Genomic DNA, 57,671 nt, shown 5'->3' on the forward strand with positions numbered 1-57,671 from the left:
TGGCCGAAGGCAAGCTGTCGAATGCTACCTTGCGTGGCTACTATGAGGCTGACTTCCTTGGAACCGGCATCACCTCCAACAACAACCAGAGCAACAGCTACGTCATGCGCCAGCGCACCATCTGGGCGCAAGCTGAGCTGCAGAGCGGCTGGACACTTACCGGTGGACAGATGTGGTCCCTGGCAACCGAAGCAAAGAAGGGTCTCTCGACCCTCTCCGGCGATGTGGCATCTCCACAAACCATCGATCCGAATTACGTAACGGGCTTTGTGTGGGCTCGTCAGTATGGCTTCCGCGTGACCAAGAAGATCGGCAACAGCTTCTTCATGGGCGCTTCGGTAGAGAATCCTGAGACGCTCAATGTCGGTGGCCGCGGCTTTCCGACGAACTTCCTGATTGGCTCGGGCGGCACGGGCGGCGGTAACTACAACTCGACTGCCAACTACTCCTTCAACCTCGCTCCCGACGTCGTTGCCAAGATTGCATTCGAGCCCGGCTTCGGTCACTACGAGGTTTACGGAATCGGCCGCTTCTTCCGCAATCGTGTCTATCCCAACTACACTGCAACTACCGCAGCGGCTCAGTCGGCTGGCGCGTACAACGATTCAACCGTTGGCGGCGCGGTCGGCGGCAGCTTCCGCATTCCGATCAAGAAGCTAGTTGACATTGGCGCTAAGGGCCAGTGGGGACAGGGTGCGGGCCGCTACGGCGACACGACTCTGGCCGACACCACGATCGACCCGTTCGGCCGTCTGGCGTTGCTGCACTCCTTCTCGGGAATCGGCACGGTTGAGGTCCATGCAACCCCGCGTCTCGATGTCTACTTCAACTACGGTGGAGACTACGTTGGCCGCAGAGCTTATCTGAATGCTGCCGGCAAACCGGTTGGCTACGGTTCCCGGCTCTTCGACAACTCTGGTTGCAACATCGAGCCCCTTCCGGGTTCGGGTGGCTTCTCCCCTTCGGGCCTTTCCAAGTGTGCCGGCGACAACCGCGATGTGCAGGAAGGCACCGTGGGCTACTGGTACGACTTCTACAAGGGACCCAAGGGCCGTCTCCGTCAGGGCGCGCAGTATGCCCACACCATTCGCCAGACCTGGGCTGGTGTTGGCGGAAACCCACAGTCGAACGCGGACATGTTCTGGACATCCTTCCGCTACTACCTGCCGTAAAACGTTGCACCAATCCAAACAAGAAGGGCATCCGCAATGGATGCCCTTTTTGCTGCCCGCTTGACGCCGCCGCTGATACCGAAGCCTATAGTGCGCGCTGAAGACGTCTTGCTGCCAGGCTGATCATCAAGCGCGTCCATCCGGTAATCATCATATCGATGCCTACCAACGTCCCAATTACCCATAGAGAACTGGATGGCCACTGCTTCCAAACCAGAACGCCAAGGATGAGGGTCACGATTCCGTCGAACAGGATCCAGCCCGACCCGCTGATGCTTCGAGTCTGAAAATATGCGATGAGATCCACGATGCCCTCCGCCACAAAGAAGACGGCCAGAACCAGGGTAATTCCAGCCACGCCACTCATCGGGTGCAACAGAAGGCTCAAGCCAACAACGAAATAGAGCGCAGACACCAGCAGCTTCCACAGAACGCTGCCAACGCCCTTTGAATGGAAAGCATAGAGAAGCTGCAATCCACCGCTGAAGATGAGCAACCATCCAAGAATCAGGACTACGCCGAGCGACGTAGCGAAGGGCAGCGCAATGGCCAGGAAACCAAATATGATGAGGAAAATTGCCCAGACGATGGACTTTCCTGATCCCAGGTTAAGAACGTTCGACTCGACCATGATGGAACCCTCCTGCGTGCTGGATTATTACCTCGGTCGTGCGTGCACATCTTACTCCAAGACATTTCACCTTTGAACTTGATTCTGTCCTCCGGAGGCAGAGGCCGCGATTTGGACCTGCTGCTCACTCTTCCCATGTCAAACACTTGCAGGTTGTCGTGAGCAATCGCCGTAATGTACAAGTGTTACTGATTCCGAAATCGGTATAACAATCGGGCTGGTGGTGGCGTAAGAAGAATGCGCTCAAGAATTGCGACATCGTGTGAGGTGAAGGAAGCATGAAGTCTGCAACAGCATGGAAGTCCGCTTCCCAGGATGAAGAGTCCGAGCATCCGCTCTTTGCAAGAAGATACTTGTGGCCCTTCGTCCTGGTGACCTCTCTCTTTTTCCTGTGGGGAATCCCGAATAATCTCAACGATGTTTTGATTCGTCAGTTTATGAAGTCGTTCGAGATTACGCGCTTCAAGGCAGGACTGGTCCAGTCCGCGTTCTATCTTGGATATTTTCTTCTCTCCATGCCGGCCGCTCTGCTGATGCGCAGATATGGCTACAAGACAGGGCTGGTAACGGGACTGTTGCTCTACAGTGCGGGAACACTTCTGTTTTGGCCAGCGGCGGCTGTGGGAAGCTACTCCTTCTTTCTATTCGCGCTCTTCGTCATTGCCATGGGCCTGTCCTTCCTGGAGACAGGCGCGAATCCTTTCATTGCTCAACTGGGCGAGTCCGAGACGTCGGAGAGGCGGCTGACCTTTTCCCAGGCGTTCAATCCATTGGGCTCTGTAACCGGCGCGGTGATCGGCACAACCTTCATCTTCTCCGGGATTGAGTTGACCAAGGCCCAGGTCGTCGCAATGAAGGCTTCAGGAACCTATGCGGCCTATCTGCGCCACGAGACACTTCGGGTCACCACTCCCTACCTCGTGCTGGGCTGCATTGCCCTGTTGGCAGCGTTCCTCGTCGCGAAAACAAAATTCCCCAGCGCTGAAGGGCCAAGCCAAACCGTCATCAGCCTGGAGGAAGGAAGATTTCTCGATCTCTTCAGGTATCCACATTTCATCCAAGCGGTGCTCGCGCAGTTCTTCTATGTGGGTGCGCAGGTTGGAACCTGGAGCTACTTCATTCAGTATGCGCAGGATTATGTCCATGCCTCGGAGAAGACAGCCGGATTCTTTCTGACAGGCACTCTGGTTGCTTTTGGAGTGGGCAGGTTCAGCGCGACCTATCTGATGAGGTTTGTGAGGCCCAACCGGCTGATGGGAATTTATAGCGTTATCAACGTTGCGCTGGTGGCAGTTGGAGTCCTCTTCCCAGGGCGGATCGGATTGTGGTCCATCTTCTTCACCAGTTTCTTCATGTCCGTGATGTTCCCGACGATCTTCGCTCTTGGTCTAAAGGAACTGGGGCCGAATACCAAACTAGGTGGATCGCTGATCGTCATGGCCATCATTGGCGGTGCGGTGTTCACGCCCTTGATGGGCCTGCTGTTCGAGGCTACAAAGAGCATGGCCGAAGCGATGCTGATCCCTCTGGGATGCTATCTCTTCATCGCCTACTTTGCCTTCATCGGTTCCCGGGTGAGGGTGCCGGTGATGCGCAGAGTGGCGTGAGTTGTTTGATCTATCGCAGCGAGGTGAAAGGCCCTTAGCCTCTTCCCCTCGCTTGTCCTATACTTCGTTCCTTTTACTTCGTAGCCGATGCAATTGCTGCCTCGGATGGCGTGCGATGCAGCAGTTCGATGATCGCCTGATACAACCGGTTGCGCATCTCAAAGCGAGCACTGGCCCTCGTGACATACCGCACGATGACATCGGTGCCGGAAGCAGCGGGACGAAGATCTACTGCTGGGCTGGCAGTGAACTGTCGCAGGAAATTCTGCTTGGCGACTCGCTGCCACTCTGCTTCTGCAAGCTTGGCGTCCTGCTCCGTCTCCCGGTTCACAGCCTCGTGGATGAGGTCGATCAGCTCGCGAGTATCGGGGGCCGGTGGAATGTTAACCGTGATCTCGTCCCACATCCACTGGCCAGTTGTAGAGAAATTGAAATATTGGCCTGCGATGGCGAACTTGTTGAGAAAGGTGACTCGCCTTCCAGTGGGATGGCCCCTGTCGGTCCAGTTGCCGGTCTCCAACATCGATGTGCGAAAGAGTCCAATTTCAACGACCTCTCCACCAACGCCATTGATTTCAACCCAATCGCCAACGCGGATTCCATGCTTGCCCATCAGGACAAACCAGCCAAGGAACGCAATGATGAAATCCTGAAATGCCACTGTTAACCCGGCGGTAGCCAGCCCGACGATGGTAGGCACTTGCTTCGGCGAGCCGAAGATAACGAGAAGCACGCAGAAGAGCGTAAGAACTTGCGTCGCCATCAGAAAAATCGTCTGTAGAGTGTGCTTGCGCCGGAGATCCATCTTCGGTCGATCCAACACAACCTGCACCAGCGAGGTGACGATTCCGCCTAATAAGACGATGAATGCGATCCATGCGAACGACTTGAGCATCAGGTGCCAGACAATTCGGTGCTGCAGCATGACCTGCGCGGCCCACTTGTCGTAAACCCCGCAAAGTTGCTGTTCGGCCTGAAGGCGATCTCCCAGCAGCCCTAAAATACTGCTCTGTTCCGACAGCCGCTTGAGCGACTGCAGTCGAGTCAACTTAGCCTGGGTGGGCGGCGGCGTTGTCGCCGATGCACCCGCCGAACCGGCTCGCCCCTGCGTCCCGGAATTAACCGCGACCTCCAGTTGTGCGTACTGTGCTTTGAGCGAGAGAACATCTCTATCGGTCTGCTGTTTGGCCTGCACGATCGAGGTATAGCGGTCGCGCTGGTTGAGCCACGCAGTCAAACGGCGATAGAGTGTCTGGTCCCGCTTCGCCGAGAGGACGGCTACTTGTCCGCCAGTCGCTGCCTGCTCGTCATACGAGTGCATCGATGCCTCGTGCGCCGCGAGTTCCTGCTGGATCAAGCTGCGTTTGTCTCCACTCTGACGAGCAAGATCTGCCACCGCATCATTGAGTACATCGTTGTCCAGAGCAAGCTGTGCCTTTGCGACCTCCAGGTCATCGCTCGCTGTGGCAGGGTTCGGCGCCTTCGCCTGCTGAGTCAGACTATCGATATGCGCCTGATCCTCTTTGATGGTCTTCTGTAGATCCTCGACCTTCTTCGAAAGAGTCAGCGCCTCGCCGGTCAGCACGCGTGTCTCAGCATCAATATTGGCCTGGCGAAGAGCCATGGCAAATGCCTGGTCCACTTCATGGTCCGCAAGTTGCTGGGCCTGCCGGGCATAGCGTTGTTCCTCTGCCGACACAGCCAGGGGAGCCAGCGATTCCGCGGTTTTCCAAGGGGATTGATCGACAAGGCCCTGGGACGCACTGAGCCGCGGCAAGTTGGCCATCGAGTCACGCGTCCAGTAGATGCCAATCAGACACAAGGCCAGCACGACTGCCGGGATAGAGATCACCAGCGCGCGTCCATCCGTGAACATGCGAGTAAGAAACCTACGATCGTTGATAGAAATTTCCCCTGATAAAAAAAAGATGCGTTGTCTGCTAATGGTTTGTACCGCACAGCAGCTGCTGCAACCGCTTCGATATACGCAGTTCTGCCAAACTGCTGTGGACCTATGACTCCATAGTATGACGGGCCAGGAATGGAACCAAGCTCTGCGCGGGTTGAAGCTGTACCACTTCCGATGCAGCATGAGCCGCATGAAATTTTCACACGCAGAGGATGCATTATCTACACACGTCCAGGGAGTGCGGCATGCTCAACAAGCCGCTCGGGATCGTGGGCAGAGCTGCTATCACAATGAATCTGCGTTACAGCAAATGGAGCACAGATTATTTCAATGTCTTCACAAAGTCTGCGACAGCCTTCGCCTGCTCCGCAGTCAAGCTCATAGATTTAAGATGTGGTGCTTTTGCCCCGCCGCCCTTTGTGAGAAGAGCTACGATGTCCGCTTCGCTTTTGGACGTAGCCGCCAACTTCGGAGCGACCTGCGGCTTCCCCTGTCCTTGCGCGCCGTGACAGGTAGCACACTTGGTTTTATACAAGGCGCCTGCATCCTGCGCCAGTGCGGTCGTGCACATTGCAGACAACAAAATGATGGATGCTGAACGAAATCTCATGAATTTATCCTCTTTTCTGTCTTCTGAATATTCCTCTTATCTCAAATCATTCCTGAGGCGGCACCTCAGGCTTCGTAGGTGTATCCGTATCGAATCCTTCTGCTGTAGTGGTTGCCGCTTGTGCTCCCGCCTCTGCCAATGTCTCTGTGTCCAATCCATGCTCTTCGCGATAGCGCTCGACCGGCATGCTGCCGTCCTTCCACGCCCAGTTCATCGGGTATACATCGGGATCGAAAAATACCTGGTAGAAATGCCAGACGAGAATCGCCAGCGTCGCCAGCACTGCTTCATAAAAGTGCACTGCAGTGGCAACATCCAGCCACCATCGCGCCAGCAGGTTTCCAACAAAGACCTTGGCCCAAAGCATGATGCCCGTGGCTGCCATTAACGCTGTGCCCCATACCAGCGCCCAGTACTCTGCCTTCTCCGCATAATTGAAGCGACCGAATTTTGGCTTTGTGCGATTCAGTCCCAGGTAATATCGCATGGTCCCCCAGGCATCGAACGCATCCTTAGGCTTAGGCGCAAAATCACGAATCAATCTTCGCCCATCTCTTGTCATCGCGATGTAGATAAGGTGGTAGGCGCCGGCACCAATCAGAATCGCTCCTGCGATGCGATGCGTGATGCTGCGCAACCTCTCTCCCATTCCAAGCACCTCTGCAAACCAGGAGTTGGGATACTTAAGGGCAAATCCCGTCAGCACAAGGACGATAAAGCTGACGAACAAAAGAGCGTGTTGCCAGCGCTGGCTGCTGGTCATGCGAGGCACTGTCTGACCTTGCGCCTTGTGCCGTGCAATCGCTTTGCTGCGCCAGACGATGAGGTTATGAAGAAACATCGCTCCGATCACCACGAAGATCAATGCGAGATAGACTCGCCTGACCCATCGCACCGCAACCGTGCCGATATCGCTGTGTTGCCATCCAGATGTACCTTGTTTAAAGTGAACCGCTGCGTTACTCCTTTATGGCACTGCCCACAGGTTGCATTGAGATTCGCGCGGTTGATGGTGGAGTTGGGATCGCTTGACGGCAATATGTTGTGCACGCCGTGGCAACTCGCGCAGTTGGCCACGACTACCGAGCCTCCCTTGGAAGCAAGCCCGTGGTAGCTGTCCAGGTAGGTGGAGACTCGACTGCCAGCCACTCCAAATTCCTGCGAAAGCCGAACGCCCTCGTGGCAGCGTGCACACGTGGCACCTGCCAGGTTTTGCTCGGAGACAGGCGAATCCGGGTCCAGATGAGCTTTGATGGAGTGGATTCCGTGACAGTCAGTGCAGACAGGAGCGAGTCCATTGCCTCGCGTTATCGCCTGCCCGTGAATGCTCTGCCGAAAAACCTGTTCCACCGCACCATGGCATTTGCCACAGGTGCCGGGGACATTGAATTTATAGATCGGCGATCTGGCATCGTTCGCTGGAAGGATCTCATGCCAACCGTGACAATCCGTGCAGACTGCCGCACCATCGGCACCACGCTCGATCGCGCGCCCATGAACGCTCGCCTGATAGGAGACAAAAGGTTGAACGCTTTCTCCGCTGGCCTTCATCAGAAACTTCTGTCCGTGGCATCGGCCGCATGTCGCGGGAATGTTGGCGTGATTCACCGGCGACGCAGCAACGCTGGCGGGAAGAATTTCATGAACGGGTCCATGGCAATCCACGCAGGTTGCAGCACTTGTTCCACCAGGCTTATTCGCGCGGGCATGATAGCTTTGCCGATAGGCTTGTTCCGCCTCCGCATGGCATTGGCCGCAGGAGATCTTTGCAGGAGGCGTCTCATGCAACGAGGCCTCCACGTCTTTATGACAATCTACGCAGGTGAACATGCCGCCGTGGATCGACTTTTTTAATTTCGCCTCGTTGATATAGAGACTGACGCTCTTACCATCAGCTTCTTTCGTCAAGCTGGAATCGGAGTGGCACGCAAGACAATCTTCGTCCTTGGGCTTGCGCGCGGCATGAGCTGCGCAGGCCAACGAAAACAGGGTGAGCACCAAAACTTGAGCGCACAACTTCCCTGCTATTTTCATACGGGGGAGGAGTACGCTCGTTCACGGAATGATGGCTGTGACAGTGGTCACAAGGTCGTGTTAATCCGCGATCCCAAGCGACTCACAACATCTTCCAACGCGTGCGTGAGCGAAACTGGATCCGCCGCTTCCGCGAAAGGCAATACGGTTCCCACGTGGATGACCAATCTTCCAGAGCGAAACCATGAGACGGTGCCCACCTTCAACTCTGCCAATCCCTTCAGCGCAACGGGAAGAATAGGCACTCGCGATTCCTGTGCGAGCAGGCCGATGCCCGCACGAAACGCCTGCAGTCTTCCGTCAGGCGACCGTTGCCCTTCCGGAAAGATGAGGACCGAGTAACCACGATCCAGCGCCTCGCCTGCGTGGGCAAAGCTGCGACGCACGCTGAGCCGTGGCAATGGAAACACATTGAACAGCGCAGTGAGGAGCCAATACTCCACCGGCCCAAGGAGATTCAGAATCCAGTTCCCCTGATTGCGCGCCTTGCGAAGATCGAGCAGCATTTCTCCCGACATGGCAATTGCCACGCGCCGTCGCAGCTTCGCAGGCAAAGCATACAGGACCAGTGCGCCATCGAGCGCGGTAACGTGATTCGCTATCACCAACAATGGCTGGTCCGGGATGCTGCTTGTGTCACGAACCACGCGCGGCGCAGCCAGCAGCCATACCAGGGGGCGCATCACAGCCTCAAGAAACAGAGTGCGCAGGATTCGCACCGGCAGCGACCACGGCCAATGGGGATACGTATATTCCTCGCGGATGACGGATGACGCGGGCACAGCCTGCGATGATCCTGCTGCCGAGGCAACGGGAGGAACAACAGAGCTGGTCACGCCAAGCAGACTCCGCAACTCACCTACGGTTTGCAGATTTTCGATGGCGTTGTCCCGAAGCTCGATGCCAAGCTTCTCTTCCAGCGCGGACTGCAACTGCATTCGTCCCAGACTATCCAGATGCAGATCTTCTGAGAGCAACGACGCATCTGTAGTGCCCGCGATGCTCTCTCCGGTGAGGCGGAAGATCAACTGCAGAAGAGGATCCTCTGTCGGCGCGACGTCCTTGTTGCTCGGGTGGCTGCGTTCGCTTAGGGCCGCGCACGCCCACTCCGCGATGGTGCGGCGAAGCAGTTTGCCGGTTGAAGTTCGCGGTAGATCGAGTTGCGGCCACCGCAGCCAGCGACGAATCTGCTGGTGACTCGCTAAGTGGCTATTTGCATTGCGAACGGCGGCGAGTAGTTGGTCGTCGTCACCGGAGAAGAGCACCACCGCTACGGGCTCCATGCCGCCCGGCACGGGACACGCCACAACAGCACAGCCGCGCATGCCGGGCTCTCCCGCCAAAGCTGCTTCCAGATCCGCGGGATGAATGTTCATGCCTGAGGGAGAGACGATCACGTCGCCTTTTCTCCCCTTGAAGCGAAGCTGGCCGGATGCATCCTGCTCCGCCAGATCGCCGGTCGCGAACCATTCCTCATGGCGCGGTTGAAGCTTCCCTCCCTGCCACGTCGCGGAAGACAGCATCTCTCCGCGCACCAGTATCTCTCCATCTTCACGAATACGGACTTCGCGCCCGGGCAAAGGTTTGCCAATCGTGCCGCGCCCGATGTGAAAGGGATGATTGAGAGTAATCAGAGCGGCTGTCTCTGTAAGGCCATAGCCCTGGATAAGCGCAAAGCCAAGCGCGCTCCAGAAGTGCTCAAGATCCGCCGGAAGCGAAGCACCGCCGCATACGAGTGCCCAGAATTTAAGTCCGAAGGCGCGATGGACTTTACGAAATCGCCACCAGCGCTGTCCGATCGAATCTGCTTGAGCGGCAGCGATCTGTCTTTCGAGGGAGGGATCGTCGTTCAGCAGATGTGTGCGTAAGATCTCCAGCACACGCGGCACGGCCGCAAGCAGGGAGATGCGTTCGCGACGGATTGTTTCCACCAGGCGCGCAGGCTCCAGTTGCGAATCGAAGTGAACCTCCGCGGCAAGCAGAGCGGGAATCCAGAGCCCCATGAACTGGCCAAAAACGTGGCTGAGAGGGAGGCTGTGGAGAAAGCGCAGTGGATGGACAAAACGCTCATACTTCCTGTACTTCTCTATCTCCCGCTCAATGGGCTCCAGGCTTGCCAGTACGTTGCGATGAGTATGGACAATGCCTTTCGGCTCAGCAGTGGTCCCGGAGGTGAAGATGATCTGTAGCGGAGTTTGCGCGGAGACCGACGTGTCGACGAGGAAGAGCGGCGATGCGGGGAGAGATGCGGCGAGATCCGCGAAGCGCAATTGTGGCGCCTTCGCTGGCAACGCGTTGAACAATTCCCTATCGCCAACGATCAGTTGCGGCCGAACATCCGCGATTACGCGGCTGGCGAATTCACTGGAGCCTGCGGCATCCAAGGGAACCGCGATTACACCTCGCAACAGGCAGCCGAAGAACGCTGCAATCCACTCAGCGGAATTCGCGCCCCACAGTACAACACGCTCTCCGGGATGAACTCCGCGGCGCGCAAGCTCCGCCGAGAAGCGCCCAGCGAGCGACGCCAACTCGGTATAGGTAGTTGCATAACGCCGGTTGCCACGATAGACGACAACCGCGATCTGTGAACCGTGGCGGCGAAAATCCTCGACGAGACTTGCCAAATGGAAGCGCTGCATGACCGGGGCCTAGCCTATCCAACGCATGGCGGATGGGAGCGGCCTGCAATCGCAGCAGGATTATGGCAGCTCCTCAATGTTCTCCGTCCTCCGCTGCGACACAATGGTAGTCTCCTCTTCCAGCGCCTGATCCTTCGCACCCTTGGCTACCCTCTCGCTATCGGTTTGCTGAGCGGCTTGCTTCTCTTCGGCCAACTCTGCTCCTGCCTCTTCAGACGAAACCTCCTCCTCTTTCAACAGCACATCCAGGCGATAGCCCGCAGCGGCAGCGGCCTGCAGTGAGTCGCTGATGGCCTTGCTTATCTCGGCGATGGTTGCGCGATCGGGCGCGGGCTGGGCCGCCAACTTGCACAATGCCGGCAACTGCAGCCACCACAGCAGATCCTCATACTGCTCCTGCACAAAATAGGAGTGGCCCGATGCTTCATGCATGCCGGTGAGCCAGCCTACATCCGGGTCCTGCCACAGCACCGGGGGAAGAACCGGCTCCATAGCTTCCTTCGCGGTGCTTGCAGGCGGGTTTCGATCTGGAACTGCCGCGGCAAGAGCCTTCTCCGCACCCTCGGCCTGAGGCGAATGTTCTTCATCCGATCCGGCTGGGGTCTGCTTGCTTGCGCCAACCAACAGGAGGACCTTGATGCGAGCCGCTGCACGCCAGCCATCCTCCCCCTCGAAACCTAGAGCTGTGAAGGCCTGGCCCAACGGCTGCCGCAGGCGCAAGCGGTCAAACAGATCGACTGCGGTGTGCTCGGGATCTTCGGAGTTCAGCGACACTGCCAGCAATTCAAGGACGCTCCAGCTGAATACCGGTCCCCAGACCGCAGCGGCCGTCAACTGTGGACTGTGGCTCGGCAAAACGCGCCGGGCTCCGGCTGTCCATGAACTGGGGAAGCAGCTCTCCAACTCGGGAAGGCGCAACGCAGCGCGCAAACCTTCACGGAACTTCTCTGCCAGTGAAGCAGGATACGGCAGCTTGTCCCGCAAGAGGCGGCCGGAATGCGCGCGATAGGCAATCTGCGCCTCTCGCAGGAAGGTCTGCGTATGCTCCCACGCCTCCTCAATAAGGGCGTTTCGCTGGGGTTCGTGATTCTGATACTTCTCCGCTCCCTGGGTAGCCCGGGGATGCTCGGCAAGATGCGCCAGGGATCGTACCAATACCGGATCCAGCAGAGCGCGTAACGCATCATGCACAGGGCGCAGTTCCAGGTTGATGAGCGCATCGTCAAGATTGGGAACCCCGGTGCCATGCAACTGGTCGCACAAACGGTCCCATGGCTTCTCGGCGGATGCGCGCAACTCGTGCCAGTCCATAAAAATGTGGCACTGGTACGCATGCAGCTCAAGGCTCAGTCCCTGCTCGGCGATCTGCGAAGCACGGCGGAGGTAATGCAACCCGGTGAGGGAGTCGCGGTATGCGAGGATGATCGACGAGTCGGCTGTCAGCTCCAGCCCTTCGCGCAATTGTTGCTGGCGAAGCTGCCCGGATCCCTTATCGGCATAGGCCGCTGAGTTGTGAATGGTTCCCCGCGTCGTGGAGTAGCGGTTGTTATAGATCACCAGCCCTCGCTGGCCTCCTCGCCGGTTCGAGTAGGCGAAGACGTTCTCATCCACCGTTCCATCGTCCTGGAAAAAATCGTACAGCAGGAAGTTGCTGCTCTCCGCAAAGAGCGCGCGATTGTGCAGCAGCGGAGCGATCTCGCGCTGGTGGCGCTCTACCAGCCATGGATCCGGATTCTCGTCATAGCGAGGCCGGCGGTACTCCATCCCGTACTTCTCGGTATAGCCTTCGACCTGGCCATGGCCGAACATCGGCAGACCCGGTAGAGTCGCCATCATCGCCGTAACTCCGAAGCACTTGTCGCCTGTGCCGAACTGGTCGATTGCGGTACGTTCGTCGGGATTGCTCATGAAGTTTACATAGCGCTTCATGATGTCGGGATCGAATTCCAAAGTGTTCTTGATGACCGAGCGATACTTCGCGTTCTGCTCATCGCGCATCATGTTCATGAATGCGCTGTTGTACACCCGGTGCATGCCGAGAGTACGGACAAAGTAACCCTCCATCAGCCAGAAGGCCTCCGCCAGCAGCAGCGTGCCAGGGACTTCGGCGGCGACGCGGTCCACAACCTCGCGCCAGAATTCATGCGGCATCAGCCGGTTAAACTCGGCGTCACTCATTCCGTACTCGGCACGGGATGGAATCGCTCCGCTGCTCCCCGGGCCGGGAAACCACAAGCGATGAAAGTGGCGTTTGGCCAGCGTCATCGCTGCGTCAAAGCGGATCAGCGGAAAGAGCCGCGCCACATGCAGAATCGTCTGGATGACCTGCTCCCGCACCGCTGGATTCAGATAATCAAGCTGTGCCGTGTCGTTCCACGGAAAACTGGTGCCGTCATTGCCGTGGTAGATGTAGCGCGTCTCTCCCGTGGCGCGGTCGCGCCGTTGAAAGACAACCGCAGCATCGGTCTGGTCGAAGTAGTGGTTCTCGATCTTGATCTCGACACGCGGATCATGCGCAAGATCCGGACCGTCGAAGTTGTACGAGGGATAGGGTGGATCCGGGCGTGAGATAAACCATTCGGGATGCTCGATGACCCACGGCGAATCAATGCCCATGTGGTTGGGCACCATGTCGCTGGCAAGTCGAATGCCGCGTGCGTAGGCGCGATCCCGCAGATTGATGTAGGCCGGTTCCCCGCCCAGATCATCGGCAATGCGGTAGTCAAAGAGTGAGTAGGCGGACGCTACGGCATCGGCGTTTCCGCAGAGTTGCTTGATGGTCTTCGATGCACGGCTGCGTTCCCAGACTCCGATCAGCCAGAGAGAATTCATCCCCCGGCGCGCAAGCGTGTCCAGCTCTTCGTCAGGAATCTGGTCCAGCCGTTCGATGGCTCTTCCATACTGCCTGGAGAGCTGCGCCAGCCATACATACGTGCTCTTGGCAATCAGTACCGCAGTCGGCATCCAGTCGCGATCGGGGCTGAACTTCTCGTATTCATGGGCTGCGTCGCCAAACTCCGGAACCTCGGACTGGCTCGTCAACGAAGGCCATTGCTGCTCTCCCCTCTCGCGGCGTCGCCGTGCGGCATCAGCAGCCCGGGCTGCCGCCTCCGCTTCGGCAGCGGCCTGCGACTCCGGCGTTGGCGGATGAAACTGGAACCAGATGGCCAGCTCCTCTTCATGCAGGACATCGCCCGCAATCTGCAGAAAGCGATCCAGACTCGCCCCCAGCAGCGGCTTCCACGTCTTGCGAATCACAGCAAGCTGTTCGCTGAGAGATTCCGGAGCGGCCAGCGCGGGCGCCCGCAGCAGCTCAAAAAGGCTCATTCGCTGCGTTTCATCGACCTGGATCAGCGGACGCGTGGCAAAATATGCGGGCAGCTTCTCCCCAACCTGCTTGTATGCGGTTTGCTCTGCGAGACTCTTGTCGTCGAACAGCTCCTCAAATGGCCGGAATGCCTGGTTGCGATTGGCCATCCAGAGCAGCATCATCTCTTCCAGCGCGGCGGCCCGATGGGATGCGCCGTCTGTCGAGCCTGCCAGCCATTGCTTCGGGGTTTGCAGTCCCTGGTAGACCGTTGTTCCGGGAAATTGCTCCACGAAGGACAAGAGCATCCTGTCCAGTTCCTTCGGCCCGATCTGGCCGGAGATCCAGGCGAGTGCGTCCGTCATTACGGCAGGATCCAACTGCTTCCGATAGCTGGCGATGACCGCATGGCTAGCCTCGTCAATCAGTCCCATGACATAAAGTGCGCCTGCATGCACCACACGCCGTGGATTCTTCTGCACGTCACGTATCTGGTTCATTCGATGGGCAAATTGGCGGCTGGCTGACAGATTCGCGAAGACCACGTTGCCTGTGAAAGAAAACAGGTTCCCCGCAAATTGATAGCGGTCGCGCGCGCCCTTAGAAATATGAAATTCCATCATTTGCCTGTCATCCCCGAATCAACCTGCCAACCATCATGCCAGATGGAACACAATAACGGCATTCTGCGATTCTGCCCAGTGCTTTTCCGCCCTCATTGAAAGAGGGTGGCCACCAAGAAAATGCCTGCAGGAATCCTCCACGTTGCTCCCTGCATCAAAAATGATGGCATAATGAATCATTATTGGAGGTTGTGATGTCCGCCGCCTTGATCCTCCCCAATGCTGTTGGATATGCCGTCGATGTCTCGGCAGATCTGTCTGATCCGAAGACGCAGAAACGCTTAAGCCCGGCTGCGATCAAAGGCTTTCTGCGGATAATGGAGAAATGGCGCATTAAGGACTCCGACGCGCGGAAGTTGCTCGGGGGGATGTCGACCGGGTCCTTTTATGGACTGAAAAAGGAAGCTGCCCCGCGCACGCTCGATCAGGATACGCTCACCCGCATCTCGCTGCTGATTGGCATCTTCAAGGCGCTGAATATCCTGTACAGCGAATCGCTGGCCGACGCGTGGATCAACCTGCCCAACCGCAACTCGATGTTCCGCGGTGTCACGCCGCTGGCATACATGATCCAGCGCGGGCAACCCGGCATGCTGCACGTGCGCCAAATGTTGGATTCCCGCCGGGGTGGACAATGATCGTCGCGACCAGCGAAATTCGCTGGAATGACACGCACCGGCTGATCCCCTCGAAGTACAGCGCAAGCGGCACCGTGCTCTCCCGCCTTTCAGAGGATGAAAGCGACCTGCACGCATGGATGGAGCTCGATAGCGCCACCAATGACCGCCTGCTGGGCGAGGAGGGTCTGCTGCCGGGTATTGGCATCCACGAGCTGGTATACGGCGTCGGCTACGCGCACATTGTGAATGCCGCCTTCACCCATGCCGCACCCGAAGGAGGGCGCTTCAACAACCATGAGCGAGGGGCATGGTATGCCGGCCTGGAACGTGAGACCTCGCTTGCGGAGGTGGCATTCCACAAGCTGCGCCAGCTTGAGGAGGTCGATTGGGACCAGGAAGAGACTGGCACCTACGATGATTATCTGGCGGACTTCGCGACCGAAATGCACGACCTCAGGCCCTCAAAGCCAGCGTTTAAGAAATATCTCCGGCCCGGACCGATTCCAGACTGCTACGCGGACTCACAGCAGCTCGCCACAACTCTTCTTGAGCAGCAATCGAACGGGATTCTCTACCCGAGCGTCAGGCGAAAGGAAGGCACCTGCGTGGTCTGCTTTCGGCCTGCGCTGGTCTATCACGTGCGGCAGGATGCTCGCCTTGAACTCCGGCTCCAGGCTGGACGAGAATTTCGCCCTGCGGACGTCCGCGAAGTGAAGATTCCATGAAATAAAGATCCCCGTGGAGGAAAGGCTCCTATAGCCGGGTGCAGTCAGGAGACATACCTGGTAAGGCCGAGCCGCAATCCATTCGCACATAGCCGGATGTGTAGCGATTTGGGAACATGGGACCAAAACGGTCTCGTGGCTGTTCCTCCCGGAATACCCGGCAGAGGCACCGGCTGCTAGTGCTTTACTATCTTAGATATGCACCCGCGCAGCCTTGTGTTTCTTGCCCTTCTTCTGCTGGTTCCGACTTTTGCCCTCAAAGCTCAAAGCTCCCCTACCAGGGAATGCGACCTGAAGTCACTCCAGATTTGTGCCCTGCACGTTGCACAAGACGAAGTGGGGATCATCACGATGCCCTTCCATCTGACAGGGGCCAATCTCCTTTGGATCGCCCCTTTTGGAGTGGGCACTGGAATTGCCCTCGACAAAGACGCAGAAGCGCTCCGCTCCCTGGGCGTCGATAAGAACCGGGAGGACAGATTTCGCAAGGTCTCCGATTATGGAGGACTTTACGGTCCAGCGGCTGCCGTAGGAGCCGGATATATTGCCGGCAGCGTCCTGCACAACGATCATCTGCGCGAGACGGCGGTTCTTGCAGCAGAAGCGATGGCCGATTCCATGATTCTCAATAAAGGGCTCGGATATGCGATTGATCGCCAGACACCCAGGCAGGGCGACGGTACAGGGCGATTCTGGCCGCATGGCACGAAGACATGGCCAGATGGTCAATCCATGGCTTCGGATCACTCCATTTTGGTGTGGTCCTTTGCTCACGTGGTCGCATCGGAATACAACAGCTTCGCAACCAAGGCACTTGTCTACTCTCTGGCAACGACAGTCTCCGCCTCGAGGGTGGTGGCACGCGAACACTTTCCCTCCGATGTCTTTGTGGGGAGCGCGCTGGGCTACGTTATCGGTGGATATGTTGTTCGTCGCCGCCTGACGGAAAGCACCTGGGATAAGTTCGCCCTTTCGACAGTTGGGACGCCAAACGGAAGAGGAATGCAACTCTCCTATAATTTTGCACGTTGAATCTGCAATAAGGACAAGAAGCCAGCCAATGGATAGGGAATCCCCGATCCAGATTGCGTCTATCTCAATTCCTCAATATTTCTCACTGCATGGAGAAGACTTCTCCATGCGGTGAGGATTGGACAGGCCGGTCTTTTGCGCGGCGGCTGTGGTACTCTTTCGGTGTTCGAGAAAACGGTTTCTCACTCTTCCTGCAACCACGGATCCGCCATGAAACTTCGACTCGCCTCTACCCTCACCCTGCTGCTACTTGCGCTCTCCGCCCTGCAGTCGATGCATGCACAGCAGCCGCGTGCTCTCAACCTGACAGGGGAGTTTGGGGGAACCCACGATCCTTCCATCATCAAAGCGGGCGGCATCTGGTATGTCTTCGCCACTGGGAAAGCTCATGAGGGCGGCCAGTTCCAAATTCGCTGCTCGTCGAATCTGACCGAATGGAAGCTGTGTGGCCACGTCTTCGACGAGATCCCGGCATGGATTCGCAAAGACAGCCCGGGAACCGAGGAGTTATGGGCGCCGGATATCTCCTATGTGAACGGCGAATACCGCCTCTATTATGCCTATTCGCTCTTCGGCAAGAATCTCTCCGGCATAGCCCTGGCAACAAACAAGACGCTGGATCCGAACAGTCACGATTACAAATGGGTGGACCACGGGCTGGTTCTGCGCTCCACGGCGCAGGATGATTTCAACGCCATTGATCCTAACTTTGTCCGAGACACGAAGGGGCATGACTGGCTTGCCTTCGGCAGCTTCTGGACAGGCATCAAGATGAGGCGGCTGGATGAGCAGACTGGCCTGCTGTCAAAAACAGACACAAAGCTCTACTCCCTCGCTTCGCGCCGTAAGCCGCAGAATGCTCCACCGCCGTCGCCCAATCTACCGCCGGACTGGGAGGCGGTGGAGGCCCCGTTTGTCGTGGCTCATGGTGGCTACTACTACCTGTTCGTTTCCTGGGATCTCTGCTGCCGCGGCACGAAGAGCAGCTATCGCACGATGGTGGGCCGCTCGCGGCGGATCACCGGTCCATACGTGGACAAGGATGGAGTGGCCATGACGCAGGGAGGCGGCTCCGCATTGCTGACAGCGAACGCCCACTGGCTTGGCCCCGGGGGAGAATCGGTGCTGATGCAGACGGATGGCAACGACCTGCTGGTATTTCATGCCTACGACGCCCGCAGCGGAAAACCCGCTCTGCAGATTTCGACGATGACATGGCAGGATGATTGGCCACACGCTGCCTTGCAGCAGTAAAGATCTCACATCCTAAACCGCGGTGAACTCCAACCGATAGGTTTCCCCTTGACGCATCGCCAGCCGCACGGTCGATGCATCGCCACCTGTACCGGGGACCGGCTGAAACGCCCCGTGGACCTGTCTCGATAGACGCTGAACCCTCTGCCCCTGGGGTGAGCGGAAGAGATGTTCTCCATCCTGCAGAGAGCGGATGACCGCGGATGATTTGCCATCCGCCCACTCAATATCCACTTCCAATCCGCCACGCGCTCGCAGTCCCTGGATAGAGCCGCTCTCCCACGCTCGCGGGAGAGCAGGCAAAAATGCAATCTCGCCAGCATGACTCTGCAGCAGCATCTCCGCCATGGCTGCCGTCGCGCCAAAGTTGCCGTCGATCTGGAAGATAGATGCTGGGCGAGCCTGCCGCTCTGGCATCGTCTTTGCTCCGGTGCTGCGCTTCAGAGCCTTGACCATCGCTTCGCCGGTGGGATGCGTATCGAAGAGATTGTCGCCGGTGCTGTGCTCCATCAACATCTTCAGCGACTCCCACGCCATGTCTCCGTCGCCAAGCCTGGCCCACAATCCAATGGCCCAGGCACGGCTCCATCCCGTATATGCACCACCGTGAGCCAGGCGCCGCTCCAGCGACTTGCGCGCGGCGGCGGCTAGCTCCGGCGTAGCACGTGGAGTAATCTGCGCGCCGGGATAGAGCGGATACAGGTGGGACATGTGCCTCTGGCCAGGCTGATCTTCCTCGAAATCCACCGACCACTCCTGGAGTTGGCCATAACGGCCTGTCTTGTATGGCGGCAGGCGTTTGCGCGCAACCGACAACCGGGAGACAAACTCCTGATCGAGATCGAGCAGGGAGCCTGCCTGAATGCAGTTGCCAAACAACTCCGAGATTAGGGCGATGTCCATGGTGCAACCGCTGCTTACCTGAGCAGATTTGCCATCAGGCGCCAGAAAGCTGTTCTCCGTCGAAACGGAAGGACACGTGGTGCATCCTCCGCTGCCATCTTCGATAATCCACGCAAGACAGAACTCCGCTGATGCCCTCATCACTGGATAGGCGGTCTGCCTTAGGTATTCTTTGTCGCCGGTAAAAAGGTAGTGTTCCCATAGGTGCGCGCACAGCCACGGCCCGCTCATCGCGAAATTTGCCCAGGTTGGGTCAGAAGACTCCATGCCTGCTCCGACGGGTGCCGACTGCCGCCACAAATCGACATTATGATGCGAGACCCAGCCTGGCGCTCCGTAGTTCACCATCGCAGTCTTCTTGCCGTTAACGCTCAACTCCTGAATCAGATTGATCAGAGGCATGTGGCAATCGGATAGATTGCACGTCTCGACGTGCCAGTAGTTCATCTGCGTATTGATATTCGTCGTCCAGTTACTGCTCCACGGTGGACGCAGTTCGTCATTCCAGATGCCTTGAAGATTCGCCGGCTGCGTTCCTGGTCTCGAACTTGCAATCAACAGATAGCGTCCGTAGTTGAAGTAGAGTGCGAGCAATGCCGGATCAGATTTCAATGCAAAGTCAGCTACACGCTGATCGGTAGGAAGCGAAGAAGCCACTGCTGGCTTGCCCAACTGGAAGCGAACTCTGCGGAACAATTTGCGATGGTCCTGCTGGTGCCGCTCCAGCAGATCGTCAAAACTTTCTGCGCCTGCGGCGGAGGGCGCCTTGGTTGCCGACGCCACAACTTCATCGAGTGGAATATCCGGATCCACCGCATAGCTGCGGAACCCCGTCGCTGCTCCAATCACAAGGGTCACGGCACTTGCATCCTGAATCCGGAGACTACCGTCCGGCTGCGCAATAACCTTGCCCGCCTGGGTGCGTGCCTGTAGAAGCGCAGCGAAGTGCATCCCCTTCCCTACCACATCGCTATATTCGATTGGGTGATCGCTCTTCCGGTACTGTGGAACCGACTCGCTGGGTGCCTTCCCTGTCAGCAGGATCGCGCCATGCTTCGCTTCGGACTTTGACCGCAACTGGCTCGTCAGCTTTACCGTGCAGCTAAGTGCCGCCGGCTTGCTGGAGGTCAGACGGCACACGATGATTTGATCTGGAGCTGATACAAATACCTCGCGCGTATAGTGCGATTCTCCAACCTGGTAGTCCACTCGTGCCACCGCCGCATCAAGATCCAGCGAGCGGCGATAGGACTGCACCTCTTCCTGGTGATCCATCTCTATTGTCAAATCGCCGAGCGGTTCATAAGCCTGGCCAAAAGGTCCCTGCATCTTGCGGCACTCTTCGTCCGCGGCTCGGTAGTTCTTCTCCTCCAGAACAAGCTTGCGAACAACAGAAAGGTGCGCCCTGGCTGCAGGATTGTTCCAATCACGCGGTGCGCCCGACCACAGCGTATCTTCGTTCAGCGCGATTCGCTCTACCTTTGCTCCGCCGAACACCATTGCGCCTAAACGTCCATTACCCAGAGGCAAGGCGTCTGCCCACTGTTCGGCAGGCTGCTCAAACCAGATAGAGAGATCGCCCTTTGTGGCACTGCTCGATGGCGGTATCCGATTTCTTTTAGACTCGGCAAATGCTCCCGAAGAAGAAAGGTTGACAGCACTGGCGGTTGCAGTGAGCAGTTCCACAAATCGACGACGCGTAACAGACATTCCGAATCTCTTCTCCCGATCTACCCCTGAATCATATTCGTTCAGGAGCCTTTCGGGTCGAGAATGTGTAAAGATCAAGCACCGGAATGCAGGCACTTCAATCCAGGCAGAAAGAGCTCACCTGGCGAAGGCCGCGAACAGCATTCCCAATGAATATGGCATCCGCGGATTCCAGATCATGCACCTTCAGAACACTTTCCTGTGCGGTCGCATCGGTTTCCAGAAGATGGCGGCGGAGGATCCCTGGCAGTACACCGGAGCTGAGTGGCGGGGTCAGAAGTTTCCCTTCCCTGTGCACAAAGATGTTGCTGATTGCGCCTTCCGTCACCTCCCCTCTTTCGTTGAGGAAGATCACTTCGTCGAATCCATCTCGCTGTGCTGCCTGATATTCCTGCTCATATAGATCTCGATGCGTTGTCTTATGACGGAGAAACACATCCGGGGAAGAGGTGCGCTTGCTGGAGAGGCGGATACGCGCGGTCTTCTGGTGGACGGTTTGCGTGGTTGAAGTGACGACCACCTTACCCTCTGCATTTAGCAGAAGCCTGACTCGATATCGAGACCCAGCCGCAAACAGGCCCGCGTGTTCTTGCAGTTGCGAAGAAACATCGGCACGGCAGAACGGGAAGCTAAAGTAAGCCGCGGAGGACTCCAGCCGATCCAGATGCATCGGTAGAAACTGGTACGTTCCATCCCACAGCATCGTCTCAATCAGTTGAAACTCCTGTATGGAACGGGTAAGAAACTCTGCCTTCAACAGGCACTCCCTGTACTCATCCGCCGGAACCGAATCCGCAACGATTCCGCCGCCAACGCCCATGTGCGCCTCTCCTGCCTTCAAGACGAGCGTGCGAATTGCAACGTTGAATGTGGAGGTCCCATTCGGAGATAGAAAACCGATTGCACCGGTATAGACTCCACGCGGATGTCCTTCCATCTCATGAATGATCTGCATGGTACGAATCTTGGGGGCTCCGGTGATGGAGCCACTTGGGAAGATACCCTTAAAAATGTCGTAGTACGAGAGCCCAGTCCGCAGTTCGCCGGAGATGGTTGAAGTCATTTGCAACAGTGTCTGATATGTTTCAACAGAAAAGATGTCCTCAACCCGGACGCTTCCCATCTTACAGATTCGTCCAAGGTCATTGCGAAGCAAGTCCACGATCATCACATGCTCACTCCGGTTCTTCTCGTCATTCTGGAGCCGGATAGCCGCCAGGGCGTCGCTTGCAGCGTCCAGCCCGCGCGGCATAGTGCCCTTCATTGGCCGCGTATAGATTCTGCCATGATCGATTCTGAAGAATAGCTCGGGAGAAAGCGAAAGGATGTGGTGCCCGACCACGTTCAGAAATGCGCCATACGCCACGGGCTGATGTCGCAGCAACGCAGCAAAGGCAGCCGCGGGGGAAACCTCCACCGGAAGGCACACACTGTCAGTAAAGTTGACCTGGTAGGTATCCCCAGCAGCAATATACTCTTTGATTTTCCGGATGTTTTGACAATATTCCTCCTCGGAAATCCCCAGAGTTACATGCTCCGCGAGACGAAGCGGTATCTCCTCTAATGGCTCGTCCCCGAAAGGCAGTGATGGATTCCCCTCGAAGCTCCCAGTTTCATGGTCAAAGACGAGTGGGCTTTGATAGACGCCAAACCACGCAAGCGGCAAACCATGTGGAGTGGTAGAAACGCCGGCGGTGCGCTCAAAATGGTAACCGCACTCATAACCAAGGAAGCCCGCAACATAAAGCCCGCGCGCTAAAGCTTCTTCTATCTGATGGAAGAGATGCGGAATATCGTCAAGGGTCCAGGCTGTTAGAGTCTCTATTGCATTCAGGAACACAAAACTCCGCTTGTTGACAGCATCGAAGCGCGCCGTCTCGAGGAGGATGGAATCCGGGCTGCGGGCTATGAACGCGTGCACTTGCCGCGGAAGCTGGGTCCATCGATTCAATCCATTCCTCCCTTTTTCGCCTTCCGAACTTGCGGATGGACGGCTGGCTGCGTGTATCAGTCTCGCTGCCGGACATGACGGCTATACTTAAGTAGACATTCTAAGTCTACTTATAGGCAGCGACATGCGTCCGGAACTCGTTCAGGCAGCGAAACTGTTAGGCAGCAACGATCTCGACTCTGTCAGCGAAGCGCTTCGTCTGATGCAGAGTACGGTGTACTCCTTCAGCATGAAGGTATGTGGCCACCCGGAAGATGCTGAAGACACGATGCAGGACGTGCTGATCAGTTCCCTTCCACACCTGGCGAAGATCCATGATCCGAAGGCGCTCGCTGTTTGGCTTTACACCGCCACGCGCCATCGCTGCTGGCGGTCCAGGCGCAAGAGCGTCTACGCCCCCAAGCAGACACTCTCCCTTGACGACCTGATGCCGGATGACTCCGAGCTGGGGCTTTTGCTTCAGGATGCAACCGCCAATCCTGAGAGCCACCTCCTGCGTGGAGAAGAAGATCAACTCATCCACAAAGCCATCCTCAGCGTTCCGCCCCAATATCGAATCGTGCTGGTTCTGCACGACATGGAAGACCTGAATACTGAACAGATTGCACAGGTCCTCGACATTCGTCCCGGAACGGTGAGGGTACGTCTCCATCGCGCCCGGCTTTACGTGCGCAGAGAGATGAATCGTCTCCTCGACGAAATTCCAGATCCACGACCCCAGTCGCAACGACGCTCCGGCCATCCCGCGAAGACGCTGCGACGACCGCAAGAATGCAGAGAGCTCTTTTCCAACCTCTCCGAATATCTTGACGGGAGAGTGGAAGCGGGGAGTTGCGAGGAGATGCGTGGGCATATCGAGGCCTGCCCTGCCTGCATCGCGTTTCTACAGGATCTCCGCCGGGCGATTGACCGATGCCGTCGTCTGGACCTCAAGTGCGACCCGAAGATTGCGCCGAAGCTGCGTTCCCTGCTGACCTCCGAATATCTTCGAATGCTTGGCCTGACGATTCCTAAATAAATACTCTCCATCAATGTAACGATTCTCCGCTCTGTGTCTTTCTTCTATTGAGAGCGCCTTGAGGCGCCTCTCAGGAAGGCTCGGAGCAAAACGATGCGAACTTTTCTGCGAGGGTGTCTCGCAGTTTTATGCCTGGGCATCTCCTGGGTGACAGTTGCCGCGCAGCAGATTCAGCCGCTTTCCCTGCGGCAAGCCGTGGCGATGTCTCTTGAAACAAATCCAGACCGCAAAATGGCCCGCGCAGATGCAGACTCTGCAAGAGCAGGCTACAGGCTTGCTCGAACGGCGCTCTTGCCGAGCCTCACTTTCAGCGGATCTGCCATGCGCGGGAACGATCCGGTTTATGCATTTGGCACACGCCTCCGGCAGCAAAACTTTCAACAGAGTGATTTCGCGCTGAACCGCCTGAACCGGCCCACGCCGATCAACAACTTTACCACCCGATTTTCTGGCGACTGGACGGCGTTCGACTCCTGGCATACCGAGTTTGAGATTCGCCGAGCGGACCTCCTCGCGAAGAGCAGTTCGCTTGCTGCAGTTCGCTCCGACGAGGAGGTCGTCCACCGTGTCGTAGCCGCATACCAATCCGTTCTCCTTGCGATGCGGCAGGCAGACCTCGCGGATCATGAGGTCCAGACAGCGGAAGCACTGTTGGAATCCAGCGGGAATCGCGTCGCTGCTGGTCTCGCTGTCGATTCAGACGAGCTCATTGCCTCTGCAAATCTAGCCGAGCGGCAACAAGAGCAGATCGCAGAGCATGGCAGGGTGGAGATCGCCTGGGCAGAACTCGAGGCCGCAATCGGCACGACTATCCCAGCAGAACAGCGGCAGTTGCAACTCCTTTCCGAACGCAAATTTGATCCGGCTCCTCTGCCGGAGCTGGTGATCCTCGCGTTGAAGACAAGGCCAGACCGGCAGAGCCTTAGTCAGGAGAAGGAGGCGCAGAACACTGCGGTGAAATCTTCGAAGTCCGCCTTTGGTCCGCAGATCAGCACGTTCGGCAGCTGGGAAACCGATAGAGACTCCATCGGCAGCGCAGGAGGAAATAATTGGCTTGCCGGGGCAGAACTTCGGATAGACATCCTTCCGCTGGGAAAGCGCGAAAGCCTGACTGCGTCCAGGATCGCCCTGCGTAAAGCTCAGGCCACAGCAGATGCTGCGGATCAACAAATCAAACTGGATGTGACGCGCTCCTATTACGAGCATCTGGCCGCAAGCAGAATGCTGGATGTTGCACGCGCCTCCACAAGCCAGACCGAGGAGAGCCTGCGAATCCTGAAGGACAGATACGAAGCAGGGCTCACCACGATCACAGAGGTTCTACGTGCGGAAGATGCACAACGGCAAAGCCGCACAAACTATTGGAGTGCTGTATCCCAAAATATGATGACCTACGCAAACCTAAGATTTGCTACCGGCACACTGACCGCGGATAGCGTAGAGGACCTTCAATGAACGCTCGTCACAATCATCTTTTCGTACTGCTCTCCGCCCTGTCTGCCACGTTCTATGGCTGTGCCAAAGCGCCATCCACGCCCGCGTCTCCTCCTGTCGTTACTGGCCTCGCCGTAGAACAGGTTCACTCAGCACAGATCCCACTCCGGATCGATGCCGTAGGCACGGTTCATTCACGGGAATCTGCTGTCTTGTCTTCTCAGGTGATGAGGCGGGTAACATCGATCCTTGTACACGAGGGCGACCAGGTGCGGGCCGGTCAGCTTCTTGTAACGCTCGACAATGCCCAATCGACATCAGATGTCGAACGCGCACACGCGAACATTTCGAGCAGTGTGGAAGAACTAAAGATCGCGGAAACTGAGTCGGACTTGGCTAAGTCGACGCTGGCTCGTTATCAATTACTCCGCGATAGAAAGAGCGTCAGCCCGCAGGAATTTGATGAGGTCCAACGCCGATCCGAGACCGCAGCGGGGCATGTGGAAGCGGCTCGCTCCAGGCTGCAGGGTGCAAAGTCAGCCGAAGCCAGCGCCCGCACGGTCTCCGGTTACTCACGGCTCTATTCGCCATTTTCTGGCACAGTGACAGCTCGCCGGGTAGACCCCGGAACAATGGCAATACCCGGTACGCCACTCATCGAAGTAGAGAAGAAAGGCGTGCTCCAGTTACATGTGAACGTAGATGAATCTCTGCTTCCCCTATTGCACGACGGGCTACAGATTCCAGTAACACTCGACACTCTTTCGAAGGAATCACTCCAGGGAAGAATTTCACAGATCATTCCAGCCGCAGATCCGACGAGCCACAGCTTCCTGGTGAAAATAGATCTTCCCGCGGTAGCTGGAATGCGCTCTGGCATGTTCGGCACAGCAGGTATCGAGACAAAAGATAGGTCTACGTTACTGGTTCCGCAATCGGCAGTCGTGAATCATGGCTCCCTTGCGAGTCTGTGGGTTCTCGACCAGAATCATGTCGCTTCGTTGCGCTACATAACTCTCGGTGCGAAGAATGGCACAAACTACGAAGTGCTATCCGGCCTAGCCGCAGGAGAGACGGTTGTCCTCTCCCCTGGTGACCGGGAGCTGGGTGGCAAGAGGATCGAGGTAAGCCAGTGAAGCAGCATCGCGGAATCGCTGGCAGCATCGCGGCGACCTTCATACATTCAAAGCTGACGCCACTCTTTATCATTGCGTCGCTGGTCGTGGGAGCATTCGCCGTCCTGGTGATTCCTCGCGAAGAAGAGCCTCAGATCGTCGTGCCGATGTTTGACGTAACCACTTCGTTGCCTGGCGCATCTCCAACGGAAGTAGAGCAGCGCGTCACAGTTCCAATCGAAAGGCTGTTGCGCGAAATTCCGGGTGTCGAATATGTCTATTCAACATCGAGTCCCGGCGCGAGCCTTGTCATCGCCCGCTTCCTGGTTGGCACGCGCGAAGACGATGCCCTGGTAAAGATCTACAGCAAGATCTTTTCAAACATGGATCGCTTCCCGCGCGAGGCCTCCCAGCCAATGATCTTGCAACCGACCATTAAAGAGCGCTCCATTGACAACGTTCCTATCCTGTCGCTGACCTTATGGGGGAAAAACTACAGCTCGTCCCAACTGCGCGCTATCGCCGCAGAGCTTGAGCACAGCATTCAACAGGTCAATGATGTTTCTGAGACAAGTATCCTGGGTGGTCAGCCGCGGGCGATGCTAGTCCGGCTGAGCGAGGACCGGCTAACTTCCTACTCCATTTCACCAACAGCGGTTGTCAATCACCTCCAGGCTGCAAACGCGCGCGTACAAGCTGGCCAATATGCCGCTGGCAATCAAGAGTTCCGGGTAGACGCCGGGCAATTTTTCCAGAGTAAAGAGGACCTCGAGAATGTAGTGGTTGGCGTTGACCGTGGACGCCCGGTATATCTGCGGAACGTCGCCGAGCAGATCGTAGATGGGCCGGCAGAACCAACGAACTATGTCATCTTCGGCAATGGTGCTGGAGGAGCACAACACGAGGCTGTGGTTGGAGCTGATTTCCCCGCGGTCACCATCACGGTGGCCAAGCGCAAGGGGACAAATGCGACTGACATCGCGAGAGCAGTTCTGAATCGCGTAGCCGAGATGCGCAAGACCACACTACCCGCCGACCTCAACATCACTACTACAAGAAACTATGGCGACACGGCCAAAGCGAAATCGGATGAGTTACTCAAGCATCTGTTGCTCGCAACCCTCTCCGTAACCTTGCTGATAGCAATCTTTCTCGGCTGGAGAGAATCGGGCGTTGTGCTGCTGGCCATCCCAGTGACTTTGGCATTGACGCTGGCCATCTTCTATCTCTACGGCTTCACCCTAAACCGTGTCACGCTATTTGCCCTTATCTTCAGCATCGGCATCCTGGTAGATGACGCTATAGTCGTCGTTGAAAATATGGTTCGTCACTTCCGTCTGCCTGAAAACAAGGGGCGGCCGATCGGCGACGTTGCGATTGAGTCGGTGGCCGAGGTTGGCAATCCCACCATTCTGGCCACCATTGGCGTGATTGCGGCGATTCTCCCCATGGCCTTTGTTCGCGGGCTTATGGGCCCATATATGCTGCCAATTCCAATTGGCGCCTCCTCGGCGATGTTGTTCTCTCTCATCGTCGCCTTCGTGGTTTCTCCCTGGGCAGCGCTGCGACTTCTTTCGCACACTGCCGATTATGACAAAGACCACGCATCTCAGGAGGATCGCACTACCAAGCTATATCGGCGTGTTATGTCACCGCTGATTCTTTCACGGCGTCACCGTTGGTTGTTTCTCATAGGAATCGTAGTTCTTCTCCTGCTTGCCTTCGCTCTGGTTCCTCTGAAGCTAGTAAGAGTAAAGATGCTTCCCTTCGATAACAAGAGCGAATTTCAGGTTATCGTGGATATGCCCGACGGAACTACTCTTGAGCAGACCGCCCGTGTGGCTCAGACGCTAGGTCACTACATCGCACAGCAGCCTGAGGTAGCAAACTATCAGGTCTATGCCGGCTTGTCCGGGCCGTATAACTTCAATGGCCTGGTTCGCCATTCCTACCTGCGTCATCAACCGAATCAGGCAGACATACAAGTCAACCTTCTACCTATCTCAGAGAGAAGTGCGCAGAGTCATCAAATCGCCAAGAGACTAAGACCGGATCTGGTAAAACTTGGCCTTCCCTTCGGTGCACGCATCAAGGTAAGCGAAGTCCCCCCCGGTCCACCTGTTATACAGACTCTCGTGGCCGAGATCTATGGCCCGGACGCTGCCGGACAATTTGATGTAGCACGCCAGGTAAAACAAATCTTCCAAAAAACCACGGGCGTCGTCGACGTAGACTGGTACGTCGAGGATCCCCAGCCCACAATTACCTTCAAAGTAGATGAAGATAAGGCCGCGTTACACGGAATTGCGGTCTCCGATGTAGCTCGCGCATTAACCATTGCGGAGTCAGGCGCAGAGGCAGGACGCGTTCACGATGAAGCATCCAGGGAGCCGGTGCCGGTGACAGTTCAGATGGAGCGGGCTGGCCGTTCCTCCCTGGAAGCACTGGAGGACATCACACTCAACGGCGCGGATGGCAGCATGGTCTCTCTGCGTGAGCTGACGCAGGTTGAGTATGGGGTTCTACAGCCAAGTATCTATCGCAAAAATATGCGACGTGTTGTCTATGTGACGGGAGACGTTTCCGGCGCGGAAGAGAGCCCAGTGTATGCGATCTTCAAGATGAATCGAGCCCTTGATCATCTTCAGCTGCCAGCGGGTTATACACTGGCAAGATACAACGCCGTGCAGCCGGAATCGACCGATCATTATGCGATGAAGTGGGACGGTGAGTGGCAAATCACACTTGAAGTGTTTCGCGATCTGGGACTTGCATTTGCTGCTGTACTGATCCTCATCTACGTGCTGGTTGTCGGATGGTTCCGCTCCTTCATCGTGCCAGTAGTAATCATGGCTCCCATCCCTCTCACGCTGGTAGGAATTCTTCCTGCACACGCACTGCTGGGAGCCTTCTTCACAGCCACTTCCATGATTGGATTTATCGCCGGAGCCGGCATCATCGTTCGCAATTCTATTATTCTTGTGGACTTCATAGAGCTTCGGCGCAGAGAGGGGATGCCCCTTGCCGATGCAGTTATTGATGCTGGAGCTGTTCGCTTCCGTCCTATGTTGCTGACTGCTGCTGCGGTAGTTGTCGGCGCTAGCGTGATTCTCTCCGACCCCATCTTTCAAGGACTGGCGCTCTCGCTTATCGCCGGAGAGGTAGCATCTACATTACTCTCTCGCATTGCCGTCCCTATCCTCTATTACATAGTCGAGGCGAGCCATGAATCCTTGTCCTCTAATTCACTTCCTCAGGAACCAAAGGAGTCTCTCAGATGACAGTCGAACGCGGCTTACGTTTGTTGGCCGGAATAGTAATTCTCTTATCTCTGGCCCTTGCACACTGGGCCTCTGCGTGGTGGCTTTTGCTGACGGCCTTTGTTGGCCTGAATCTATTCCAGTCCGCGCTCACCAACTGGTGTCCCGCTATGATGATCTTTCGGGCGATGGGCCTGAAAGATTGCACAACACAATCCACTCGTTGAAGGTAGCCAATGCACGAACGAAGATTCTCTCCCTCGCAGGCTCATAAGCTCGATGCTCCCGAACGCAAGACATGGCTACCTGTAGCAGATGTCCTTGCAGTCCTGAATCTCGATGCAGGATGGACTGTGGCCGACGTCGGCGCAGGCACAGGCTATTTCGCTCTCCCGTTCGCCAAGGCAGTGGAGACAGGAAGAGTCCTTGCCGTCGACGTCGAACCAGAGATGCTCGCCAGGCTACAAAGCAAATTACCTGCTTCCGGTATAACGAACCTGGACTGCATCTCAGGCGAGGCGTCTGCCACTAGTCTCCCCGATCACAGCTGCGACCTGGTCTTCCTTGCTAACATCTGGCACGAAGTGGATGATCCATCAGCAGTACTTGATGAGGTACATCGAATATGCAAGAGCCAGGGACGAATCGCAATACTCGATTGGCGCCCTGATGTGGAACAACCACCCGGACCACCGACGGAACACCGCATTTCGCCCGAGAGTGTGGCGATAGTACTCTCCGGCGCCGGATTCATCATTCATTCAATATCTGAGGTTGGTACTTATTCCTACATCGTAGTTGCACAGCAGCCGGATGGAGGAGGGTCCTGAACTTATGCGGTCTACTCAACCAACCATGGATACTCTCCGCGATCAGACCTATAGATCGATGCTTCGCCTTGATGCAGGCAAAGAAGGAGCAGTTCCATCTCTGTGCGTAGCCCTGGCAGAGGCGTGGAATGCTGTTGGCACAATTGGGGAGTCGAGACAGTTCGGGGAATGGCTGCGGAAGATCACACCAATTTGTCTGATCATGATTTCCCATTCACGCTGTTCTGGGAGCGGTGCGACTTATCTGAAACAGCAACAGCGCTATAACAAGCATATTTCAAAGAAAGGCATGCAAACAATTATGGAAGTTAAGGTAACCCATCTCGATAACGTAAGATTTTCAATTCAGGCACGGGAACACACAATCATCAGCGATCAGCCCACAGACAACGGTGGCCAGGATACAGGGATGACGCCGCCGGAACTTCTGCTTGCTTCGCTCGGCTCCTGTGCAGCGTTTTATGCAGCCCAATATTTGAAGACGAGAAATCTTTCCGAGAGCACCCTCACAGTTACAGTTACTGCCGAGAAGCTAAAACAGCCAGCACGCATGGGAACATTCCGTATACACGTCGACTGCCCCGTACCATTGTCTGAAGATCAGAAACAGGCTTTGCTGCGTTCTGTACATCAATGCCTGGTTCATAATACGTTGCTATCGCAACCTGACATAGCTCTAGCCTTGACCACTCCAGAGAGCATAGTCGCCGGATAATTGTGTGTGTCATTGTTATAGGTTGCGAAGTAGTTTCTCATGGATGAACATGGGTAAACTACAACAACAATATTGACCATAACCAGGGACATTAGATACCGAGACGAACCATGCTGAATAGTGAGCAGCGAAAATACCACTGGGACAACATCTATAGAACCCGCGCCGAGCATGAGGTAAGTTGGTTTGAGGAGGTTCCGGCAGTATCTTTCGAGTTGATTCGAAAAAGCTCGAAAAACCTGAGTGGCGCCATTGTTGATATCGGAGGAGGAAGCTCCCACCTGGTGGATCTCTTGCTTCGCGCAGGCTTCTCAAACATCAACGTGCTCGATGTGTCGGCTAGCGCGTTGCAGATAGCACAGGCGAGACTCGGCCCGCAGGCGGCTAAGGTCAACTGGATTGAGAGCGATGTGCTCCAGTGGAACAGAGCACGAGACATTGACATCTGGCATGATCGAGCTGCCTATCATTTTTTGACCGAGAGGGAGCACAGGACACAGTATGCAAACGTTGCGGCTCGCAGTATTGCTCCCTCCGGAATACTAATTGTGCAGGCATTTGCTCTCGAAGGACCGCGCTCCTGCAGCGGCTTGCCCGTTCACCGCGAAAGCGCGGAGTCTATCCAGGCCAACTTCGCAGACGACTTTGACTTACTCGACTTTTTTCTACATGAGCACACCACCCCAAGTGGCACAAAGCAACTCTTTCAAGTATGCAGGTTGCGACGAAGATGATGTGACACCTCATGGTTGCGCCCCCGTCTGAAAGCGCAAGACCGACATGGCAGCGCCATATTGGGATCGTGCGTTTGCATTGCTGATCGCGGCTTGCGTTTGTTGGAGTTGCGCCTGGCTCAGCTCCACGATAGAACTCAAGCCCAATTGATATCGTGTCTGGGACAGTTCCAGCGCGGTGTTGGCTTGTTTGAGAAGTTCATTCGTAACAGTGACACGTTGCAAGGCCGTGTTAGCGTTGAGCCACGATGTCCTGACGTCACGCACCACCTGATTCAGGAGATCGCGTGTGCGCTCAGCCGCTGCCTGCGCCTGTAGCGTTGCCTCAGACGCCTGTGCGAAATAGCGAAAGCCGTTGAAGATCGGGATACTCATGTTGACTCCCGCCGCTCCGTACCAGTCGCTGTTGAAATATTGACTTGAACCTACGGGAGTCCGGCCGGCAACCCCCAGTACCCTGATGGTTGGGAAAAACTGTTCATGCTGCGCACGGCTGAACTTCCGTGCTGCCTGCTCGTCAAAGCGCAACGATTGAAGATCCGGGCGGTTTTGGATTGCAGAGACGATCAAAGGTTCAGCATCCGCAGGCAACGCAGGTAGATCCGCGCTTTCGACAGGTTGAAAATCCATTTCCCGGTCATATCCAAGAACAGCGCTCAACGCTGCCTTAGCGGCATTCACGTTATTCTCGGCATCCAGTACCAGCAGCTTCGATTGAGACAAGTTGACTTGCGCAAAGCTCAGATCAAGATCGGATTTGAGTTTTGCCGAGGTCAGCGCACTCACCTGGTCCACCAGCGCCTGTCGTGCAGCCACCGTCTCCTGAGCTACCTTTAAAGTGGCCTGTGCTTCCAGCGCCTGAAAAAACACTTCATCCGCTGCGAGGACTATGTCCTCACGGCTTGCTTCGGCATCTGCCTGCTGAGCCTTTTCGCGCAAGGCCGCTGCTGCAACCATGTTCCGTGTATGCCCAAAGTCCGTAACCATCTCGCTTACCTGGGCACCCATCCCCGCGTGCTCTACGAGCGTTGATGAGGTTAAAAAACCTGCGGATAAGCGGCTTCCCTGCTTTGCTTCAACCGCAGTCATATTTCCAGTAAGGTTGGGAAGTTCGTCTGCACGAACTTCCCTTACAATCTGGTGCTGCACCTTGGCGAGTAGTTGGCTCACGCGGATGCGTGGGTTATTCGCAAGAGCAATTTGTTCTGCTTGCGGAAGCGTGAGCCGAGTCGCTCCACTGGTACTCGTGGGCATCTGCGCAGGGGCCGATGGCAATATTCCCTGCTGCTTCGCCAGCAAGATAAGAGAGCCTTTTGCACCAGGTGCATTCGGCAGCGATGATGTGGACTGGGCTTGTGCCCTTAGGATAACGGTGCATCCAATCGTAAGAGCGAAAACCACCAGGTAACGCATCGTTAGTTTCAGCATCAGGCCTCCTCCGCCGCGGCGACATTGTTTTCCTCGTTGCGGTGAATGAGCAGGTAAGCAGCCGGCACCAAAAACACGGTAACCGCAACCGATGCTGTCAGCCCCCCTAGAATCGCGCGTGCCAGCGGAGCGTATTGTTCGCTGCCAGGCTCTAGTGCGAGCGCCATTGGAATCATTCCCAGAATCGTTGCCAGGCTGGTCATCAAGATAGGCCGCAAGCGGACCTTGCAAGACTCAACCAGCGCTTCTTTGAGCGCCATTCCTCCCTTTCGAAGTGTCCCTGTAAATTCGACGATCAGGATGCTGTTGGAAACCGCGATGCCAGTCATCATGACGCAACCCATCAGAGACATTACGTTCATCGTTGTGCCGGTAAGCATCAGGAAAACCAGAACGCCTGAAAGTCCGGGTGGTACAGCCAGAAGAATCACAAATGGATCTGAGAATGAGGCGAACTGAGCCATGAGAACCAGGTAGACGAGAACGACCGCAAGAATTAGGCCGATGGCGAAGCTTGAAAAAGATGCTTGCATATCGCGAACCGCACCCCTCACCTTCACGGTAACTCCCTCTGGCATCTCCGTATCTCTCAATACCCTGTTGACATCTGCACCGGCGCGACTCAGATCTTCCTTCTTCGGCATAACGTAGACATCAAATGTTCGACGCAGTTGATAGTGATCCACTTCAGTCGGAGTATTCATCTGACGGATGTCGGCGACCGATTCAAGTGGTGTTGTATTTGCGCCGCCCGGAGCACGCAGCGGAATCTGCTTGAAATCTGTGAGCGTCTGGATCTGCGTTTCTGGATACTGAACCGTAAGCATATAGCTGTTGCCACTCTTCGGATCAACCCAGAAACTCGGAGCTATCATGCCGTCCGAGGTCAGTGCAGTAATCACGTTATCCACTATGTCCTTGGGTGAAATGCCAAGCAATGCGGCATGCTCACGATTGATCTTCAGTTCCAGACCGGGGTAATTCACATCCTGCGGAATAAGCACATCGCTAACTGAAGGCAGTCCGCGCAGTTTTTGAGCGACGACTTCGGCTAGCTGGTAGGACTGCTGCAGATGATTTCCACCAATTTGAATATCAATAGGTGCAGGCTTACCCTGGTTCACGACAGAGTCAACCAGTCCCCCTGCCTGGAAATAGGTTTGTACATCGGGGAAGTCATCTGTCAGCTTCCTTCGTACACGCTCCATGTAAGCATAGCTGCCAGTCTTGTGATCCTCTTTAAGACTGACTTGAATAAAGGCAGTATGCATTCCGGAGTTCGAGGTGTAGATGGCTGAAAGATCTGGCGTGATTCCGATATTTGAGACGATGATGTTCAGATCCCTCGCGGCAACTACGCTGCGAATATCCTGCTCCATCCTGGCAACATATTCGTTCGTCAATGCAATGCGAGTTCCTGCTGGAACTTTTACGTTCACAACGAATTGTCCAGGATCTGTGCGCGGAAAGAACGCCTTCCCCATAAATGGATAAATGATCAGGCTAAGAAGAAACACCGCGGCACAGATACCGACAACCTTTGCAGGGGTTTCGAGTAGTCGAGTGATCGTGCGCTCATAATGATCTTGCAGCACACGGAAAGCCGCATTGAATCGGCTGACAACAACTCCGAAGAGATGATGTTTTTTTGAGGAGTCGATGCACTCAGCCAGGTCTTCTTCGGCTTCAGCCGCGTTATGGTGTTCATGCCCAGGAGCCAAACGGACGAAGAGCGCACAGAATACCGGAACTACCGTCATCGCAACTGCGTAGGACGCAAAGAGAGCAATCACTACGGCCAATGCAAGAGCGGTGAAAAGGTACTTACTTACTCCATATAGCAGCACCACAGGGAAAAATACGATACAGGTGCAGATTGTTCCGGCCAGAACTGCAAGCTGCACTTCTTTCCCTCCTAGCTCTGCGGCAATGGAAGCCTCCTCTCCCATCTCCATGTGACGAAAGATGTTTTCCAGCACGACAACGGAGTTGTCAATCAAGCGGGAGAGTGCCAGCGCGAGCCCGCCCAACACCATGGTGTTGATCGAACTTCCACCAATGCTCAATGCAAGAAAGGTTGCCAGGCAGGAGATAGGGATGGATAGCAACACCGCAATAGTCGCGCGAACATTGCCCAGAAACAACAGGATCATCAGCGCCGTGAGAACAAGACCAATCGTACCTTCATTGATCACATTCTTAACTGCGATCTTTACAAAGGTAGACTGGTCAAAAACCACATCAGTCTTTAGTACCTTTGGAATATCTAGGAGGTGAGCCACTGCATCTTTTACACCATCTACAATTGTGATGGTATTCGAGTTACCGCCTTGCTTGAGTACGGGAATATAGACGGAACGTTGCCCATCCACGCGAACGATATTGGTCTGCAGTTGTCCGGCATCTTTAGCTTGACCAATATCTGCCACCATGACAGATCCATTGCCGACGGTCTTCAACGGCAGATCATTGATCTCATCGACGGCAGGAACCTGGCTATTCGCGTAGATGTTGTAGTCCTTTGAGCCGATCGCCACGTCGCCCGCAGGCAGGATCAGGTTCGATTCATTCAGAGAATGAACCACGTCCATCACGCTCATCTGGTGGGCTTCGAGCTTCACCGGATCTACGTAGACCATAATCTGTCGATAACGTCCGCCATATGGCTGAGGTACAGAGGCACCAGGAACATTTGCAACCTGGTTTCGAACACTGAACTGAGCCAGGTCCTTGAGTTGCGTTTCATTCAAACCTTGTCCCTTAAGCGTGATCAGGCAGACGGGCAAATTCGAGGCATCGAACTTCAGCACCACGGGAGGCAGCGTTCCGGGAGGCAGACGACGAAGGTTCGCCATTGCAAGATTCGAGACGTTACTAACAGCCGCACTCGCATCCGTGCCGGATTGAAAGTAAATCTTGATAAGACTGACCCCAGGTAGCGAGCGTGACTCGATGTGGTCGATCCCACTACCGAGCGTAAAGAAACGCTCATAGCTATTCGTAATGTTCGACTCGATCTGCTGCGGCGGCATGCCAGCATAGAACGTCGCGACCACTACGACGGGTATGTCAACTTCAGGGAACAAGTCAACAGGCATCCGCGCCACGGTCGTGACTCCTACCACAATCACAACAAGGCACATCATCAAGATGAAAAAAGGGTGCTTGATTGCAAAGGAAGACATTGTTTAGTTGCCTCCCTGCTTTGGCGTCGTCATGAGTCGGGTCATCTTCGGACGAACTATCTCTCCGACCTGATAGTTCGTCTGGCCCGATACAATCACCTGATCGCCAGCGGCAACACCACTTATAACTTCCGACTTATCTGGTCCCTCGATCCCAAGTGTGACGAGTCTCTTTCGAACTGTATCCGACGCATCGATGACCAGCACATAGGGCTGCCCCTCACTCTGCACTATGGCCTGAGTTGGAATCGTCAGCACGTTGTCTCGCTGTTGCAGCGCAATCACCACTTGCGCATACATTCCGGGGCTCAGCTTAAGATCGGGATTGGGAACATCAACCTCCGCCAGCATCGTCCTTGTCGATGTATCCAGGGAGCGGGTGAAGCGAACGATCTTTCCAGGAAATGTCTTTCCCGTTGCCTGGACCTGAATCTGAACTTCGTCACCATCCTGGATATACGGAACATCGCTTTCCGGTATCGGCATGCGCAAGCGCAGCATGTCGCTCTGGGCCAATCTGACTACCGGCATGGCCTGAGTGTTGGAAGTGGTGCCGGACTGAATCAGGGAGCCGGTGTCAGCGTAGCGCATGGTAATGACGCCGCTAAATGGCGCCGTAATAACGGAGTAAGCGGACAGAGCCTGTATGCGTTGTCTGTCGGCGCGAGCTACCCCGAGGTTCCCTTCCGACGCCTCCAGCGCGGACTTGGCTATGCTGATCTTCGCTTCGGAGTCCAAGTCCCTGGCCCGTGCGTCATCCAATTCCTGCTCCGCAATTAGCCCCGGACGCGATTTTGATGCCTGCTCAAGACGCATATAAGCAGCGTGCAGCGCGACGTGATTGGATTCGGCTCCAAGAACTTCGCTCTTGGCACGAGCGATTTCTGATTCGTTGTGCTGGACAGACGCCTGTGCTCCGGCAACCTGCGCAGTCAACTCCGGCACCTCCAGCGTCGCAATCACTTGCCCTGTTCGAACTCGATCGCCAATGTCAACGCCAATCCGGCGAATGTAGCCGGAGACCTTTGCATGGAGATCCACTTCCTGAAAAGGTTGAAACTGTCCAGCAACAGTGAGGGTGCTTGCAAGATTGTCTCGAACAACACGAGTCACCAATGCAGACGGGATTTCAGCGGCCTTGGGATGCGACTCAGCATCCTTACAACCGGCGAGCAGAAGGCTCATCCAGGGAAGCAACGCTGCCATCCCGATGAAGAGGGGGAAAGATCGTTTGTACATTTTTCTCAACACCTATGGACTTCACGCCGGAATAGACATCACGCACCACATCATTCTCCGGCCAGAGAACGGTGGTTTCGTGGCCTGTGCTGTTAGCACTGGCTCGTTTGCAGGGGGAGATTACCTGGAAGGAGTGTAGACCGGAGGAGGGCGGAAGAAGAAAAAACTGAGGCTGGGTCGCTGGTCACACCCGGCAGCCTCTTGAGTGCGACGTGGAACGATCGTCCCTGGCGCGCCGATCAGGCCAAGGAATGCGAAGCTGGCGAGAAATGCATAAACAAATGGAAGTAGAGGCTGGTCCGGGAGCCGCGAATCCTCTGGACCAGCACGATCTAGCAGGATTGGCCGCTCTTTTTGCGAAAGAAGCTTAGCCTGGGGCATGCCGATCGACTTCGCAGGATCACCGTACAGTGAGAGCTTGTACTGCACGCCCCAGGAGAAAAGCGCAAGTAAGAGCATGACTATGGTTGTCAGTTGCGTCCTGCGATGCCTTTTCTCTACGCTATCCATAAACATAATTTCGTCAACGATCGAACGGTGCGATACCCGCGAAATAGACCCTGCTCCTATTATGATGGAAATCGCAATTGAGTGCGAATTCAAACGGACTCACGAAAGATAATTTTCTGTGACAACTTCCAGACTGTTTGGCCGGATCAGAGAGTCGGCATGCCGATTTGAGCGAAAGGGCGCAGGTAATAAATCCAGTCTGCAGTATCGCCTCATCTACTGTCTTTTGTTGCTCTATCTTGCTGGCACCGGGTGCCACGGATCCAACTCTCACGCGGCCGGCAATCCTCAGTCTGTGGCGCTGTTGAGGCTGACAGACGCAGGGCGTTCGCTACAGGATAAGTTGGTGACGTCGGGGAAACTCCCTGACCTGCATTGGCCAGACTTCCAGAGGGAACAGGTCGAAGTAAGGCAGTTCTATAGTTCGGTAAACGGGACCCTGCCATGGATACAGGATTTGCAGCCTACTCCCCAGGCTCGCGCCGTCATCGAGATACTACAAGCCGCCGATAAGGAAGGGTTGCGCCCGGAAGGTTACGACGGACCGCTATGGAAAAGTCGGCTGGCAACCTTCGCACAGAAAAGTTCCCTGTCGGAGTCTGACCTGGTTCGCTTCGATCTCGCACTCACCGTCTGCACCATGCGATATATCTCCGATCTGCATATGGGGCGCATGAATCCCAGAATGTTTCATATTGATCTGGACATTGGTCATGAGCCGTTCGATTTATCCCAGTTCCTTGAGGAACGGCTCATTCACGCACCGGATGTCCCGGCTTCTCTGCGGCAGGTCGAGCCTCCATTCCCAGGTTATCAACGTACCGTTGTGGTCCTGCAGAAATACTCCGATCTGGCACGTCAGAACACGCAAGTATTGCTGCCCATTCCCTCAAAGCCCGTTCACCCGGGAGAATCCTACAGCTATCTGGCACAACTAGCGCAGCTGTTAGCATCATTCGGCGACTTGCCCCCGCAGAAAGAGTTCGACGCCGCATCCATGATCTATCAGCAGCCGATTGTGGATGCATTGAAGCACTATCAGCAGAGGAATGGACTGGACGTAACGGGAGCCATTGATTCTGTCACAGTCAAAGAACTCAATGTACCAATGAGCGCTCGCGTCGCCTAGTTGCAGCTTACCTTAGAGCGATGGCGCTGGCTTCCGCACGAGTTTCAACGGCCTCCGATCGTGGTGAACATCCCTGAATTTCGGCTTTATGCGATGGGCGAACAGCAGCGCCCGGCTCTCCGCATGAATGTCGTAGTAGGCAAAGCCTACCGCCATCAGACACCGGTCTTCGTCAGCACAATTCGTTCCGTCATCTTCCGTCCCTATTGGAATGTGCCGCTAAGCATCCAGCGCGCTGAAATCTTGCCGAATCTCCGAGCCGACTCCGACTACCTTTTCAAGCACGGATACGAGGTAGTTGATCCTTCCGGCACAGTCCTCAGTACTGGCGCGATCGATGCTTCCATCCTTGCAGGACTTCAGAGTGGGAAGCTCATGGTTCGACAGGTTCCCGGCGATAAGAATGCGTTGGGGCTGGTGAAGTTTGACTTTCCGAATCAGTATGACGTGTACATGCATGGCACGCCCTCGATCGCACTCTTTTCAAAATCCCGCCGCGACTTCAGCCATGGCTGCATTCGCGTGGAAGACCCTCCGGCTCTTGCCGCCTGGGTGCTCCATGAAAACCCGGAGTGGACGCCGGATCGCATTCGCGATGCGATGTCAGGAAACGAAACCATACGTGTAAATCTAAAGACGCCGATCCCGGTCCTTATCTTGTATGGGACAGCAACCGTGTCAGAGGGTGGCATTGTCCACTTCTACCGTGATATCTATGGACACGACGAAGCTCTGCGCCGTGCGCTGGATAATGGTTGTCCATATTCGGCAACCGCAGGCGGAGCAGCATCCTGCCCTCAGCTACCAGCGTCGCACCCGGCCAACATCAACGTGAACAAATTCTGACTTCGGATAGTAGCCGACACCTCCGCGATGAAGAGCAAGAGCGGCATCGCGCAATCGACTGGTGCGAACGTTAGGAATGCGGATATCGATTGCCTCACCTTGCACGTGCAGACTGTGGGATGCAACGCCGCTTGTAGTTTGACGAAGGAACTCGTTGCTCCACGGAGTCCGGTAGCCGCAGACAATATCGATCTCAACGTCCGGCTCGCCAACAGCAATTGTCAGGTCATGCAGCAGGTCGAAGAGCCGTGGATCGAGTTGGTAGATTTCTCCCGTGCGATGATCGCGCAGGAATTCATCCAGGCGGGCCACGCTATCGGGTAGATATCTATCTCCCTCGCGATAAACGATGTCGAGTCGTTCTGCTGTGTGGGTGTGATAGAGGTGCAACCGGTATTCCGTCGGCTTATCGGCAGCATGGCCCGCGCTCCACGAGCAAAGCAAAAGCAGGCTCAGACACCAGCCGCGCAGGCAGACGCACAAAATTGAATGCTTGGTTGGATTCAGCGATTCCATATCTCTCCAGCGGTTGCTGACCGGTGGCAACACGTGCGAGCGATACTCCCCACCCCAGAGAAAAGACTTCTTAATCATTTCTCGGGGTGAGGCACACGGTCAAGCGCATGGAGAGATCCAGCGGGCAGCCCGGCTCATCTAGCCCTGGATCGTTGCCGTACTGCCCGCAAGCATTATGCTTCCTTAGGTATGGTGGCGCGGCTGCGTTGCTGCTATGCGCGTGCTGCAGCCACGTGGCCGTGCGCCTGGTGCCTGGATAGGGCAGCCATCGTTTGTTGAATGTGCTCCGCCGTATCGTGAAGCGCTACATCGGCCTGAGAGATAAGGCCCATGCACATCCCGCGTGCATCTACCACGGGAATCCGCCTTACTTGGTTGCGTCTCATCAGGCTTTCGCATGTCTCTATCGAATCATCAGCAGAGCATGTGATTGGCGACTTGGTCATCGCCTCTGAGACCTTCATCTTATCTACTGGTTTTCCAAGTGCAACGGCCTGCAGGCAAATATCCCTGTCGGTAATGATGCCGAGCAATTTTCGCTCCTTGCAATCATTCACCACTGGAAGCGCTCCAACGTCGTTGTCTTTCATCAGTTTTGCTGCCTGCTGAATGGAATCTTCAGCCGTGCAGCAGAAGAGTGTCTTACTCATGATGTCTTTCGCTTTCATGAGTCTCCTCCAATCCGCGCCGTTTCCCAGCGAGCGGATATCCCGCATCGTGCCTAAAGGTGCGGTTTCTTTATTTACTTGGATGCCGAACAACGAAGCTCGCATCGCTATATCTCTCTGAGGGCGAGGAGGATCGGTATCTCTCCAGACTAGCGCGTAAAGTCGCTGAAAAAGATGGCCTTACCTGGCGTCCCTTTGGCGAGCATCCTGCATCCTAATTATCGGAAATTTGCGTCGGATCGCTACGGGTTTTCCTGTCCGCATTCTACTGTTTTGGATCCCACCTACGCTGGGCACCCGCGAAACGTCCGAGACAACTCTAGAACCGAGGGATGTATGTCCGATGCGCTTCAATTATCCTCTCTGATTCAACTGCCGCAACCCGTGCTCACTGTTTACCTTGACACCAATCCTGCGCTATCTAGCAACTGCCGCCCCACCCCTGGGTACATGGCATGGTTCAAGAAAGAGAGTAAGCCCCTGCTCACAAACGATGGCATCCACGATCAGATTCGCCGGGTTGAAGGATTCCTGGAAGAACACCGATCGGAGCAGAGAGGGCTGGCTCTATTTGCCGGACCGAACACATGGAAGGAAGTTCCTCTTCAGGTGGAACCCGTGAATCAATTGCATTGGGGCAAACCCCAGCTCTGGCAACTCTTTTGCATCGCAGACCAATTTGCTCCCAGCTGCATCGTCGCCCTGGATCGATCGGGCGCTCATCTCTTTCTCTATCAATATGGCAACCTGTCGGAGCTAGAGACCAAGGGACTGGAAATCGACGATTCACAATGGAAGCAATTGGAATACGCACGCATGGCAAGCCCAGGGGGCCGGATACCGCATGGCGCGCTACGCGACAACTACGAGCAGCGCATGGATGAACAATATCTACACTTCTGCGCGGAGGTCGCCGGCGCAATCACTGCTTTCTGTAAAGCAAGATCTGCGAAGCACATCTACCTGCTTGGCTCCGATCGGTTGACCAAGCCAGTAGAGGGAAAGCTGCCACATGACCTCAGGGATCACGTCACCAGAATCTCCCACGGAACCAAAGAAGATGGCCCCGTGGCCCTGAAAAAGTTTGTCGAGGAACAGCTTGCCGCCCATCGCACCGAGCGCAAGAGACAGCTTGTTAAAGACCTGCTCAACAGCAAGAAGGACACCGTCCTCGGGCCGGATCATACGCTCCTCCAATTGCAGAGAGGCCGGCTTGCGACGCTGGTTCTCTCGCAAGGCTTTAATCCCATGCTCTATCAATGCACGGGATGCGGGCTTACGATGGCTTCTTCGGCCTGGAATTGCGGCCATTCCCAGGACCTGCGGCCCGAAATCACATTGCATGAGGTGCTGCCAGAACTTCTCTTGAAGCATGCGTGCAATCTTGAGTTAGTCGACGGGCAGGCAGATCAGAGCTTTGCACAGGCAGGCGCTATTGGAGGATGGCTCCGTAACTCACCCGACAAGACAGCAGCTGCGGGAACTGCTCAAGCGAACGCATAAAGAAGGGCAATCAGGCGGCATCGCGGATAGGCCATAGCAGACCATCCCAGACATTGGTTCCCACGGATGAAGTTTGCAGAGTCTTGGGAGGGTAGAAATGCTCTTCACAAATCGAGAAGACGCTGGACATCGGTTGGCCATGCAGCTTCGAGCGTATGCCCACCGCAGTGATGTCATCGTACTTGGAATTCCCCGCGGCGGTGTTCCCGTCGCCTTTGAGATCGCCAGAGAACTCGACACCCCGCTGGATATTTTTCTTTCCCGAAAGCTCGGCGTGCCCGGACACGAAGAACTGGCCTTTGGCGCAGTTGCGGCTGGCGAGGCGCGTTATCTGGATGCGGATCTTATCCAGAGAGCGGGAATCACGCCCCAGCAAATCGAACGAATTACGCAGGAGGTAAAAGAGCAATTGAAGCGGCGAGCGGATCTCTATCGAGGCAACCGCCCTCCGCTGGATGTAGCAGGGCGAACTGTCTTACTGGTGGATGACGGCATCGCCACCGGATCCAGTATCTACGCGGCGATCCAGGCCCTGCGGCAATTGAAACCGGCGAAGCTGGTAGTAGCGGTTCCGGTGGCGCCTCCTTCCACCTGCGATTGGCTTAGGAGAGAAGTAGATGAGTTGATTTGCTTGTATACTCCAGAGAATTTCTATTCCGTCGGACAGTTCTACGGGCATTTCTCCCAGATTACTGACGAAGAAGTGTGCAACTTACTCCGCCAAGCAGAGCGCCCCCTCAAATCTCAAGGCTCTGAAGATTGCCTGGGTACTGCGCCCCACGCTACTTCCCTCTCCGATTCTGAAAACCACATAGACCAACGCGAAGTCTCCATGGAGATCGCGGGAGTAACGCTCTCTGGCACTTTGAGCCTTCCGAAGGCGCCTAAAGGAATCGTCCTGTTTGCGCACGGCAGCGGCAGCAGTCGCCATAGCCCGCGAAATCGTTATGTTGCAAGGGTGCTGCAGTCGCGTGGAATTGCGACTTTACTCTTTGACCTGCTGACCGCAGAAGAAGAATCCATCGATCGGCCGACAGCGGAGCTTCGTTTTGATATCGAGCTGCTGGCACGGCGTCTGGCAGGCGCAACCCAGTGGATGACACACTATCCGGATGCGAGAGGGATCACTCTCGGTTATTTCGGTGCCAGCACTGGCGCTGCAGCGGCACTGGTAGCCGCGGCGCGACTCCCCAACATTGTTACTGCTGTCGTCTCACGCGGAGGACGCCCTGATCTGGCGAACGGCTCTCTCGGAATTGTTCGCGCGCCTACTTTGCTGATCGTTGGAGGAGACGATGAAGCGGTCCTCGCATTGAACCGGAGAGCATTGACCAGGTTAGGATGCAAGGAGAAGAAACTCGTCATCATCCCTGGAGCTACGCACCTCTTCGAGGAGTCAGGCGCTCTGGAGCGGGTGGCGGAAGTTGCCGCAGAATGGTTCGTCCATTATCTTGTTGCGGGTAGCCCAGACGCGCAGAAGGGCGCGGGCGGAGAAGCCGGATCGCCTTTGAGGATGGATGCGGCATGAACCAACGTGCACGCCTCCTACTCCACGCAGGGCCAACTGCACATCTGGAATCCGGAGGATAACTGACGATGAAGGCTGCAATTTTCAGGCCCGCCTCTGCAACGCCTGGACATTTTCTGCAGATCGAGGATGTTCCCCGCCCCCAACTGACAGCGGGGCATGTCTTGCTTCGCGTAGTGGCTTGCGGAGTTTGCCGCACCGACCTGCACATCGTGGAAAAAGAGCTGCCGCCGCTTCATCCGCAGATTATTCCCGGCCATCAGATTGTGGGAGAGGTGGTCGAAGGCGCAACGCCGGAATTACCGCTGGGATCGCGCGTCGGCGTTTCCTGGATCGGCGGTGTAGATGGGGACTGCTGGTACTGCAAGCACGGCATGGAGAACCTGTGCGACAAGCCAACCTTTACCGGCTACACAGTAAATGGAGGCTATGCCGAGTACGCCCTTGCCCGCACCGATTTCACCTTCGCCCTGCCTGCAGGTTTAGATGATGTGCACGTTGCGCCGCTGCTCTGCGCAGGCATCATCGGCTTTCGCAGCTTACGTGTGGCTGGAGTCGAGCCGGGCGAGCGAGTCGGACTCTTTGGTTTTGGCAGCTCCGCCAGCCTGGCGATTCCCATTCTGCAGTCGTGGAATTGCGAAGTCTACGTAGTGACGAGAGGACAGAACCATCGGGATCGAGCTGCCTCCCTCCGCGCAACGTGGATCGGCAAAGAGGCAGACCAGCCTCCCGTACCGCTCGATCGTGCCATCACCTTTGCTCCAAGTGGCAAGGTTGTTCTAACTGCTTTGGCCAGCTTGCGCAAAGGCGGAGTGGTGGCAATCAATGCGATTCACCTGGACCAATTCCCGGCCTTCGACTATGACAAGCTGCTGTGGGGAGAACGGCAATTGAGAAGCGTTGCGAACATGACGCGACAAGATGCCCGCGACTTTCTTACGACCGCGCGAGACCTCAAGATTCGCCCAGAGGTTTCTGTATTTTCTCTCGATAACGCGAATCAGGCCCTTCTGGCCGTCAAAGACGAAACCGGGCATGGATCAACGGTCATCGTTCCTTGAATCGTTCATCTCTGAATGATTCAGAACATGCCGCTTGATCTTCAGCCCGGCTTGCGAAGCTGTGTTTGCGAACCAGCGATTAGCGCGCCAGAATATCGGCGGCCTTCAAGAACCATGGATCCAGAGGCTTCTTACCTCGAACTACCACGTCGAGCGGTGTCGTCGCCAATTCACCTTTGATAACGCCGACCAGTACACCCACGTTGTCCGCGATCATCTGCTCTACGGCGTCCGATCCGAGCCTGGTGCCGAGCAGCCGGTCCGCGCAAGTTGGCGCGGCACCTCGCTGTACATAGCCAAGAACCGTTGAGCGAAATTCGTAGCCCAGCAGCAGGTCGTGCTCATTAAAATACCGGCACAAGCCTTCCGCGTTGTACTTTGCGCCTTCCGCCACTACCACGATCACATGCGGCTTCCCGCGCTCGTATGCATCCTGGATGCGCTCGGCGAGTTGCTCCGGCACGACTTCTACCTCCGGCAGTACGATGGCTTCCGCTCCGCCTGCTATGCCGGACATCAACGCCAGGTAACCGCATTTTCTCCCCATCACTTCAACCAGCAGCGCCCGGCGATGCGAGGAGGCCGTTACCTTCAAGTTGTCGATCGCATTCAAAGCGACATTGAGCGCAGTATCCACGCCAATCGTGATGTCGGATCCGAAGAGATCGTTGTCAATCGTCGACGCCACGCCAACCACGGGAAATCCCATCTGATGCAGCGCATGCGCTCCTGTCTGCGATCCATTGCCCCCAATTACGATCAAGCCTTCAATCCCACCGCCGCGCAGTCTACGAATGGCCAGTTCCCTGCCTTCTTCGGTCTGGAACTCCGGACATCTGGCGCTTCCCAGTACTGTGCCACCGCGCTGGATGATGCTGCCCACATCGCGCGCGCCGAGCCGCTGAAAGTTCCCTTCAATAAGCCCTGAGTACCCTTGTCGAACGCCCCACACATTGATCCCGCGGGCCAGGCCAGTTCGAACCACCGCCCGGATGGCTGCATTCATCCCAGGCGCGTCACCCCCACTCGTCAAGACTGCAATATTCTTCATGCAATTTTTCCTTTTTGCCGATCACTTTCAGAATCGCAGCCGCCGATATCTTTCGGCGGTGATCGGCATCACGCCTCAAACCCGCAAACGCGAGGCGCTTATAGTCTTTGTTTACACGCATTGTGCCCCGCCGTCTTCAGCAGGAGAATAATTTGGGTGCGGTCTATTGGAGATTCGTCATTCCAGTGCGCGCAAAATAGCCAGGACGCTGGCAAGGATGGGCTTCCAACTCGCAATCAAGCAGTTGCTGGAAACAGAAGTGCGGACTCCAGGCCGCATGCCGCGTGGAATCCGCCATTCAACGGAAGAGATCTACTGCACCTCGAAGATCGCGAAGCCGGTTGCCGGCATGGTGATCGTGAGGTCACCGTTTCCCTGCTGGATCTTCTCCGTATCCCCTGCAATCAGTGGCGTGAATTTGCTGCAGGATGCGAGGGCGGTATCCTTCGCCGGAATCCGCAGGTCTCTTGCCTGATCGGCCTTGTTCAGAATGACCAGAACCTCTTTCGCCGTTCCTCCAGCAGTACACCCCACAGACAACTTCGCGCCTCGCACAAATGCGAATGCTGTGTCGTCAGCAAAGACATCCTGCTGCTCGCCGGATTGAATCTCCGGGTGCGCCGCACGAATCTGGAAGAGTTGAGAGGTCCAGGAAAACATCGCCTGCTCCTGCTCCGTTCTTCCAGAAGCATTGAAGGCATCATGGCTCTGCCCAGGAAAGCCTCCGGGGAAATCGCGACGGTTGTCCGGATCCTCTCCGCCCAGCATCGCGATCTCATCGCCGGAGTAGATTGTGGGCATCCCTCGAAGAGTAGCAAGCAGGCCGAACGCGAGTTTCAGTCGTGCGGGACTTGCGTTGGCCTCCGAAAGAAAGCGCTTCGTATCGTGATTGCCGATGAAGTCCACAAGCCTTTCAGGATGCGGGTAGAGATGGTCCTGCCGCAGAACCCCGCTCAACTCGGACATCGGCTTGTCATGCGCAAGCACATCACGAATCGCGAAGTACATCGGAAAGTCAAACGGAGTATCGAGTCCAGTATCGATGCCTCTCTGGGCAACTCCTCCGGCAAAGAAAGATGTAATGGTGGGATCCGCATTGAAGACTTCGCCGACCGTAGTGAGTCCGGGATAGACAGAGTGGATCGTGCGATGAAAGTCCTGCCAGAACGCCCGCCCGACATACGGAAAGGTATCGATACGCAGCCCGTCCAGACCGGCGGACTCAATCCACCAGACCGCATTCTGAATGAGATACTGCGAGACCAGCGGATTTTCCTGATTCATATCCGGCATGGCGTCGGTAAACCATCCATTCGTGATGTTGACATAAGAGGATGGCGCTGCATGCGGATCGATGAGAGCTTCAAAATTGTAGTGGGCCGGAATGTGGTGCTCCAACGTTCCATGAAACCAATCCGGTGTCGGCGAGTCATGCACCCAGGAGTGCTCAACGCCAATATGGTTCGGCACAACATCCAGCACCAGCTTCATACCTCGCGCGTGGAGAGCATCCGCCAGTTCCTGGTAGCTCGACATAGTCCCGAAATGTGAATCTACCGAATAGAGATCAACAGCCGCATATCCATGATAGGAATCGGGCATCGTGCCATTGGAGGACACCGGCGTGGTCCATAGTGTCGTTACTCCAAGACTCTTCAAATAGTCCAGGTGCTGCTCGATTCCCTGAAAATCTCCTCCATGCCAGCCCCGAACCTTGCTCCGGTCATATCCAGGCTGGTTATTTCCAGCGTCGCCGTCAGCAAATCGATCCGTCATGATGAGATACATCACATCTTTGGAGGAGAACCCCTGATAGCGTCCGGCTGCAGGCTTGCGCTCCTTCAGCGTAAATTCCCTCTGCGCTGCGCCGCTGCTGTTGGTCGCTTCAATCCGCAGTGTTTGTGCAGATGCCTTTTGTGTGGCGAGCCAGAGAAAGGCGTAGTGACCGTTCTCGGAGGCTTTGCTGCGCAGCAGCCGGATACCTGCGCCATTCACGGAAAAATGCGCGTGGTCCAGTCCCGTGCCATAAACCAGCAGCATCGGATCCGGCAGCGATGGCCACCAGTTCGGTGGATCAATCTTTGTAATCGTGGGCGTGGAAATCTGAGCGAAACAGGATACCGAGATAGCCGCAAGAAGAACAAGGGACAACAAGCGAGTACGACGCCATAAAGTCATAATAGATTCCCGATGTGTGAGAGAAAGGCGCCACAGCAGCGGTTCGCTGCTGTGGCTTTCGAAACGATACAGACTTAGAACGTGAAGCGAACCGCCATCTGAAGCTGGCGCTCAGAATACTGCCGCGTTCCGCTGATCTTGCCGAAGTTCCCGTCCGTTGCATTTCCGTCCGGATTGGTGAACTGCGGAGTATTGGTTATGTTGAAGGCTTCCGCGCGCAACTCAGTCTTCACGCGCTCTGTAAGCGAGATGTTTTTGAAGATCGAAACATCTCCCTGCGCAAAGCCAGGACCGTGCAGATAGTTCCTCCCGACATTTCCATCGGTTCCAAGAGCTGGTTTGTAGAAGCTCGACGGATCAAAGTAGTAGCCGGAAATGCTGTGAGGCTGGGCAATCGTCTTGTTCGTACTGGCACGGAGGCTGAAGTTGCCGCCGTATTGCGGATAGACGATGCTGAATGGCGTTCCCGTTTCTGCCTGGACGATCGTATTCAACTGCCATCCACCGGCAATCGTATCGAGTGTGCGGTTCCAGTTGCTGCCAAACATCTTGTTCTTTCCGAAAGGCAGTTCATAGAGTGCGCTGGCGACAAAGACGTTGCGCTGATCGAGGGAGGAATTTCCCTTGTTCAGCTTGGTGTTGAAGACGTACAGCGGAGAGACAGCATAGAAGCCTAGATAACCATCGGAATCATCCAGGTTGTGCGCCCAGGTATAAGAACCGGTAAGCGTAAGTCCCTGCGAGTAGCGATGATTGATCGATAGCTGCAGACTGTCATAGTGCGACGTGCCGTTGTTGAACTGCGCAACTACCTGGCCAAGCTTCGGGAAGAGCTGCGCACCGCCAGCCAGCGTCATGGTGTTGTAGTTGTAACCGGTCGCCAGGTGGTCTGCCTTGTTACCGACATAAGCCACGGTGACTACCGTCTGCGGACCAATCTGCTGCTGCAGTTGCAGGTTGTACTGCTGCACGGATGGGATCTGGTTGTTGCGGTCGGTCGTAAAGATATTTACGCCTGCCGGAGGATTCTTCGGGTCAAAGTTCGGGTAGCCCGGCAGAGGAAGCGCATTGGTGGCAAGCCTGCTGTCGTTGTTACCCTGTGGTCCCTGTCCCGTAAAGGTGATGCGATAGCCGGTAGAAGCCGAGTATTGCACGCTGCCGCCGAACGGCACCTGCTGGCCGAACTGGTTATCGATGCCACCGCGATCCAGGAAGTAGAAAATTCCATAGCCGCCGCGCAATACAGTCTTGCCATTGCCATAGAGGTCATACGCAAAACCGACGCGAGGAGCAATGTTGTTGTAATCCGTGTTATTGATGCTGCGGGAGACGCCATTCACGCCTGCAAGGTCGATCGTTCCCGTCTGGGAATTGAGAGCTGCCTCACGGTTGTGCTCTTCCGTTGGGTAGGTGATGATGTCGTACCGCACGCCAAGGTTCAACGTCAGGCGACGCGTAACCTTCCAGTCGTCCTGTCCATAGAACCCAACCTCATAATTGCGCGTTCCAAAGAAGCCGCTCTGCGCACCGATGCTGTAGTTATCGACAAAACCAGCCAGCAGTTCGGACACCTCATATCCAGTGAAGTCTCCATTGCCAATCTGGAAAAATCCCTTGCCGGCAATTGGACGGAAGAAGGCGACATCGCGCCGAATACCGCTGCCACCGAACTTGAACAGATGACTGCCACGGTTCAGAGTTACCGAGTCAAGAATCTGGTAGGTGTTTTCCGGAACTGCATACTTTCCATAGTCACCGGTGTACTCCAGCTGATTCTGATAACCGCCGATCAAAGCGCCACCGCCAAGTTGCGACGTGCGGTTTGCGTTGACGATACCCAGGTTGGCGGAGATAGGAATACCGCTGTAGACGGGAGCATTGGTGAAGGTATAGCGGTTGTAGCCGATACGGAACTCGTTCAACACACTCGATGTGAAGACGTGAGTCTCGCCGGCTGCAATGCCGCGCGCGTGCACCGTGTTATCGCCGGAGGCAAACCCTGCTGGCAGAGCCGCCAGGCGCGAAGTACGGGTAAAGGCGCTCTGGTCGTATGCAAAGCGCGCAAAAGCCTGGTCATGTGCGCTGGCGTTCCAATCCAGTCTCGTATCGAAGGTGTTGTAATGAGTGATCTGGCGACGGATGGTGCGGTAGTTATTCTGCGTGCCATCATTGGTGCCGGGAACGTTCGGCAGCGGATAGGCATTCAGATATTTAACGGCTGCAGCGTTAAGACGGTTCTGAGGAATGATGTTCCCTGCGAATGGGGTGCAGTTGATGGGGTCGTAAATCGCGCCCACATTCGGTGCGCCGCCCGCGCAGGCTGGATTGTTCGTGGTCGATTTTCCGGGATTTGCCGCTGCATACGCGGACAATTCGGTGAAGTTGCCAGTGCGCATAAGGGCCGTTGGAACGGTGATGATCTCAGCGTTCAGAGGAGTGTCTTCTCTGTAGCCCTGATAGTCGCCAAAGACGAACAGCTTATTTTTGAAGATAGGCAGACCAACGGAGCCGCCAAATTCATTCCTCTTAAAGGGCAGCGCCTTGGCTGGCGAAGCTCCGAAGAACGCATAGTTCGGGTTGGCGTCAAAAAGGCTGCTGCGAGCAAACTCAAATGCGGAACCGTGAATGCTATTGGAACCCGACTTCAAGGAAGTCTGCACAATTGCACCACCGGCGCGGCCAAACTCGGCAGGCGCTACGCTGGTGTTGACCCGGAATTCCTGCGTCGCATCAATATTAGGAAAGAAGACGAGTGTATTGACCAGAGCTTCGTTGTTATCGATGCCATCCAGGATATAGTTGTTGGCCTGCTGGCGCAGCCCGTTGCTCGATACGGCTCCGCCACCATTCTCCTGATTGCGAAAGGTCTCCGCGTCGCCATTCACGCCGCTGGAGGAATTTCCATATTGTCCGCGCGTGACGCCCGGATTCAACAAGGCCAACTGGGTGAAGTTGCGTCCGTTCAATGGCAATTCCGTCACCTGGCGGCCCTGGACGACTTGCCCGATGGAAGACGTTGCCGTCTCAACCAGAGGTATAGCGTCGGTCACCGTTACGACCGTGGTCACTTCCCCGGGATTCAGCTTGAAGTTGAGCGCTTGAACCTGTGAAACCTCCAGGGTCAAGTTTTGCGTTACGCCTTGGAACCCCTGTGCGGCGACTTCTGCACGATAATTGCCACGCGGAAGAGCCGGAATGGTGAAGTTTCCTGCTGCGTCAGAGGTCGCGTGGAACACGGCTCCCTGGTCCACGTTGGTAACTGTTACTGAGGCGCCTGAGATGGCTGCACCGGATGCGTCGACGACCAGGCCTTGAATACGTGCCGTATCTGTCTGGGCATAGAGAGAAGGCAGCAGCACTATAGAAACGATGGCTAAGAACACTGCCATTAGAGCCTGCGGCAGGCCAAAACGACTTCGTTTGGCCGAGGGAATATGTCCCGTTGGCATTGCATTTCCTCCTATAAGGTACTTCTCGATGGCAGGCTTCTGGATTAATAACCTTCTAGAGCCTTGCCCGACTCTGAAGGAAACTCTTTACTTATTCCACTGACCATCCACAGTGCGCTAATTTAAGCTCAATTTGAGATATCCAGATAAGTATTTTTAAATGAATTACTTGCAATGATCTATCTCCACTAAATTGTGGCGATATTCAGTGTAATTTGCGGAATAGGTAAAATAGCCAGGTGGTAAAACCTACCGAAGTGCCAACTCGCGTGCGGTTTGGTTTGTTTGAAGCGGATCTCAAATCCGGCGAGCTTCGCAGATCAGGGACGAAGATCCGAGTTCAGGGACAGCCCTTTAAGGTGCTGGCGATTTTGCTGGAGCAAGCGGGCGAAGTCGTCTCCCGGGAAGAACTCGAGCAGCGCATCTGGGGTTCGGACACAACGGTCGATTTTGATCACAGTTTGGGAATCGCCATCAATAAACTCCGGGACGCGCTGGGCGACTCAGCCGAGAATCCTCGCTTTATTGAGACCTTGGCTCGCCGCGGCTACCGCTTTATCGCGCCGGTAAGTATTGAAGCCAGCACGAGCGTCGAACCGGCTGCCATCCCCCCACCGGCTCCCGAGGCACCGCAGCCACTCGTAGCGCTTGCAGAAGCCCCTGAAAAAGGGACAACTGCCAGGCCAGGCATCCTATGGAAGACGGCAACCTTATTATTAGTGCTTGCTCTGGGAGCTTGGATCGCCGCGGTTGCCTTCTGGCCGGAGCATGTAAAGATACGTCGAATCAGTGAGATAACCTACTCCGGCCAAGTGCTCGAGCCAAGCATCGACGTAGCACGCATCCCCACATTGGCAACGGATGGAGCGCGGCTCTATTTTTCCCACGTAGACAATGGAAGGATTGTTCTTGCCAGCGCATTGGCAGCAAATGGCGAGATTCAGGAGTTCAAGCTGCCCTCTGAAATCGCGTCTCCAATCATCAGCGCGATCTCTCCGGACCAGGGGAGCCTGATTCTTCATAACGCTTCTCTGGGCGATCCTGAGCAATCGCTTTGGGTTGTTCCCACCACCGGCGGCAACGCCCGTCGAATCTCGGGTATTCTGGCGCACGATGCGGTTTGGACGCCAGATGGGAAACACCTCGTCTACGCCAATGGCAACGGCCTCTTCCTGGCCCAGGCTGACGGAAGCCGCCCACAGAAATTCGCCGATCTGCCTGGGTTTGGGTTCTGGCTTCGTTGGTCTCCCGACGGCAGCCGCCTCCGGTTCAGCATTCGCGACGCAGCCCACCAGACGATTTCTCTTTGGGAGCTGAATGCGAAGGGAGGCGATCTCCATCCGCTACTTCCAGGCTGGAGCGAAACCCCTTCCGAATGCTGTGGAAATTGGACTGCCGATGGCAAGTTCTTTGTCTTCCAATCGCGTCATGGGGGCCCCAGCGATCTGTGGGTACTGGATGGCGGAAAATTCACGGGACACGATCCCAGGCAACTGACGAATGGACCACTGGATTTCCAATCTCCGGTAGGCGGTGTCCAGGGACACAGGATTTTCTTCGTCGGCTCAAACCCGAGCATAGATCTGCTGCAACTTGACGCCCGGGCTGGACGTTTTAAGCCGATTGAAGGCACATTGAGCCTGGCTGCCATGACGGCATACTCGCACGATGGCCGATGGGTGGCTTGGCTGAACCGCGCGGATGGATCGCTCTGGCGCAGCCGCATCGATGGCAGCGAGCGCCTGCAACTGACTTCGCCGCAGGTGCGCGTGTTCATGATGCGCTGGTCTCCAAACAACAAGCAGTTGGCCATTATGGCGCAGGAGCCGGGCAATCCATGGAAGATCTACTTGTTAAGCGCCGATGGTGGAGCGCTCGAACCTCTGCTGCATGAAAATACCAACGAGGCAGACCCCAATTGGTCGATCGATGGTCAGACAATCGTCTTTGGCAGGCTGCCGGAAAGAATGTCGGCAGAGCCAAAGCTGAAGGCTATCTATACGGTGGATTTGAAGAGCCGTCAGGTTACCGAGGTTCCGAACTCAAGAGGACTCTTCAGCCCCCGCCTCTCGCCTGACGGGCAATTTATCGCGGCGATGACGCTGTCGCAGAAGACGCTGATGCTGTTTGACCGCAAGACCCAGAAGTGGGCGACTCTTACCGATCGTGCGGTTGCGGACCCGCAATGGGGACAGCAGGCGAAGAATCTCTACTTTCAGGATGGGCTTGAAGATGGCGAGCCAATCTATCGCCTCGACATCGCGACACGGAAGATCGAAGCGGTCGCAAAACTAGATGACCTCCGCCCCCTCAACGCGCTGGACTACCGGCTGATCACGTTAGCTCCCGGTGATCTGCCTGTCGTAAGCGCCTCTACTTCTAATGTCAATCTCTATTCCATCAATCTGGACGAGTAAGCCGGGGTTGCAAGTACAACTCCGGCTAGATTTCCGTCATTCGCTCGCCGGATTCGCGCAAACGTTGGCGCAGTTAACGAATGATTTCCACCGAGCACTTGGCATGGCGGGCAACAAACTCCGCCACGCTCCCCAGCAGGAACGTCTGAATGCCTCTCTGCCCATGCGAGCCAACCACGATCAGGTCTGCGTGCCAATCGGTTGCGGAAGCGAGGATTGTATCTCTCACATCGCCGACCACAACCGCTGACTCGGCCTTGAACCCCGCACTTCGCAGTTCGCCTGCCACTTGCTCAACCCGCTTTCGTGCCGGCGCCTTCAGATCCTCCAGTTCGGGAGCGTAGCCTTCCGCCATCTCCGGAGGGGCCAAGGGTGCGATCGGCTGCAGGACATGCAAGACCCGGACCTCGGCATTCTCAACCCGAAACTGCGAAACCATGGTCGGTACGATCTGCTCGGATGACTTCGAATCGTCAATTGCCACTAAGATCTTCATGCCCCGCGCCCCCATAACAACAATAGGTTATGCCAATCTATGGTTGTGGAACGAAACAGTCGCAGATTTCTTGTGCTGCCTCTACTCGTGCGCTACTTTTGCTGATCCCACCACAGCGTGACCCGGAAAGATGCCGGGCACAATCTTGCCGTCGTCCACAACCACAGTCCCGCCAACGATCAGGTAATGCACACCCGTGCTGGGTTCCATGGGATGCTGGAATGTGGCACGGTCGGTGATGGTCAGCGGATCGAATACCACTATGTCGGCATCGGCTCCCTCCTGCAGGCGGCCCTTACGCTGCGCCGCTGGGGTGGAGCGTTCCAGCATCTGCGCCGGCATCAGAGTCATCTTGCGCAGCGCTTCCATCAACGAAAGCGTCTTCTTCTCGCGAACATACTGCGCCAGTACACGGGAGTAGGTGCCAGCGTTGCGGGGATGGCCTGGAGCGCCGTCGCTGGCGATCATCACCAGTGGGTCAGGAATGACTGTATCCACGATTGCCTGCGTGTTCGCAAATACCAGCACAGATTGAGGAGTGCTGGAACGATGCAGCTCCTCGAAGCGCTGCTGCGTAAGGTGCTCTCCCGAATCGGGGATCACGAGATCGCCATAGTCGATGCCAAGCCTCTCGCGCCATCCGGGATTGAACTGCGCCGTGTTGACCACGGTCATGCCGGCTATATATGGATAAGCCTCGGTAGTGACATCCACACCATGCGCGCGCGCCCCCTTTACCAGTGAGAGGCACTCTAAAGAGTCACGAAGACAGGTGCTGTTGATGTGGACGATGTGCAGCGGAGCCCCCGTAATGGCGGCTGCTCCAATCACTTCCTCCTCCGCTTCAATTGCCGAGCCTGGCTCAATCCTGCCAAAGCTCCGTAGATGGGTGTAGACCGGCAGCTTGCGCTCGGCTGCAACGCGGAACATGTCGATTACCTCGAGCCGTGTCGCGCCCGGAGTGTACTGAATTCCCATCCCGATACCGAGTCCGCCTGCTTCCAGCTCCGACCGCAGCCGCTGCTGGATCTGTGCGATCTGCTCCGGCGTGGCGGGCTGATTCGTTGCTGGCCCGCTCTGCGGCAGGATGTTGGGAATGCCAACACGAGGAGCAGTGACGGCACTGGGAAGAGGTGCGCCAAAGACCAGGGCACGAGCTGCCGCATGACTGGCAGTCGTGCCGTAGTTTATGAGGGAGCGCCCTTCTTTATCTTTCAAAAACCACGCAACATCCGGCACTCCGATTTCCATCTCCAGCGCCGTCGTTACACCGTCGAGCGCCTTGACGCGCTGGCTATCGAGATCCTGGCCGTGCTGGTGCAGGTCGATAAATCCTGGTGCAACAACCAGCCCATGAGCATCGACGACGCGGCGGCCCTGCAGCGGCTCAGAAGCAACGCGAACAATCCTGCCATCGCGGATGCCGACGTTTCGTACAGCATCCATCTGTGTCTCCGGATCCATCACCCGACCACCTTGCAGGACCAGATCCAAATCCTGTGCGACAACAGAAACCGCTGTCAGGACAAAAAGACCGAAACTCAAAATCAGCTTATGCATGCTTCTCCATCTGGAATCGATTCTGGGGCTGCTGAAACTACAACTCTACACCGGGTGTAGTAAGAGCATATCGCGCACCACGGCCCACACAAATAATGCCCGGATCGCCTTGAAGCCCGGCTCTTGGAAGAGGTACGGTGATTGACATCACATTGCCTGACCAGATTGCCCTGCAGACTGGCGTATGCTGGCTGCGCACCGCATCCTAGAGATGCAGGTGCGATGGAATGCGGGTGCGGTTTGAGATATGAAGAGACTTCCTCCTGACCCTGTGAGGTTGATGTGACCTACCCTGGCGCAGTCGAACTACAGTCGAACCCGCGGATAGGACTTACCGACTCCGAAGCAAAAGAGCGGCTTCGCAAGTATGGACCGAATGAACTGCCCACTGGCCGCAAGGTCACTCTCCTCTCGATCACGCTCGGCACACTAAAGGAGCCGATGCTACTGCTCCTGGTAGCAACCGGCGTCGTTTACCTGCTCATTGGAGAATTGCGGGAAGCCGTCGCGATTATCGCCAGCATCCTGGTCGTCATTGGAATTTCCGTTTCGCAACGACAGAGAACCGAGCGCACGCTCGAAGCACTGCGGGACCTTACAAGCCCGCGCGCGCTGGTGATCCGGGCCGAACGCACGCGGCGCATCCCCGCCAGGGAAGTTGTCGTGGGCGACATCGTCATTCTGAACGAAGGTGACCGCATCGCTGCCGACGGCGAACTGCTCGAGAGCGTCTCGCTTGCCCTGGATGAATCCCTTCTTACTGGCGAGAGCCTTCCCGTCGAAAAATCTGCTGCCGCCACAAGCTCGCTCAGGAGTGCGCCGGACCAGGCCAATGCGGTCTATGCCGGGACCCTGGTGATTCGAGGACATGGAATCGCAGTCGTGACCGCGACCGGTGTGCAATCGGAAATTGGAAAGATAGGTGTGCACCTTCGCAATGCGGCGTCAGAACCGACCAGGCTCGAACGGGAAACAACCAGGCTGGTGCGCAGCTTTGGAATCCTGAGCCTTCTTGTCTGTGCTTTTTTGACCAGCATGTACGGCCTTCTCCGGGGCGATTGGACGAAGGGA

Annotated in this window: 39 protein-coding genes (2 of these 39 running past the window's edge); 20 read left to right on the forward strand and 19 right to left on the reverse strand. The window is 56.0% G+C overall.

Translation table 11 applies throughout. From position 1 onward, the window contains the following. A protein-coding gene (locus VM554_12395; protein ID HVJ09173.1) for a hypothetical protein crosses the window boundary here: on the forward strand, window positions 1–1,172 show its 3' portion. 634 nt of this gene lie to the left of the window's left edge; the window shows 1,172 of its 1,806 coding nt (coding positions 635–1,806); its start codon lies off the left edge, out of view; the stop codon is at window positions 1,170–1,172. An 85-nt stretch (window positions 1,173–1,257) separates the two neighbouring features. On the opposite strand, the gene VM554_12400 is transcribed toward VM554_12395, so the two are convergent. Further along, window positions 1,258–1,803: a DUF308 domain-containing protein gene (locus VM554_12400; GenBank protein ID HVJ09174.1), complete on the reverse strand. Its 546-nt coding sequence runs from the start codon at window positions 1,801–1,803 to the stop codon at window positions 1,258–1,260. Window positions 1,804–2,081: 278 nt separating this feature from the next. Here VM554_12400 and fucP point away from each other — a divergent pair, with 278 nt between their 5' ends. Beyond that, on the forward strand, window positions 2,082–3,410 hold the full coding sequence (gene fucP, locus VM554_12405; protein ID HVJ09175.1) for an L-fucose:H+ symporter permease: 1,329 nt from the start codon (window positions 2,082–2,084) through the stop codon (window positions 3,408–3,410). Window positions 3,411–3,483: 73 nt separating this feature from the next. Here fucP and VM554_12410 read toward each other — a convergent pair whose 3' ends face one another. The 6 genes from VM554_12410 to VM554_12435 form a co-directional block, all read right to left on the reverse strand. Next, entirely contained in the window at window positions 3,484–5,286 is a 1,803-nt protein-coding gene (locus VM554_12410) for a mechanosensitive ion channel domain-containing protein (protein ID HVJ09176.1), read from the reverse strand. A 355-nt stretch (window positions 5,287–5,641) separates the two neighbouring features. Next, entirely contained in the window at window positions 5,642–5,929 is a 288-nt protein-coding gene (locus tag VM554_12415; GenBank protein HVJ09177.1) for a cytochrome c, read from the reverse strand. Window positions 5,930–5,975: 46 nt separating this feature from the next. Further along, window positions 5,976–6,770, reverse strand: coding sequence for a cytochrome b/b6 domain-containing protein (locus VM554_12420; GenBank protein HVJ09178.1), 795 nt, complete (start codon window positions 6,768–6,770; stop codon window positions 5,976–5,978). A gap of 20 nt (window positions 6,771–6,790) precedes the next feature. Then, entirely contained in the window at window positions 6,791–7,837 is a 1,047-nt protein-coding gene (locus VM554_12425; GenBank protein HVJ09179.1) for a hypothetical protein, read from the reverse strand. Window positions 7,838–8,010: 173 nt separating this feature from the next. Continuing rightward, window positions 8,011–10,590, reverse strand: coding sequence for an AMP-binding protein (locus VM554_12430; GenBank protein ID HVJ09180.1), 2,580 nt, complete (start codon window positions 10,588–10,590; stop codon window positions 8,011–8,013). 75 nt (window positions 10,591–10,665) lie between these two features. Beyond that, a complete protein-coding gene (locus tag VM554_12435) occupies window positions 10,666–14,535 on the reverse strand; it encodes an alpha-amylase family glycosyl hydrolase (GenBank protein HVJ09181.1) in 3,870 nt (1,289 codons plus the stop codon). A gap of 194 nt (window positions 14,536–14,729) precedes the next feature. Between VM554_12435 and VM554_12440 the strand changes: the two genes are divergently transcribed. The 4 genes from VM554_12440 to VM554_12455 all read left to right on the forward strand — a co-directional run bounded on the left by VM554_12440 (window position 14,730) and on the right by VM554_12455 (window position 18,166). Then, window positions 14,730–15,173 carry a hypothetical protein gene (locus VM554_12440; protein HVJ09182.1) on the forward strand — a complete coding sequence of 148 codons (444 nt, stop codon included), beginning with the start codon at window positions 14,730–14,732 and terminating at the stop codon, window positions 15,171–15,173. Further along, window positions 15,170–15,880, forward strand: a complete 711-nt coding sequence (locus VM554_12445) for an RES family NAD+ phosphorylase (protein ID HVJ09183.1) — start codon at window positions 15,170–15,172, stop codon at window positions 15,878–15,880. Before VM554_12440 ends, VM554_12445 begins: the two co-directional genes overlap by 4 nt. Window positions 15,881–16,231: 351 nt before the next feature. Then, window positions 16,232–16,912, forward strand: coding sequence for a phosphatase PAP2 family protein (locus tag VM554_12450; GenBank protein ID HVJ09184.1), 681 nt, complete (start codon window positions 16,232–16,234; stop codon window positions 16,910–16,912). A gap of 210 nt (window positions 16,913–17,122) precedes the next feature. Beyond that, entirely contained in the window at window positions 17,123–18,166 is a 1,044-nt protein-coding gene (locus tag VM554_12455; GenBank protein HVJ09185.1) for an arabinan endo-1,5-alpha-L-arabinosidase, read from the forward strand. Window positions 18,167–18,178: 12 nt separating this feature from the next. On the opposite strand, the gene VM554_12460 is transcribed toward VM554_12455, so the two are convergent. Together VM554_12460 and pabB are read right to left on the reverse strand one after the other, a co-directional pair. Continuing rightward, on the reverse strand, window positions 18,179–20,779 hold the full coding sequence (locus tag VM554_12460) for a glycoside hydrolase family 95 protein (protein HVJ09186.1): 2,601 nt from the start codon (window positions 20,777–20,779) through the stop codon (window positions 18,179–18,181). 97 nt (window positions 20,780–20,876) lie between these two features. Continuing rightward, window positions 20,877–22,730, reverse strand: a complete 1,854-nt coding sequence (gene pabB / locus VM554_12465) for an aminodeoxychorismate synthase component I (protein ID HVJ09187.1) — start codon at window positions 22,728–22,730, stop codon at window positions 20,877–20,879. A gap of 124 nt (window positions 22,731–22,854) precedes the next feature. Here pabB and VM554_12470 point away from each other — a divergent pair, with 124 nt between their 5' ends. The 7 genes from VM554_12470 to VM554_12500 all read left to right on the forward strand — a co-directional run bounded on the left by VM554_12470 (window position 22,855) and on the right by VM554_12500 (window position 31,836). Then, window positions 22,855–23,748 carry a sigma-70 family RNA polymerase sigma factor gene (locus tag VM554_12470; protein HVJ09188.1) on the forward strand — a complete coding sequence of 298 codons (894 nt, stop codon included), beginning with the start codon at window positions 22,855–22,857 and terminating at the stop codon, window positions 23,746–23,748. A 93-nt stretch (window positions 23,749–23,841) separates the two neighbouring features. Continuing rightward, the gene (locus tag VM554_12475; GenBank protein ID HVJ09189.1) at window positions 23,842–25,203 is read left to right on the forward strand and encodes a TolC family protein; all 1,362 of its coding nucleotides are present in this window, start codon (window positions 23,842–23,844) and stop codon (window positions 25,201–25,203) included. Then, entirely contained in the window at window positions 25,200–26,318 is a 1,119-nt protein-coding gene (locus VM554_12480; protein ID HVJ09190.1) for an efflux RND transporter periplasmic adaptor subunit, read from the forward strand. The genes VM554_12475 and VM554_12480 overlap by 4 nt, the downstream gene beginning before the upstream one ends. Beyond that, window positions 26,315–29,578 (forward strand): efflux RND transporter permease subunit, encoded by a 3,264-nt coding sequence (locus VM554_12485; protein ID HVJ09191.1) that lies wholly within the window; start codon window positions 26,315–26,317, stop codon window positions 29,576–29,578. Before VM554_12480 ends, VM554_12485 begins: the two co-directional genes overlap by 4 nt. A 215-nt stretch (window positions 29,579–29,793) precedes the next feature. Further along, window positions 29,794–30,387: a methyltransferase domain-containing protein gene (locus VM554_12490; GenBank protein ID HVJ09192.1), complete on the forward strand. Its 594-nt coding sequence runs from the start codon at window positions 29,794–29,796 to the stop codon at window positions 30,385–30,387. A 4-nt stretch (window positions 30,388–30,391) separates the two neighbouring features. After that, entirely contained in the window at window positions 30,392–31,102 is a 711-nt protein-coding gene (locus VM554_12495; protein ID HVJ09193.1) for an OsmC family protein, read from the forward strand. A gap of 110 nt (window positions 31,103–31,212) precedes the next feature. Further along, a complete protein-coding gene (locus VM554_12500) occupies window positions 31,213–31,836 on the forward strand; it encodes a class I SAM-dependent methyltransferase (protein ID HVJ09194.1) in 624 nt (207 codons plus the stop codon). Between the two features lie 9 nt (window positions 31,837–31,845). Here the strand turns inward: VM554_12500 and VM554_12505 are convergent, their stop codons facing one another. Genes VM554_12505 through VM554_12515 form a run of 3 tightly spaced genes read right to left on the reverse strand, consistent with a single transcriptional unit; the run spans window position 31,846 to window position 37,688 of the window. Next, window positions 31,846–33,264 carry a TolC family protein gene (locus VM554_12505; protein HVJ09195.1) on the reverse strand — a complete coding sequence of 473 codons (1,419 nt, stop codon included), beginning with the start codon at window positions 33,262–33,264 and terminating at the stop codon, window positions 31,846–31,848. Next, on the reverse strand, window positions 33,264–36,449 hold the full coding sequence (locus VM554_12510) for an efflux RND transporter permease subunit (GenBank protein ID HVJ09196.1): 3,186 nt from the start codon (window positions 36,447–36,449) through the stop codon (window positions 33,264–33,266). The genes VM554_12505 and VM554_12510 overlap by 1 nt, the downstream gene beginning before the upstream one ends. 3 nt (window positions 36,450–36,452) lie before the next feature. Continuing rightward, window positions 36,453–37,688, reverse strand: a complete 1,236-nt coding sequence (locus VM554_12515) for an efflux RND transporter periplasmic adaptor subunit (GenBank protein HVJ09197.1) — start codon at window positions 37,686–37,688, stop codon at window positions 36,453–36,455. Between the two features lie 856 nt (window positions 37,689–38,544). Here VM554_12515 and VM554_12520 point away from each other — a divergent pair. Together VM554_12520 and VM554_12525 are read left to right on the forward strand one after the other, a co-directional pair. Beyond that, entirely contained in the window at window positions 38,545–39,327 is a 783-nt protein-coding gene (locus VM554_12520; protein ID HVJ09198.1) for a peptidoglycan-binding protein, read from the forward strand. A 63-nt stretch (window positions 39,328–39,390) separates the two neighbouring features. Beyond that, on the forward strand, window positions 39,391–40,173 hold the full coding sequence (locus VM554_12525) for a L,D-transpeptidase family protein (GenBank protein HVJ09199.1): 783 nt from the start codon (window positions 39,391–39,393) through the stop codon (window positions 40,171–40,173). Here VM554_12525 and VM554_12530 read toward each other — a convergent pair. Together VM554_12530 and VM554_12535 are read right to left on the reverse strand one after the other, a co-directional pair. After that, the gene (locus VM554_12530; protein HVJ09200.1) at window positions 40,129–40,767 is read right to left on the reverse strand and encodes a DUF882 domain-containing protein; all 639 of its coding nucleotides are present in this window, start codon (window positions 40,765–40,767) and stop codon (window positions 40,129–40,131) included. The genes VM554_12525 and VM554_12530 overlap by 45 nt on opposite strands. A gap of 134 nt (window positions 40,768–40,901) precedes the next feature. Beyond that, window positions 40,902–41,462: a CBS domain-containing protein gene (locus tag VM554_12535; protein HVJ09201.1), complete on the reverse strand. Its 561-nt coding sequence runs from the start codon at window positions 41,460–41,462 to the stop codon at window positions 40,902–40,904. A gap of 231 nt (window positions 41,463–41,693) precedes the next feature. Between VM554_12535 and VM554_12540 the strand changes: the two genes are divergently transcribed. From VM554_12540 to VM554_12550, 3 genes are all read left to right on the forward strand, one after another. After that, entirely contained in the window at window positions 41,694–42,860 is a 1,167-nt protein-coding gene (locus tag VM554_12540) for a VLRF1 family aeRF1-type release factor (protein HVJ09202.1), read from the forward strand. Window positions 42,861–42,957: 97 nt separating this feature from the next. Then, a complete protein-coding gene (locus tag VM554_12545; protein HVJ09203.1) occupies window positions 42,958–44,388 on the forward strand; it encodes a phosphoribosyltransferase family protein in 1,431 nt (476 codons plus the stop codon). Between the two features lie 68 nt (window positions 44,389–44,456). Then, on the forward strand, window positions 44,457–45,449 hold the full coding sequence (locus VM554_12550; protein ID HVJ09204.1) for a zinc-dependent alcohol dehydrogenase family protein: 993 nt from the start codon (window positions 44,457–44,459) through the stop codon (window positions 45,447–45,449). Window positions 45,450–45,528: 79 nt separating this feature from the next. On the opposite strand, the gene VM554_12555 is transcribed toward VM554_12550, so the two are convergent. The 3 genes from VM554_12555 to VM554_12565 all read right to left on the reverse strand — a co-directional run bounded on the left by VM554_12555 (window position 45,529) and on the right by VM554_12565 (window position 52,067). Next, window positions 45,529–46,500 carry an ATP-dependent 6-phosphofructokinase gene (locus VM554_12555; protein HVJ09205.1) on the reverse strand — a complete coding sequence of 324 codons (972 nt, stop codon included), beginning with the start codon at window positions 46,498–46,500 and terminating at the stop codon, window positions 45,529–45,531. A 312-nt stretch (window positions 46,501–46,812) separates the two neighbouring features. Next, complete coding sequence (locus VM554_12560; protein HVJ09206.1) at window positions 46,813–48,678, reverse strand: alpha-amylase family glycosyl hydrolase; 1,866 nt, start codon at window positions 48,676–48,678, stop codon at window positions 46,813–46,815. Window positions 48,679–48,752: 74 nt separating this feature from the next. After that, window positions 48,753–52,067: a TonB-dependent receptor gene (locus VM554_12565; protein ID HVJ09207.1), complete on the reverse strand. Its 3,315-nt coding sequence runs from the start codon at window positions 52,065–52,067 to the stop codon at window positions 48,753–48,755. Between the two features lie 299 nt (window positions 52,068–52,366). Between VM554_12565 and VM554_12570 the strand changes: the two genes are divergently transcribed. Beyond that, a complete protein-coding gene (locus VM554_12570) occupies window positions 52,367–54,544 on the forward strand; it encodes a winged helix-turn-helix domain-containing protein (GenBank protein ID HVJ09208.1) in 2,178 nt (725 codons plus the stop codon). Between the two features lie 73 nt (window positions 54,545–54,617). Here VM554_12570 and VM554_12575 read toward each other — a convergent pair whose 3' ends face one another. Both VM554_12575 and VM554_12580 read right to left on the reverse strand, forming a co-directional pair. Then, window positions 54,618–55,040, reverse strand: coding sequence for a universal stress protein (locus VM554_12575; GenBank protein ID HVJ09209.1), 423 nt, complete (start codon window positions 55,038–55,040; stop codon window positions 54,618–54,620). Window positions 55,041–55,121: 81 nt separating this feature from the next. Continuing rightward, a complete protein-coding gene (locus VM554_12580) occupies window positions 55,122–56,600 on the reverse strand; it encodes an amidohydrolase family protein (GenBank protein ID HVJ09210.1) in 1,479 nt (492 codons plus the stop codon). A gap of 282 nt (window positions 56,601–56,882) precedes the next feature. Between VM554_12580 and VM554_12585 the strand changes: the two genes are divergently transcribed. Beyond that, a protein-coding gene (locus tag VM554_12585) for a cation-translocating P-type ATPase (protein ID HVJ09211.1) crosses the window boundary here: on the forward strand, window positions 56,883–57,671 show its start. The gene runs 1,734 nt beyond the window's last position; the window shows 789 of its 2,523 coding nt (coding positions 1–789); its start codon is at window positions 56,883–56,885; its stop codon lies off the right edge, out of view.

Origin of the sequence: Acidisarcina sp. (assembly GCA_035539175.1) — a bacterium.
In the GTDB taxonomy this organism is placed as follows: domain Bacteria; phylum Acidobacteriota; class Terriglobia; order Terriglobales; family Acidobacteriaceae; genus JANXZS01.

Excerpts from the sequence above, each read along its gene's own strand:
- VM554_12560 (HVJ09206.1), bottom strand. The coding sequence starts at position 48,678 with ATGACTTTATGGCGTCGTACTCGCTTGTTGTCCCTTGTTCTTCTTGCG.
- VM554_12440 (HVJ09182.1), top strand. The coding sequence starts at position 14,730 with ATGTCCGCCGCCTTGATCCTCCCCAATGCTGTTGGATATGCCGTCGAT.
- VM554_12495 (HVJ09193.1), top strand. The coding sequence starts at position 30,392 with ATGCGGTCTACTCAACCAACCATGGATACTCTCCGCGATCAGACCTAT.
- VM554_12555 (HVJ09205.1), bottom strand. The coding sequence starts at position 46,500 with ATGAAGAATATTGCAGTCTTGACGAGTGGGGGTGACGCGCCTGGGATG.
- VM554_12535 (HVJ09201.1), bottom strand. The coding sequence starts at position 41,462 with ATGCGAGCTTCGTTGTTCGGCATCCAAGTAAATAAAGAAACCGCACCT.
- VM554_12470 (HVJ09188.1), top strand. The coding sequence starts at position 22,855 with ATGCGTCCGGAACTCGTTCAGGCAGCGAAACTGTTAGGCAGCAACGAT.
- fucP (HVJ09175.1), top strand. The coding sequence starts at position 2,082 with ATGAAGTCTGCAACAGCATGGAAGTCCGCTTCCCAGGATGAAGAGTCC.
- VM554_12550 (HVJ09204.1), top strand. The coding sequence starts at position 44,457 with ATGAAGGCTGCAATTTTCAGGCCCGCCTCTGCAACGCCTGGACATTTT.
- VM554_12565 (HVJ09207.1), bottom strand. The coding sequence starts at position 52,067 with ATGGCAGTGTTCTTAGCCATCGTTTCTATAGTGCTGCTGCCTTCTCTC.
- VM554_12435 (HVJ09181.1), bottom strand. The coding sequence starts at position 14,535 with ATGATGGAATTTCATATTTCTAAGGGCGCGCGCGACCGCTATCAATTT.
- VM554_12480 (HVJ09190.1), top strand. The coding sequence starts at position 25,200 with ATGAACGCTCGTCACAATCATCTTTTCGTACTGCTCTCCGCCCTGTCT.
- VM554_12490 (HVJ09192.1), top strand. The coding sequence starts at position 29,794 with ATGCACGAACGAAGATTCTCTCCCTCGCAGGCTCATAAGCTCGATGCT.
- VM554_12415 (HVJ09177.1), bottom strand. The coding sequence starts at position 5,929 with ATGAGATTTCGTTCAGCATCCATCATTTTGTTGTCTGCAATGTGCACG.
- VM554_12510 (HVJ09196.1), bottom strand. The coding sequence starts at position 36,449 with ATGTCTTCCTTTGCAATCAAGCACCCTTTTTTCATCTTGATGATGTGC.
- VM554_12575 (HVJ09209.1), bottom strand. The coding sequence starts at position 55,040 with ATGAAGATCTTAGTGGCAATTGACGATTCGAAGTCATCCGAGCAGATC.
- VM554_12545 (HVJ09203.1), top strand. The coding sequence starts at position 42,958 with ATGCTCTTCACAAATCGAGAAGACGCTGGACATCGGTTGGCCATGCAG.
- VM554_12420 (HVJ09178.1), bottom strand. The coding sequence starts at position 6,770 with ATGTTTCTTCATAACCTCATCGTCTGGCGCAGCAAAGCGATTGCACGG.
- VM554_12410 (HVJ09176.1), bottom strand. The coding sequence starts at position 5,286 with ATGTTCACGGATGGACGCGCGCTGGTGATCTCTATCCCGGCAGTCGTG.
- VM554_12445 (HVJ09183.1), top strand. The coding sequence starts at position 15,170 with ATGATCGTCGCGACCAGCGAAATTCGCTGGAATGACACGCACCGGCTG.
- VM554_12530 (HVJ09200.1), bottom strand. The coding sequence starts at position 40,767 with ATGATTAAGAAGTCTTTTCTCTGGGGTGGGGAGTATCGCTCGCACGTG.
- VM554_12475 (HVJ09189.1), top strand. The coding sequence starts at position 23,842 with ATGCGAACTTTTCTGCGAGGGTGTCTCGCAGTTTTATGCCTGGGCATC.
- VM554_12580 (HVJ09210.1), bottom strand. The coding sequence starts at position 56,600 with ATGCATAAGCTGATTTTGAGTTTCGGTCTTTTTGTCCTGACAGCGGTT.
- VM554_12505 (HVJ09195.1), bottom strand. The coding sequence starts at position 33,264 with ATGCTGAAACTAACGATGCGTTACCTGGTGGTTTTCGCTCTTACGATT.
- VM554_12540 (HVJ09202.1), top strand. The coding sequence starts at position 41,694 with ATGTCCGATGCGCTTCAATTATCCTCTCTGATTCAACTGCCGCAACCC.
- VM554_12515 (HVJ09197.1), bottom strand. The coding sequence starts at position 37,688 with ATGTACAAACGATCTTTCCCCCTCTTCATCGGGATGGCAGCGTTGCTT.
- VM554_12450 (HVJ09184.1), top strand. The coding sequence starts at position 16,232 with ATGCCCTTCCATCTGACAGGGGCCAATCTCCTTTGGATCGCCCCTTTT.
- VM554_12455 (HVJ09185.1), top strand. The coding sequence starts at position 17,123 with ATGAAACTTCGACTCGCCTCTACCCTCACCCTGCTGCTACTTGCGCTC.
- VM554_12460 (HVJ09186.1), bottom strand. The coding sequence starts at position 20,779 with ATGTCTGTTACGCGTCGTCGATTTGTGGAACTGCTCACTGCAACCGCC.
- VM554_12500 (HVJ09194.1), top strand. The coding sequence starts at position 31,213 with ATGCTGAATAGTGAGCAGCGAAAATACCACTGGGACAACATCTATAGA.
- VM554_12400 (HVJ09174.1), bottom strand. The coding sequence starts at position 1,803 with ATGGTCGAGTCGAACGTTCTTAACCTGGGATCAGGAAAGTCCATCGTC.